The sequence below is a fragment of the Ulvibacter sp. 2210JD10-4 genome, assembly GCF_058148525.1.
The window spans coordinates 1-57671 of the sequence record NZ_JBYVJZ010000004.1 but is presented as its reverse complement, the minus strand read 5'-3'; the positions used below and the strand labels follow the sequence as shown (position 1 = coordinate 57671).

At 36.1% G+C, this 57671-nt stretch carries 50 protein-coding genes and 5 tRNA genes (1 of these 55 running past the window's edge); 42 read left to right on the top strand and 13 right to left on the bottom strand.

From position 1 onward, the window contains the following. Both ACY2RT_RS10295 and ACY2RT_RS10290 read right to left on the bottom strand, forming a co-directional pair. Nucleotides 1-907 carry the 5' portion of a glycosyltransferase family 2 protein gene (locus ACY2RT_RS10295; protein ID WP_490155830.1) on the bottom strand. The gene continues 245 nt to the left of window position 1, outside the view, so the window shows 907 of its 1152 coding nt (coding positions 1-907); it begins with the start codon at nt 905-907; the stop codon falls past the left edge of the window. Beyond that, nucleotides 897-2192: a hypothetical protein gene (locus tag ACY2RT_RS10290; RefSeq protein ID WP_490155829.1), complete on the bottom strand. Its 1296-nt coding sequence runs from the start codon at nt 2190-2192 to the stop codon at nt 897-899. The genes ACY2RT_RS10295 and ACY2RT_RS10290 overlap by 11 nt, the downstream gene beginning before the upstream one ends. Before the next feature lie 85 nt (nt 2193-2277). On the opposite strand from ACY2RT_RS10290, the gene ACY2RT_RS10285 reads away from it, so the two are divergent. Genes ACY2RT_RS10285 through ACY2RT_RS10265 form a run of 5 tightly spaced genes read left to right on the top strand, consistent with a single transcriptional unit; the run spans nt 2278 to nt 7910 of the window. Then, on the top strand, nt 2278-3279 hold the full coding sequence (locus tag ACY2RT_RS10285) for a GNAT family N-acetyltransferase (protein WP_490155828.1): 1002 nt from the start codon (nt 2278-2280) through the stop codon (nt 3277-3279). Further along, nucleotides 3276-4376, top strand: coding sequence for a DegT/DnrJ/EryC1/StrS family aminotransferase (locus ACY2RT_RS10280; protein WP_490155827.1), 1101 nt, complete (start codon nt 3276-3278; stop codon nt 4374-4376). The genes ACY2RT_RS10285 and ACY2RT_RS10280 overlap by 4 nt, the downstream gene beginning before the upstream one ends. Next, on the top strand, nt 4377-5678 hold the full coding sequence (locus ACY2RT_RS10275) for an O-antigen translocase (RefSeq protein ID WP_490155826.1): 1302 nt from the start codon (nt 4377-4379) through the stop codon (nt 5676-5678). Further along, the gene (locus ACY2RT_RS10270; RefSeq protein WP_490155825.1) at nt 5671-7155 is read left to right on the top strand and encodes an O-antigen translocase; all 1485 of its coding nucleotides are present in this window, start codon (nt 5671-5673) and stop codon (nt 7153-7155) included. Before ACY2RT_RS10275 ends, ACY2RT_RS10270 begins: the two co-directional genes overlap by 8 nt. 8 nt (nt 7156-7163) lie before the next feature. Beyond that, nucleotides 7164-7910 (top strand): acyltransferase, encoded by a 747-nt coding sequence (locus tag ACY2RT_RS10265; protein WP_490155824.1) that lies wholly within the window; start codon nt 7164-7166, stop codon nt 7908-7910. Here ACY2RT_RS10265 and ACY2RT_RS10260 read toward each other — a convergent pair. Together ACY2RT_RS10260 and ACY2RT_RS10255 are read right to left on the bottom strand one after the other, a co-directional pair. After that, the gene (locus ACY2RT_RS10260) at nt 7907-8398 is read right to left on the bottom strand and encodes a DapH/DapD/GlmU-related protein (RefSeq protein WP_490155823.1); all 492 of its coding nucleotides are present in this window, start codon (nt 8396-8398) and stop codon (nt 7907-7909) included. The genes ACY2RT_RS10265 and ACY2RT_RS10260 overlap by 4 nt on opposite strands. 61 nt (nt 8399-8459) lie before the next feature. After that, nucleotides 8460-9590 (bottom strand): glycosyltransferase family protein, encoded by a 1131-nt coding sequence (locus ACY2RT_RS10255; RefSeq protein WP_490155822.1) that lies wholly within the window; start codon nt 9588-9590, stop codon nt 8460-8462. Between the two features lie 50 nt (nt 9591-9640). On the opposite strand from ACY2RT_RS10255, the gene ACY2RT_RS10250 reads away from it, so the two are divergent. Together ACY2RT_RS10250 and ACY2RT_RS10245 are read left to right on the top strand one after the other, a co-directional pair. Continuing rightward, nucleotides 9641-10765: a glycosyltransferase gene (locus ACY2RT_RS10250; RefSeq protein WP_490155821.1), complete on the top strand. Its 1125-nt coding sequence runs from the start codon at nt 9641-9643 to the stop codon at nt 10763-10765. After that, on the top strand, nt 10746-11177 hold the full coding sequence (locus tag ACY2RT_RS10245; protein ID WP_490155820.1) for a sugar 3,4-ketoisomerase: 432 nt from the start codon (nt 10746-10748) through the stop codon (nt 11175-11177). Before ACY2RT_RS10250 ends, ACY2RT_RS10245 begins: the two co-directional genes overlap by 20 nt. Here the strand turns inward: ACY2RT_RS10245 and ACY2RT_RS10240 are convergent. The 3 genes from ACY2RT_RS10240 to ACY2RT_RS10230 are packed head-to-tail and all read right to left on the bottom strand — an operon-like array spanning nt 11148 to nt 13747. Continuing rightward, nucleotides 11148-12095 carry a glycosyltransferase family 2 protein gene (locus tag ACY2RT_RS10240; protein ID WP_490155819.1) on the bottom strand — a complete coding sequence of 316 codons (948 nt, stop codon included), beginning with the start codon at nt 12093-12095 and terminating at the stop codon, nt 11148-11150. The two genes, ACY2RT_RS10245 and ACY2RT_RS10240, sit on opposite strands and share 30 nt — an antisense overlap. After that, nucleotides 12088-12978: a glycosyltransferase family 2 protein gene (locus tag ACY2RT_RS10235; protein ID WP_490155818.1), complete on the bottom strand. Its 891-nt coding sequence runs from the start codon at nt 12976-12978 to the stop codon at nt 12088-12090. The genes ACY2RT_RS10240 and ACY2RT_RS10235 overlap by 8 nt, the downstream gene beginning before the upstream one ends. 52 nt (nt 12979-13030) lie before the next feature. Next, nucleotides 13031-13747 (bottom strand): class I SAM-dependent methyltransferase, encoded by a 717-nt coding sequence (locus ACY2RT_RS10230; protein WP_490155817.1) that lies wholly within the window; start codon nt 13745-13747, stop codon nt 13031-13033. A gap of 110 nt (nt 13748-13857) precedes the next feature. Here ACY2RT_RS10230 and ACY2RT_RS10225 point away from each other — a divergent pair, with 110 nt between their 5' ends. Next, nucleotides 13858-15498: a S8 family peptidase gene (locus tag ACY2RT_RS10225; RefSeq protein ID WP_490155816.1), complete on the top strand. Its 1641-nt coding sequence runs from the start codon at nt 13858-13860 to the stop codon at nt 15496-15498. A gap of 9 nt (nt 15499-15507) precedes the next feature. Here ACY2RT_RS10225 and ACY2RT_RS10220 read toward each other — a convergent pair whose 3' ends face one another. Both ACY2RT_RS10220 and ACY2RT_RS10215 read right to left on the bottom strand, forming a co-directional pair. Then, nucleotides 15508-16191 (bottom strand): cell division ATP-binding protein FtsE, encoded by a 684-nt coding sequence (locus tag ACY2RT_RS10220; RefSeq protein ID WP_490155815.1) that lies wholly within the window; start codon nt 16189-16191, stop codon nt 15508-15510. 90 nt (nt 16192-16281) lie between these two features. Next, entirely contained in the window at nt 16282-16758 is a 477-nt protein-coding gene (locus tag ACY2RT_RS10215; protein ID WP_490155814.1) for a hypothetical protein, read from the bottom strand. Between the two features lie 289 nt (nt 16759-17047). On the opposite strand from ACY2RT_RS10215, the gene ACY2RT_RS10210 reads away from it, so the two are divergent. From ACY2RT_RS10210 to ACY2RT_RS10195, 4 genes are read left to right on the top strand one after another with little or no spacing between them, the layout of a single operon-like run. Further along, nucleotides 17048-20068: a tetratricopeptide repeat protein gene (locus ACY2RT_RS10210; protein WP_490155813.1), complete on the top strand. Its 3021-nt coding sequence runs from the start codon at nt 17048-17050 to the stop codon at nt 20066-20068. A gap of 30 nt (nt 20069-20098) precedes the next feature. After that, nucleotides 20099-21835 carry a TonB-dependent receptor gene (locus tag ACY2RT_RS10205; RefSeq protein WP_490155812.1) on the top strand — a complete coding sequence of 579 codons (1737 nt, stop codon included), beginning with the start codon at nt 20099-20101 and terminating at the stop codon, nt 21833-21835. A gap of 11 nt (nt 21836-21846) precedes the next feature. Continuing rightward, nucleotides 21847-22458 carry a hypothetical protein gene (locus tag ACY2RT_RS10200; protein WP_490155811.1) on the top strand — a complete coding sequence of 204 codons (612 nt, stop codon included), beginning with the start codon at nt 21847-21849 and terminating at the stop codon, nt 22456-22458. A gap of 38 nt (nt 22459-22496) precedes the next feature. Further along, on the top strand, nt 22497-24125 hold the full coding sequence (locus ACY2RT_RS10195; protein WP_490155810.1) for an amidohydrolase: 1629 nt from the start codon (nt 22497-22499) through the stop codon (nt 24123-24125). 23 nt (nt 24126-24148) lie between these two features. Here ACY2RT_RS10195 and ACY2RT_RS10190 read toward each other — a convergent pair whose 3' ends face one another. Then, nucleotides 24149-24931, bottom strand: coding sequence for a membrane metalloprotease (locus tag ACY2RT_RS10190; protein WP_490155809.1), 783 nt, complete (start codon nt 24929-24931; stop codon nt 24149-24151). Nucleotides 24932-25005: 74 nt separating this feature from the next. Between ACY2RT_RS10190 and ACY2RT_RS10185 the strand changes: the two genes are divergently transcribed. Then, nucleotides 25006-25545 carry a DUF2059 domain-containing protein gene (locus tag ACY2RT_RS10185; protein WP_490155808.1) on the top strand — a complete coding sequence of 180 codons (540 nt, stop codon included), beginning with the start codon at nt 25006-25008 and terminating at the stop codon, nt 25543-25545. Here ACY2RT_RS10185 and ACY2RT_RS10180 read toward each other — a convergent pair. After that, nucleotides 25532-26236 carry a class I SAM-dependent methyltransferase gene (locus ACY2RT_RS10180; RefSeq protein ID WP_490155807.1) on the bottom strand — a complete coding sequence of 235 codons (705 nt, stop codon included), beginning with the start codon at nt 26234-26236 and terminating at the stop codon, nt 25532-25534. The genes ACY2RT_RS10185 and ACY2RT_RS10180 overlap by 14 nt on opposite strands. 17 nt (nt 26237-26253) lie before the next feature. On the opposite strand from ACY2RT_RS10180, the gene ACY2RT_RS10175 reads away from it, so the two are divergent. Further along, nucleotides 26254-26745 carry a YkgJ family cysteine cluster protein gene (locus ACY2RT_RS10175; protein WP_490155806.1) on the top strand — a complete coding sequence of 164 codons (492 nt, stop codon included), beginning with the start codon at nt 26254-26256 and terminating at the stop codon, nt 26743-26745. Here the strand turns inward: ACY2RT_RS10175 and ACY2RT_RS10170 are convergent. Then, on the bottom strand, nt 26742-28043 hold the full coding sequence (locus tag ACY2RT_RS10170) for an exo-beta-N-acetylmuramidase NamZ family protein (RefSeq protein WP_490155805.1): 1302 nt from the start codon (nt 28041-28043) through the stop codon (nt 26742-26744). The genes ACY2RT_RS10175 and ACY2RT_RS10170 overlap by 4 nt on opposite strands. A 10-nt stretch (nt 28044-28053) precedes the next feature. Here ACY2RT_RS10170 and ACY2RT_RS10165 point away from each other — a divergent pair, with 10 nt between their 5' ends. From ACY2RT_RS10165 to ACY2RT_RS10040, 26 genes are all read left to right on the top strand, one after another. Next, entirely contained in the window at nt 28054-29289 is a 1236-nt protein-coding gene (locus tag ACY2RT_RS10165) for an ABC transporter permease (RefSeq protein WP_490155804.1), read from the top strand. A gap of 54 nt (nt 29290-29343) precedes the next feature. Then, on the top strand, nt 29344-30324 hold the full coding sequence (locus ACY2RT_RS10160; RefSeq protein ID WP_490155803.1) for a PLP-dependent cysteine synthase family protein: 981 nt from the start codon (nt 29344-29346) through the stop codon (nt 30322-30324). Between the two features lie 97 nt (nt 30325-30421). After that, entirely contained in the window at nt 30422-31693 is a 1272-nt protein-coding gene (locus tag ACY2RT_RS10155; protein WP_490155802.1) for a DUF2851 family protein, read from the top strand. Between the two features lie 43 nt (nt 31694-31736). Then, nucleotides 31737-31967: a PspC domain-containing protein gene (locus ACY2RT_RS10150; RefSeq protein ID WP_490155801.1), complete on the top strand. Its 231-nt coding sequence runs from the start codon at nt 31737-31739 to the stop codon at nt 31965-31967. Then, the gene (locus tag ACY2RT_RS10145; protein ID WP_490155800.1) at nt 31964-32980 is read left to right on the top strand and encodes a potassium channel family protein; all 1017 of its coding nucleotides are present in this window, start codon (nt 31964-31966) and stop codon (nt 32978-32980) included. Before ACY2RT_RS10150 ends, ACY2RT_RS10145 begins: the two co-directional genes overlap by 4 nt. A 100-nt stretch (nt 32981-33080) precedes the next feature. Further along, entirely contained in the window at nt 33081-34679 is a 1599-nt protein-coding gene (locus tag ACY2RT_RS10140; protein ID WP_490155799.1) for an alanine/glycine:cation symporter family protein, read from the top strand. A 60-nt stretch (nt 34680-34739) separates the two neighbouring features. Beyond that, on the top strand, nt 34740-35621 hold the full coding sequence (locus ACY2RT_RS10135; protein ID WP_490155798.1) for a ComEA family DNA-binding protein: 882 nt from the start codon (nt 34740-34742) through the stop codon (nt 35619-35621). A 43-nt stretch (nt 35622-35664) separates the two neighbouring features. Next, nucleotides 35665-36828, top strand: a complete 1164-nt coding sequence (locus ACY2RT_RS10130; protein ID WP_490155797.1) for an acyl-CoA dehydrogenase family protein — start codon at nt 35665-35667, stop codon at nt 36826-36828. Nucleotides 36829-36938: 110 nt separating this feature from the next. Beyond that, complete coding sequence (rpsU, locus tag ACY2RT_RS10125; protein ID WP_490156134.1) at nt 36939-37133, top strand: 30S ribosomal protein S21; 195 nt, start codon at nt 36939-36941, stop codon at nt 37131-37133. 69 nt (nt 37134-37202) lie between these two features. Further along, a complete protein-coding gene (locus ACY2RT_RS10120; protein ID WP_490155796.1) occupies nt 37203-38093 on the top strand; it encodes a tyrosine-type recombinase/integrase in 891 nt (296 codons plus the stop codon). Between the two features lie 25 nt (nt 38094-38118). Next, nucleotides 38119-38421, top strand: coding sequence for a ribosome hibernation-promoting factor, HPF/YfiA family (gene hpf / locus ACY2RT_RS10115; protein ID WP_490155795.1), 303 nt, complete (start codon nt 38119-38121; stop codon nt 38419-38421). 100 nt (nt 38422-38521) lie between these two features. Continuing rightward, nucleotides 38522-38595 (top strand) — tRNA-Thr (locus ACY2RT_RS10110). A gap of 39 nt (nt 38596-38634) precedes the next feature. After that, nucleotides 38635-38716: transfer RNA gene (locus tag ACY2RT_RS10105), tRNA-Tyr, on the top strand. Nucleotides 38717-38929: 213 nt separating this feature from the next. After that, nucleotides 38930-39002 (top strand) — tRNA-Gly (locus tag ACY2RT_RS10100). A 103-nt stretch (nt 39003-39105) separates the two neighbouring features. Beyond that, a tRNA-Thr gene (locus ACY2RT_RS10095) sits at nt 39106-39177 on the top strand. Between the two features lie 56 nt (nt 39178-39233). Next, a complete protein-coding gene (gene tuf, locus ACY2RT_RS10090) occupies nt 39234-40421 on the top strand; it encodes an elongation factor Tu (protein WP_490155794.1) in 1188 nt (395 codons plus the stop codon). A 115-nt stretch (nt 40422-40536) separates the two neighbouring features. Then, nucleotides 40537-40609, top strand: a tRNA-Trp gene (locus ACY2RT_RS10085). Nucleotides 40610-40636: 27 nt separating this feature from the next. Further along, complete coding sequence (gene secE, locus ACY2RT_RS10080) at nt 40637-40825, top strand: preprotein translocase subunit SecE (protein WP_490155793.1); 189 nt, start codon at nt 40637-40639, stop codon at nt 40823-40825. 5 nt (nt 40826-40830) lie between these two features. Beyond that, entirely contained in the window at nt 40831-41385 is a 555-nt protein-coding gene (gene nusG, locus ACY2RT_RS10075) for a transcription termination/antitermination protein NusG (protein WP_490155792.1), read from the top strand. 71 nt (nt 41386-41456) lie between these two features. Further along, nucleotides 41457-41894, top strand: a complete 438-nt coding sequence (gene rplK / locus ACY2RT_RS10070; RefSeq protein WP_490155791.1) for a 50S ribosomal protein L11 — start codon at nt 41457-41459, stop codon at nt 41892-41894. Nucleotides 41895-41915: 21 nt separating this feature from the next. Beyond that, nucleotides 41916-42611 carry a 50S ribosomal protein L1 gene (gene rplA / locus ACY2RT_RS10065; RefSeq protein ID WP_490155790.1) on the top strand — a complete coding sequence of 232 codons (696 nt, stop codon included), beginning with the start codon at nt 41916-41918 and terminating at the stop codon, nt 42609-42611. A 12-nt stretch (nt 42612-42623) separates the two neighbouring features. After that, nucleotides 42624-43145, top strand: coding sequence for a 50S ribosomal protein L10 (gene rplJ, locus ACY2RT_RS10060; protein WP_490155789.1), 522 nt, complete (start codon nt 42624-42626; stop codon nt 43143-43145). Nucleotides 43146-43200: 55 nt separating this feature from the next. Continuing rightward, nucleotides 43201-43578, top strand: a complete 378-nt coding sequence (gene rplL / locus ACY2RT_RS10055) for a 50S ribosomal protein L7/L12 (protein ID WP_490155788.1) — start codon at nt 43201-43203, stop codon at nt 43576-43578. Between the two features lie 135 nt (nt 43579-43713). After that, nucleotides 43714-47526, top strand: coding sequence for a DNA-directed RNA polymerase subunit beta (gene rpoB / locus ACY2RT_RS10050; protein ID WP_490155787.1), 3813 nt, complete (start codon nt 43714-43716; stop codon nt 47524-47526). Nucleotides 47527-47624: 98 nt separating this feature from the next. Beyond that, the gene (gene rpoC, locus ACY2RT_RS10045) at nt 47625-51923 is read left to right on the top strand and encodes a DNA-directed RNA polymerase subunit beta' (protein ID WP_490155786.1); all 4299 of its coding nucleotides are present in this window, start codon (nt 47625-47627) and stop codon (nt 51921-51923) included. A 58-nt stretch (nt 51924-51981) separates the two neighbouring features. Then, the gene (locus ACY2RT_RS10040) at nt 51982-52302 is read left to right on the top strand and encodes a DUF3467 domain-containing protein (protein ID WP_490155785.1); all 321 of its coding nucleotides are present in this window, start codon (nt 51982-51984) and stop codon (nt 52300-52302) included. Between the two features lie 75 nt (nt 52303-52377). Here ACY2RT_RS10040 and ACY2RT_RS10035 read toward each other — a convergent pair whose 3' ends face one another. After that, on the bottom strand, nt 52378-53973 hold the full coding sequence (locus ACY2RT_RS10035; protein ID WP_490155784.1) for a peptide chain release factor 3: 1596 nt from the start codon (nt 53971-53973) through the stop codon (nt 52378-52380). 342 nt (nt 53974-54315) lie between these two features. Between ACY2RT_RS10035 and ACY2RT_RS10030 the strand changes: the two genes are divergently transcribed. Continuing rightward, a complete protein-coding gene (locus ACY2RT_RS10030) occupies nt 54316-54840 on the top strand; it encodes a hypothetical protein (RefSeq protein WP_490155783.1) in 525 nt (174 codons plus the stop codon). Nucleotides 54841-54903: 63 nt separating this feature from the next. After that, nucleotides 54904-57671, top strand: a 2768-nt coding sequence (locus ACY2RT_RS10025; protein WP_490155782.1) for a DUF7507 domain-containing protein, incomplete at its 3' end; no start/stop codon positions are given.

Here is a 57671-nt window from a genome sequence, read left to right as displayed (position 1 = left end):
AGTTCTTTGACTTTGGCAATAGCTTGTTTTCGACCGTAAATACCTTTGTTAATCCATAAAACAGTATAAACTGGAACCCAATTAGTAAACACCCTGATGTGAATAACAGTGTATGTACATCAAAAGTTACATTGCTAATGGTTACCGGGTTGTAGATTAAGATTCCTGAAGTGATACTGCCAAAAAGCATCAATAACATACCCGGAATAAAAAATAACCATTTAGGACTGTATAATAACAGGAACCGTAAATGACGCCATCCATCACTCCATGTATTTAGATGTGGAGGACGGGTTCTTCCGTCCGGGGAAAGAATAGTGGGTACTTCCGTGATCTTAAGCTTATACAAACTTGCTTTTACGATCATTTCACTGGCGAACTCCATTCCTGTGGTCTTGAGGTCCATTTTGTAAAAGGCCTCTTTACTGAACCCTCTTAAGCCACAATGAAAATCACCAATTTTAGCATTAAAGAACAATCTGCCAATAAAGGACAGTACCGGATTTCCCAAATACTTATGTAAAAAGGGCATTGCCCCTTTTTTAATTCCGCCTTTAAAGCGATTACCCATTACTAAGTCGTGACCTTCTCTCAATTTTTCAAGATAGGGCATCATATTACTAAAATCGTAACTATCATCGGCATCCCCCATCATGATATATTTCCCTTCGGCTGCTGTGATACCCCCAATAAGGGCATTCCCATAACCTTTATCTGCTACATTGACAACACGGGCATTCAGGCCTTCAGCGATCTCCTGAGACCCATCTGTACTTCCATTATCGGCAATAACTACTTCTCCGATAACACCTTCTCTTTCAAAAAAAGCCTGTGCCTTTTTGATGCAAACGGCAAGCGTTTCGGCTTCATTTAAACAAGGCATTACAACAGATAGCTCAAGATTCATGTTTAGGAAGAATTTTTTTCAAAAGTATAATTATTATTAAGAGTCCTAAGAAATAATTATAAAATAAATATCGCATAATAGAATGTGAAGCAATACCAACGACCATTGCATTGGACAAAATAAGTAAGGTTGCAAAGAAAATAAACGAGCTTTTAGACTTGAATTTTTTAAGGGTTCTCCAAAAAGAAACAACTGCCAGAACTATCACAAAAAAGAGAATGAAAACGGATTTAAATCCGTGAATGATTCCGGTTAGATAAACAGCGGCCCATTCATTAAAATTTTCAGAAATTAGAACAGGAAACATTTTTTTGCAGGCTTCTTCAATTTTAAAAGAATCCATATGCGGTATACTGTCAATGCCCCTATAATAGGCTTTGCCATAATCATGAATATTCTGGTTACAAATTTTAGGGAAATTGTGATGCAATACCTTGTACTTGGCTTTATAACTCCCTTCAATTTTGGAACTCAATAGTCCCATACTGTCAATACGGTGATGCGATAGTATAAATATATTTTGGTGATCTTTATTTTTAATATGTTGTGCATCTTCTTTTTCAGAAACAAAAAGAGGTAGTGTAATTGCATTTACGTAACTGTAAGGAGTTGTTTCAAAAAAACCATAGAAAACTTTTCGATAGGTGCGGTCTAAGATGCCGGTAATAACGGGTAAAAGCAAGAATAGTATAAAGAATAATAAATGTTTTCTTTTCAATATCTCTCTTTTCATTTTTAACAGATACAACAATGCAACGATTGGTGCAGCTACTACAAATTGGCCACGGGTGAGTACTAATATGATAAATGCAAAGCATAAATGGAAAATCTTATTATGCTGATTCCTATAGATAAAGTCAATTGTAAATGAAATGAATAACAGATAAAGAGGATACGCAATTCCCTCTGAAGTAAGGTTTACAGCAATCTCTATAGGATAAAAATAGGGGAAAAGCAGAACTCCTAAAAGTAGTGCTTTGAGGATGGACGAAAGTTTAAAGAAGCTACTACAATTCTTAAATAGTATGTAGATTGCTATAAATCCAAATAGCAGGTGTCCTGCTACCGCTGCAGTACCTAAATTACTTCCAAATACAGATTGAAGGCTTCTTAAGTAAATGATATATCCCGGAAAGCGGGAAATATCTGCTCTTAAATAACTATAGGTATCCGGTGAATAAAGTGGCGTTTGTATGATAAAAAAAAGGAAAGATCCCAGAAATACTAAAAGCAATACCCAATTTTCTAATGTGATTTTTTTATGCAATGAAAAAGGGCCACTCAATTTAGATAGTTTTTATACGTTATAGTATTCCAGATAAATGTAAAAATAATTTTAGTTTTACATTCAATAACCAACAACTGTTTTTTTGAAAAATACCATCACCAAAAATATACCTGTCTATCAGGTTAAAAAATATACTGCAAAAGACAAAAATGCTTGGGATAGTTTTATATCTCAGGCTAAGAATGCTACATTCTTATTTAAACGGGACTTTATGGAGTATCATAGCGATCGTTTTGAAGATCACTCGTTAATGGTCTTTAAAGCAGAAAAGCTCGTAGCTGTTCTTCCCGCTAATAAAAAGGGCAATATTCTTTATTCACATCAGGGTCTTACCTATGGAAGTTTGGTATTATCAAAAAAAATAAAATTGAATGAAACACTTCTTGCTTTTAAAGAGGTGCTTTCCTTTTTGAATTCTGAAGGGATTACAATACTTCATCTAAAAATGATTCCAAAAATATATCATACGCAACCGGCAGATGAGTTGAATTACCTTCTTTTTTTAACAGAAGCGAAATGCATTCGAATAGATGTATCAAGTACGATAGACTTAAGCGATCCTTTGAAAATTCAGCCCAACAGGACCGAAGGTGTAAAAAAGGCAGAGAAAAATAACCTGATCATTGAAGAGAACTTAAACTTTCAATCTTTTTGGGATGAAATATTAATTCCAAATCTACAGGAAAGGCATAATGCTTTACCGGTACATTCTGTAGAAGAGATAGAACAACTGGCATTTAAGTTTCCGGAGCATATAACTCAGTTTAATGTATTGAAGGATAATAAGGTAGTTGCAGGAGCTACTATTTTTGAAACAAAACAAGTTGCACATGTACAGTATATATCGGCAAATGCAGATAAACAACAATTGGGAAGTTTAGATTACCTGTTTCATGAATTAATTACAGTACGGTATAAGTATAAAAAATATTTTGATTTTGGTGTATCTAATTTAAATCAGGGTAAAAACATAAATGAAGGCTTATTATACTGGAAAGAATGTTTTGGCGCACGAAGCATTGCACATGAATTTTACGAAATAAAAACATCAAATTTTTCTAAACTTGAAGCTATACTTGTATGATCCCATTTTTAGATTTACATAAGATCAATCAACGATTCGAAAAGCAATTTAAAGAACGATTTCAAGCTTTTTTGAATTCCGGATATTATATTTTGGGAAGTCAGGTTGCTGCTTTTGAAAATGATTTTGCCCGCTATTGTGGTGTTAAACACTGTATTGGTGTAGGTAACGGCTTAGATGCTTTGCGCCTTATTCTGGAAGGCTATAAAGTTTTGGGTAAGTTAAAGGAAGGAGATGAGGTGTTGGTTGCTTCAAATACATATATCGCAACCATTTTAGCAATCAAGCAGGCTCACTTAAAGCCGGTTCTGGTAGAAGCAGAATCCACAAACTTCAATTTTAATTTAAAAAATCTGACAGAAAGTATTTCTGAAAGAACCCGGGCAATTATGCCGGTACATTTATATGGACAGCTTTCTCCTATGGAAGCAATCAACAAAATTGCCGGGCAGCATAATTTATTGGTAATCGAAGATGCAGCGCAAGCCCATGGTGCTAAAAATGATGAGGAAGTTTATGCCGGTAATCTTAGCAATGCTGCAGGATTTAGTTTCTATCCAACTAAAAATTTGGGAGCATTGGGTGATGGGGGAGCAGTGACCACAAATAATGATGAACTAGCTTCCATTATCAAAAAGCTTCGGAATTATGGAACATCTTCAAAATATGTAAATGATATTTTGGGTTTTAATTCTAGATTAGATGAGTTACAAGCTACTTTTTTACGTAGTAAATTACCTTTGCTTGATGAAGACAATGAAATTCGCCGTACTATTGCCAAACGTTATATTTCAGAAATAAAAAATGATAAATTGATACTTCCGAAGTTCAGTGGAGCAGAAGATCATATCTTTCATCTGTTTGTAGTACGAGTACAAAACAGAACAGATTTTATGAACTATTTAAAAGAGAAGGGAATTGGCAGTTTGATACATTATCCCATAGCGCCACATCAACAAGAAGCACTTCCGGAGTACAAAGATTTGAGTTTTCCTGTTGCCGAAAAAATTCATCGTGAGGTGGTAAGTATCCCTATGAGTCCTGTTTTAAGTACCGAAGAGGTAAGTACTATCATTTCAGTTTTAAATTCGTATTAATTGAAGATACCGGAATTTATACGCACTAATTTGTTACTAAAGATGACTTCATTAAATGCTGTTGTCATAGGTATAAGACTGGTAATTTCTTTATTTATTCAACGCCTTTTAGCAGAGACCGTAGGAGAGGCCGGTATTTCAAAAATTGGCCAATTACGTAATTTAAGCCAGTTGCTAACTTCAATTTCTTCGGGAGGTATATTTAGTGGTGTTGTAAAATATGTAGCAGAATATAAGGATGATAAAGAGCAATTGCAGAAATTGTTTTCTACAAGCTTTGTTTTTGTAATACTGGGTACATTAACAACATCTCTAGTGCTTTTTTTTGGTGCCAATTCTATTAGTGACTATTTATTTACATCACAGGATTTTGCTTATTTAATAAAACTTCTCGCTGTCATTGTTCCTTTTATAAGTATTCACAGGGTTTTTAATGGGGTTGTAAATGGCTTGTCCAGATATAAAAAGTTTGCAAAAATTGACTTATTCGGGTACTTGGTAAGTGCAATTCTTCTGGTAGTTTTTTTATATAAATATAATATTGACGGAGCTTTGGCAGCTATTGCTGTAACTCCTGCAATACAATTAACTGTTCTACTGTTTATATTCACAAAAACATTACGAGAGTATATAGAGTTTTCCAAACTTACTTTAAAAATGACTTTTGCTAAAGGGCTTTTAGCATTTTCATTAATGTCATTTTTTTCAACTATAATGCTCAACTTTATAGAAATTGATATTCGTACTATGATTGTACATAAAATAACCGAAGCAGAAGCCGGTATATGGACAGCGATGACCTTTATCTCAAAAAACTATATGGTGTTTTCTGGAGCTATATTTTCACTCTATGTGTTGCCAAAATTTGCCAGTATTAAAACCGAAAGCGGATTTAAAAAAGAATTATGGTCTATCTATAAAACATTACTTCCACTATTTGGACTGGGAATGCTTTTAGTCTATTTTCTTAGAGATTACGTAATATTAATCATCTACCCTGATTTTACGGAAATGGCTCCTTTATTTAAATGGCAGCTATTGGGCGATTTTGTACGTTTAGCTTCTTTAATATTATTACATCAATTTTTAGCAAAGAAATTGGTTAGAAGTTTTATTTTTTCTGAAATTGTTTCATTAGGGTTATTCTATTTCTTAGCACATTATCTAGTTGCTATTTATGGTGTTGAAGGTGTTGTAATGGGGCATTTTTTCAGATATATTATTTACTTTTTAGTAGTATTGTTTTTAGTGTTTCGATATTTTAAAAAACAAAGGAATTTAGTGAATACCGAAGATGTCTGATACAAAAAACTCATATAGACAAGTTTTCAAAGCTACTTCACTTTTTGGAGGAGTACAGGTATTTAACATTCTTATTGCCGTGATTCGGTCTAAAGCAATTGCACTACTTATAGGCCCTACCGGAATGGGGATAGCTAGTTTGCTCAATTCTACTCTGAATTTAGTAAATGGACTCACAAATGCTGGCTTGGACCAGAGTGCTGTGAAAGATATATCGTTTGCCAACAATGACGCAGATTCTCAAAAAACAGCAAAAACGGTTCGAATTCTAAGGAGGTTGGTCTGGTTTACGGCTACATTTGGTACTTTACTAATGATAGTTACTTCTCCATTGTTGAGTGAATTTGCTTTTGGAAACAAAGAATATACTTACTCGTTCATCTGGATATCTATAGCGTTACTGTTCAAACAACTTACAAGTAGTGAATTGGCGATTCTACAAGGGCTGAGAAAATTGCAAAGTTTAGCCAAGGCAAATCTGTCAGGTAATTTTTTAGGGTTGCTCATTACAATTCCTCTATATTATTATTTTAGAATCGATGCCATTGTTCCTGCCATAATTATAGCCTCTCTAATTAGCTTGGTTTTTACATTTTACTTCTCCAGAAAAGAGGGTAAAGGTATTGTTGAACTATCAAACAGGGAAGCAATGCTTGAAGGAAAAAGTATGATTCAATTAGGGATCATGTTGAGTTTAAGCAATATGATAACCTTGGGGGTAGCCTATGCTATCCAAATATATATTAGCAGCCAGGGAGGCATTGATGAGGTTGGTTTTTATAATGCAGGTTTTGTGATATTAAACTCATACGTAGGCCTCATATTTAATGCAATGGCAACAGATTACTATCCAAGACTAGCTGCCATTTGTAATGAGATCGATCAGGTGAGAAAAACAGTTTTTGAGCAGGCTTATATAGCAATATTGATTATAACACCTATCATCGTTCTGTTTTTAGCGCTTGCGCCTTATATTATTGTTTTATTGTATTCGCAAGAGTTTAAACCCATTGTAGGTTTTGTAAGCTGGGGAATTTTAGGGATGGTTTTTAAAGCCGTTTCCTTTTCAATGGGATATGTGATTATTGCCAAAGGAGATTCTAATTTGTTTATTAAGACTGCCATTGGATTCAATGCTGTATTACTGTTAAGTAATGTGTTAGGGTACTATTATGGAAGTCTGGAAGGACTTGGAATAAGTTTTTTTATCTACTATATTATCCATTTTATTGCACTAAGAATTATTACTTACTATCGCTATAATTTTTATTTTACAAAAGGCTTTTATCCTATATTTTTAATTTGCATTGCCTTGTGTGTAGTAGCGTTTTTAGTAACTTACATTCAAAATCCGTTAGTGATGTATTGTACATTAGGCGGATTAGTACTTTTGTCCTCTGTTTTTTCATATCATAAATTAGACAAGAAGCTAGATATAAAAGAACTACTGGATAAAATATTCCGAAGAAAAAAATGATAACGGCTTTGAAGAAAACATATAGAAACTGGAGAAAGAAATTAAAGCTTTATTGGGCAGTAAATTGGTATAAGACACTTTACTTTAATTTTAAAAAATTTCCATTTTCAACAGCTATAAAATTCCCTGTAATTTTCTACGGAAGTATAAAGTTCTCAGACATCAGCGGTGATATTAGAATAGAAGGCCCTATTAGCAGAGGAATGATTGGTTTTGGGCAACGATTTGAAAAAATGACAAGATCCAGAAGCATCGCAGAGCTTTCTATCTTAGGAACGTTAGTATTTAAAAGTAACGCACATATTGGTATGGATTGTTTTGTATACGTTGGGAAAGATGCGTATTGTGAGTTTGGGTATATGGGATGTTTAGGATCCAATGTTAAATTAATTTGCACCCATAAAATTGTAATTGGCAACTGGGCAGGGATTGGATATGAATCACAACTTGTAGACACCAATTCACATCCTATGAAAAATACCGAGACAGGGGATTATTATTCTATAGAAGACCCTATTATTATAGGTAATTATAATTCATTTTCTAACAGAGTATCTATTATGCCTGGAACACGAACACCAGACCATTGTGTTATTGCCTCCAATTCACTTTGTAATAAAGATTATACCTCTTTGGGAAGTCATATTTTAATAGGAGGTGTTCCTGCAAAACTCATAAAAGATAAGTATATGCGTGATTGGGAAATTGAAAAAGAAATGCTGCTGAAAAACAAAATTATCTGGGAAGATCGCTAATTAATCTTTTTTTGAAACTTTGCAGGATTTCCGAACCATATTTCATTAGCAGGAACATTTTTATTTACAAAAGACAATGACCCCAAAATACTATTGTCCCCTATTGATATACCATGCTGTAAAACACAAGCTGTACCTATAAAAACATTTGTTCCTATTGCAGCTCCGCCTATCTGTTCATGTTCAGAATTCAAGTTGTTAGACATCATTTTTGGGCAAATATAAGTGTTGTCACCTATACTAACCCCTCTGGCAATAATACTATCATAGCGCACAGTTACATTATTGCCAATGACACAATTTCCTGAAGACGAAACTCTGGAATCTATATAGCAGTTCTCTCCTATAATGGTTCCCTTTCGCAATTCAACATAGCTTTTGATGATAGTATTGTCACCAATTACCACATCATCTTCAATAATACAAAAAGCGCCAATTTTCACATTTTTTCCTAAAGTAGCTTTATCAGATATTATATTATTACTCATCTTAGCATTGCATTTATTTTCTGCAAATGTAAACATTCAGAAAACATTAATGTAAGAAATCTTATTTCCAGATTTCCACATATTTTTTTGCACAATTCACAAATTGATGCTCCTTTTCAACAAAGTCTCTGGCATTTTTGCCTATTTCAATAATTTTTTCAGGATGTAGAATTAAATCTTCCAATTTTTGCGCGATTTCAAAAGCATTCGGGGTTGCATTAACCGCTACAGTATTTTGAAGGTGGTAATACTTAGAATGTTCACTTCCGGCACCAGTAAATACCACTTTTCCTTTTGCCATTGCTTCGAGCGCATTGTAACCTTGGTCATAACTTAAAACTTGATCCAGAATAATATGGGCTTTGTTATAGATTGAAATGTATTCATTATATGGTAGCTCTTCTACTATTTGGATTTTAATTCTATCTGAATATTTCTCCTCAATAATCTTTATTGCTTCTTCAAAATATGAAATTCCTTTGCTATGATAGTTTCTTCGGTTAATGCCCAGAAAGATATTTATTTTATCAGTAGCAACAATATTGAAAGCGATTAGCTTTTCAGTATTTACAGGATTTGGAATAAGCCCTAAGTACTTAGGGTGTCCTTTTAATGGCAAATGATAGTCTATATCGGATGCGATAACCCCATCAATTATTTCATATACAAATTCATGTAATTTTTTAAAAGGTTCTGTTGTATATTTTAACGCAAAATTATAATGAGATTTAGGAATATTTCCATCTTTGTACCCTTTTAGAATAGAGTAAGGAAGCACATTGCTTAAAGCATAGGAAACACTCATAAAATCTGCTCCACAGGATAGTAAGAATAATTTCCGGTTATGTTCTTTTAAGAATGAAATAATTTCAATTTCATGAGATGGAGCTATGCCTAAAGGACTCTCATTTATAAGTTGCACAACATCATAACCTGTAAGTTGCTGCTTATGTTTAAAAAATTGCCTTTTTAAAGAAAGGGAAGTTATTTCTATTCCCGTTATTTTATACAATCCTACCTTTATTTTTTTTGAAAGACCACTTTCGAACTTTCGTTTTAATTTTATATCCGAAGGAAAATCTTTAAAATAGTCTCCTGTTGAAATAAGAGTGACTTTATGTCCCAGAAACTGGAGTCCTTCTTTTAAGGAATTATGAAGTCGGCTATATTCTCCAACTAAGAGTATCTTCATATTTATACTATATTTGGTCGAGTAATTAATTCCAAAAATACCAATTATTGATGACGCATGATACACGAAGACAGAATTTTAAAATTTGTTTGGTTTCTATCTCACTGGCCAAAGGAGGTGCAGAGCGATCGTGTGCCATGCTTTCTCAAATGTTAAGTACTTTAGGACACGAGGTTCACATAGTAACATTGAACGATGAAGTGGATTATCCTTTCTCAGGAACATTATTAAATTTGGGAACGTTCAAAAAACAAAAAGAAACTCCTTTAGAGCGTTTTCTGAGAATACGAAAATTACGCCGTTATTTGAAAGAACACAGTTTTGATGTTGTAATAGATCATCGCACAAAAAATGAATACAGGCGAGAGTTATTTTACGCTAATTATATTTATAGAGGATTTAAACGTATTTATGTTTTGCATAGTTCTAATCCGGATTTGTATTTAACCTCTAAGCCTGAAAAATTCTCACAAGTTTACCGTAAGAATGTTGCAAATATTGCTGTATCAAAATATATTAAAAATACTGTTTTGGCAAAAGTGGGGGTTTCTAAATGCACTACGATTTATAATGCTTTTGACCCTAAATGGAATGAAAATGATATGGTATTTCCATTAGAATTAAAAAATAAAGATTATTTACTTAGTTATGGTAGGATTGACGATTCTATCAAAGATTTTACATTTTTAATTCAGTCGTTTACAACATCAAATGTATGGAAAAAGGATAATTATTTGGTGATTATGGGTAATGGAGATGATAAAGAAAAATTAAAAACATTTGTTTCAAAATTACCCTCAGCTAAATATATAATTTTTCTACCCCATACCAGTATGCCTTTTTCAATTATAAGCAATGCTCGTTTTGTAACATTGACCAGTAAGTTTGAAGGATTTCCGATGGTATTGGTAGAATCACTTTCTTTAGGTATACCCGTAATATCATTGGATATTATCTCAGGTCCTTCAGAAATTGTAAAACATAAGGAAAACGGTTTGCTAGTTTCAAAAAGAAATATACCTTTATTTGCTGAAGCTATTTCAACAATGTGTTTTGACAATGTGTTATATCAATATTGTAAAACAAATGCAAAAGTTTCAGTTAAAGAATTTTCTATGGAAAAAATTTCAAAAAAATGGGACCAATTACTGCAAGATGAGCTACGAAAGAATTGAAGATATTGTTTTAAGGGACATACCAAAAATTGTTGATCCGGAAGGACGTGGAAACCTTTCTGTAATTGAAAAAGAGGTGCTGCCTTATGCTATTAAAAGAGTATATTATCTATACGATGTTCCAAGTGGTTCCAGTCGAGGTGGGCATGCACATAAAGAACAATTAGAATTTCTAATTGCAATTAGTGGAAGTTTTGATGTGATACTGGATGATAGTGAAACACGAAGAAACTATACGCTCAATAAGCCATATAAAGGCCTTTTAATTCCTAAAGGAATATGGAGAGAATTAGAGAATTTTTCATCAGGTGCAATATGTCTTGTAGTTTCTTCAGGAGAGTTTATAGAAGAGGATTATATTAGAGAATATGAAGCGTTTAAGTTATTTAAACGAAGTAAACCTAAAACCTAGCTTTTCTGCAAAACCTTTACTTTTTAATAATAATTTCAATACATGCTTTGGTTGTTTCAGTAAATAACGCTGCTTTGAAGTAAGATTACTAAGATCGATCTTTTCTGTATACTTATTAAAAGATGAAATATCGTTAGCTAATTTGTGTTGTATTGCAAAAGAATACCGGTTGAGGTCTAAATATTTCTTTAAGTATGGATTGTTTTCGGCTTCCTGTTCATACACATCCATATTCATAAAATTTCTGGTAAGTGTAGGTGTATGGGAAATTCTGTTGCTTCCATCCAGATTATGTCTTGCAGTAATTGTATTTGAAAATGCTAAAGGAGCTTTTAAGGCAGCTCGCATCCATAGATCGGTATCTTCTCCTGCCCCATGAGTAATGGAAGCATCAAAACCATTTAGAAGCTGGAAAAAATCCTTTTTGAAGCATACGGCCGATGTCCATGCAAGTGGATCCATCAAACTGTATTCAAAGTAATTGTCAATACTTTCTTGCCAAGCTTTCGGTTTTTGCATTACAGGTGAAAGCATTGGAGTGATCAATTTGTGATTGTGCTTTTTTTCATAGGCAACGGCATACCAGGATTGATCCGGATATTTTTTGATCAAAGAGCTTAAATTCTCTAAGTGATTGGGGTGCCAATAATCATCTGCATCCAAAAAAGCGATATGTGCTGATTTAGCTTGGGTAACACCAAAATTTCGGGTTAATGCAACGCCTTCATTTTTCTTATAAAAATAATGTATACGATCATCCTTCAGTCTTTTTACAACGGCTTCACTTGCATCTGTTGAGCCATCATTAACAAGAAGGATCTCAAAGTTGGTATATGTTTGTAAAAAGACACTATTGAGCGTTTTTAAAATATCACGTTCTTTATTATATAGTGGTATGATGATTGAAAATTTAGTCACGCAGCTTAGATTTTAATTCGATGTAATAGTCAAGGCGATACAGATCAAACCAGAATAAATTTGGGTTTTCAGATTGAAAATTACGCTCCATCAATTTTTTAAAAGGCGAAATACAGAACCTGAATAATTGTGTAGCTCTCCATTTTCTTAACATAAGATAACTTTTTTGAAGTTTTGTGAAATTAAAATCTAATAACTCCTTTTTTTCCAGTAGTACAATTGTTTTAACAGCATTAAGGGCTTTTTTTAAGTAAAGATTAGATGACTCAAGGCCTAAGTGAAATACAGGGTTCTCTAAATGAATCACTTTTATTTTTTTTCTTTTAATTTGCTGAGACATAACAAGATCATCACCATAAAAGTTGTCGAGCGCAATGTTAATTCTTAAAAAACAGTCTTTTTTAATTAATAGATTTTGAGAAATAACAAAATAGGGAGTTTTCTCTCTTTCCGAAACCAATTTCACTTCCCTTTTTCTACCATAGGCCCATCTTAAATAATCATTAGAAGGTGGTTTTTCAGGTTTATATGCAATACCTCCAAAGATGACTTCGAAATCATTTCCCTCGATTTTTGCTACATAATTTGCTAAGAAACTATCTTTAACTGGCTGTACGTCGGCATCTAAAAAGAGTAAATTATTATACTTTGCTCGTTCAGCAAGTTGCATTCTAATAGCACTTCTACCTACATTTTTTTCTAATTTATAAAAAATAGTTTCCTTATATGTCTTAATTTTTTCGTTGTCTGGAAATGGAATTGTGGAATTATCATCAAATACCAAAATTTCCCATTCAACAGAAAGCAATTGCGCCTGTTTATAAATCGCTTTAAATAGTGGATATACGTTGTGGTTGTAAGTAGGAATTAGAATTGACAGCATAGTTGTAATAATCTTCTAATAACGGATTTTTTTTTAACAAACAACATAGAATTTATTTCTTGACCTCAATTACGGTTTCTTTTTCAAAACCTAAATATGGATCATCTTCAAAGAATAACTCTGTAATGTTATCAAAGTTGTTGTTCTCTAAACGTCCAATCAATCCTTGTATTGAATAAATCCTCACATGATCTTCTTGCCCAAACTCTTTAAGCCTCTCTTCTCTGGATGTTATGGTCCTGTCTTCATAAATATCTCCTTTTTTAAAAGGTGTTTGAATAAGACATATACCATTTGGTTTTAGTACACGATGTAATTCTCTTATTGCTTTTCCATCTTCCTCAATATGCTCTAAGATATGGTAACAAATCACAAGGTCAAAAGTACTTTCTTCACAATCAATATTGGCAATATCATAACGATGATCGGCAATAAATTGATCTTCAAAATCTGTACTAATGTAGTTGATCTCATTAATTTTTTTAAGTACCCTGTAAAGACTTCTTGAAGGCGAAAAGTGGAGTATCTTCCCCTTCAATAAATTATTTTCTTGCAAATAAGTGAACAATCTTCTGGTTCGTGCCCGGCTACCGCAAAAGGGGCAAAGCAGATCTCTGTCTTCCAATTCAATGAACTTTTTTAGATTGTGGTTGCAAATGGCACATTTGTGTCTTGTTCCTTTATATTTGAATGAAAATATGGATCTTAACAGCAATTCATGCCTGATCAATATTTTTTTTGGCATCAAGGCAAATACAATTTTCTTCACCGTTTTGTACATGCTGCTAAATTACAATATAATGTCCAACTGATATAGTATTTAAAAAAGAAGTACCTTAGAAATTAATTTGTCAGAGCCCATATAAGAAACTTTTTGTTATGACTCGTTTATGTCTTTTTTGTATACTAATGATCCTTCAAGCCACCGCATTGTTTTCTCAGGAAAGTTCCTGGTTTTATCTAAGAGCTAAGGATTCAATGTTTAATCCTGATTTTCTTTTGGTTGACGATCATCTCAAATATCAAGGAGATGACATAAAATTAAAAGCTGTTTTGAACAGATATCAAATTTTAACCTTTAAAAAAACCTATAAAAAAGCAAAAAAGGAGAATTTAAAAAAAACATTCTTTGTTGTCGCCAATAGCGAAAATTTATTAGCGGATATACTCAAAAATGTGAGTCATCTCTTTGAATTTGGGGAAATTATAGCAGAAGAAGATAAAAAGATTTTTGAGCCTAATGATTATGGATTAACTAGTACAATAGGTGAGAATAAAGGATTACAGGTAAATTTAGATTATCTGGATTTTTTAGATACACCGAAGGCATGGTACTATACAACAGGGTCCCCAAAAGTGATCATTGGTATTTCAGATGCTACCGTAGATACAACGAACATAGAATTTAAGGGTAAGGTAAAAGTATTTAAAAAATCTACATTCTCCAGTGGACATGGAATAGGAGTAGCCTCCTTTGCTGCCGGACAAGGAAATAATGGATATGGTGTTCCCGGAGTATGTTATGATTGTAATATTTATACTACCGGATATGGTGATTTTAGAAATTTAGCGCAGCTTCTAGAATTATCAAGAGCAGGTGTAAAAGTGATTAACTGTAGCTGGGTCGGGTCAAGATATTATGAAACTGCTCAAGCTGCTGTGGATGAAATGTTTGAGAACGGAACTATATTGGTTGCAGCAGCTGGAAATATAGATTTTACAGTTACAAAAGGAGAAAAGGTCTTTTATCCTGCTTCATATAAACACGTCATTTCTGTCTCTACAGTCATGTACAAACACGAAAATGTTGAAGACAATATTAAAAAAACCGAAAAAGGAATTCTCTATGCCGAAAATATAAGAGGGTATGTTGGTAGGACGATGGGATTTAAAAATAATGATCTGACAAATCCTCCCCACATATTTGGAGTGTCTGTAACAACACTTAACAAAGAAGTAGATATTTTGGCCCCTTCCGCAGGGTTATTCAGATACTCTCAATATGCACTAAAAAATGAAGAATTGTATATAGGTTTTGAAGCAACATCTCCTGCCACTCCTCTTGTTTCAGGGACCATTGGTCTCATGTTCTCATTATATCCATGTCTTCCCGTTGATGAAGTTGAAACCATTTTAAAATTTACTTCAGGGAATATTGACCATATAAAAGCTAATAATAAATATAAAGGATTATATGGAGCAGGCAGTCTTAATACAGGGAGAGCTGTCAAAATGGTATTTGATAATTTTAATGAAACTGAAACCGTTTATATTCAAGATCAGCAATTTTCCAGATGGGATTTTAAATTAACATCACATTCTAAAAAAGTGTATTTTAAAAACCAAAAGTTTACAGAAGAAGCTACTTTAGACCTTACGGCAAAAAATCAAATTATCATTGGTGAAAATACAATCTTAAAGCCTAATGAGAATGGTAGAATTCTTCTTAAGATTGATCCTATGTTAAAAAAAGAATGCGATTTAGATTTACGGGACCCCTCTATTCTTGAAGGTCCTTAAAGGATTTTCTTAAACGGTCTTTTGAACTACTTCAAAAATTTGATTTTCATCACATTTAAGTGTCTTTGATGGATACTTCAGTAATAAAGCATAATCATGTGTTGCCATTAAGATGGTGTTTCCATTTTTATTAATTTCCTGAAGCACTTCCATTACTTCCACACTTGTTTGTGGGTCCAGATTTCCGGTAGGTTCATCTGCTAAAATCAATTCGGGATCATTTAATAATGCACGTGCAATGGCAACCCGTTGTTGTTCTCCACCCGAAAGTTGATAAGGGTATTTAAAACTCTTGGTTTTCATCCCTACTTTATCTAAAACCTCATTGATCTTATTCTTCATTGTGGTTTTATCATTCCATCCGGTAGCCGTTAGTACGAATAACAGATTGTTATGTACGGTACGATCATTCAATAACTTAAAATCCTGAAAGACAACCCCCAATTTTCTTCTTAAAAAAGGAATATCTTTTTCTTTAAGACTGGGCAAATCATAACCCACTATTTCACCTTCTCCTTTTTGAAGCGGTAGATCACCATAGAGGGTTTTCATAAAACTACTTTTCCCGGTACCGGTTTTACCAATAAGATAAACAAATTCCCCTTTTTCAACAGTAACTGAAACATCTGACAGAATAAGATTTTCCCGTTGAAAAATAGAAGCATTTTTTAAAAATAATACGGGTTTGGACATGAAGTTCGGAATTAAAATTTTTAATAACTCAATTTATGGAGTTTCAAAGGTAAATTGAATTACTGCAAACTACAACTCAATACCACGATCTTAATTATTTTTTATAATTTCTACGTTATCTTGTTTTTCTTCTAAAGCCTCAATTCTTTTTTGTTGCTCTAAAGTATAGATCGTTAATTCCTCTATTTTCTGAAGCAACAAAAGATTCATTTCTTTTAAAGAGAGGCCTTCTTTTTCCAGTGTTGCTGCTGAAGGAATATCCGGCAAATGATGATGCTCTTCTATAAAAACAGCAATTTCTTGTAAAGAAAGTAAAGTATACTCAGGTTTTAGGGAAGAGCCCCCTTCAAAATAACTTTCAAAGACATAATCCGGCGCTACGGCACCGTTGAGGTCAACCAATACTTCCTGAGTATGGATCTTTCCCTTAACAGTAAGCAATTCATCAGGTCTTTCGGTCCCAATTCCTATTTTACCATCTTTTTCGGTCATATTTTTAAACTTCTTTCTTTGTGCAAATGTAGTGGCAGAAAGCAAGATCAGGCCAATAACAAGAATTTTTTTCATTATTTGGATTTTAATAAAATGATATCGCTTTAAAAGTACAGTATTTTTTCCGAAGCTTTTTTTATTCATAGAAAAACTCCTACAACAAAACATAATTATACAGGATTTGTTGCGTTATTAACAAAGTTGGAAGTGCGAAGTATGAAGTCCTTAGAAAATATAAATTCAAGCAGGTATCAATTTGAAGAGCTACTATAATTGTTTATTTAAATGTTAAAAACTTCAATCTTTAACCTTCAGTCTTTAAGCTTAAGATGTATCTTTATACTAGCAATAAAACGTGATAAAAATGTTTAAAAACCTCGTAGCATTTACCCTTTTCCTACTTATTTCTGTTTCCTCAATTTCGCAACAAACGGCTGTTTTTACGAACGACCTTGTTGATTATAATAAAGCATTGGAGTTGTATAACAACAACCAGTTCCTGGCAGCCCAAAGCCTATTTGCTTCGGTGAAAAATGAAGTCAAAGATGAAACCATAAAAGGGGATTGTGCATATTATATAGCGAATTGTGCTGTACGTCTCAACCAACAGGACGCAGATGCTCTGGTTGAAGAATTTGTGACTGAATATCCAACAAGTATTAAACGTAATGATGCCTATGTTAATGTGGCAAATTACTATTTTGAAAACGGAAAGTACTCCCATGCACGTAAATGGTATGATAAAGTAGATGAAGGAAGTATTCCGCGTAGCGAAAGAGACCGATTTAATTTCAATAACGGCTACGCATATTTTAAGAATAAACGCTATAACGAAGCAAAAAAATACTTTAACAGGGTTAGTACTTCAGAAAAATATGGTTCCCAGGCAAAGTACTATTTAGGTTTTATAGCGTATGAAGGGGATGATTACGAAGAGGCTAACGAGCTCTTTGAAGAAGTAAAAGATGAAGAACGCTATGCTGAAGGATTGTCCTACTATCAGGCAGATATGAACTTTAAGCTTGGAAATTTCCAAAAGGCGATCGATATGGGTAAAGAGCAGTATGACAACTCTAACCCAAAAGAGAAAAGTGAGCTTTCAAAGATCATTGGCGAAAGTTATTTTAACCTGGGAAAATATGCCGAAGCCATTCCGTATCTAAAAGATTATAAAGGCAAACGAGGTAAATGGAACAATACGGATTATTACCTTTTAGGTTATGCGTACTACAAACAAGGTGAGTACCAAAATGCTATTAATGAGTTCAATAAAATTATAGATGGTAGAAATGCAGTAGCACAAAATGCATACTATCATTTGGCAGAATCGTATTTGAAATCAGACCAAAAGCAACAAGCTTTAAATGCCTTTAAAAATGCTTCCGAAATGGATTTCTCTGCCGAAATACAAGAAGATGCCTGGTTGAATTATGCAAAGCTCAGTTACGAGATCGGGAATAGTTACAAAAGTACACCACAGGTAATTCTTTCTTTTATAGAAGCCTATCCCAAAAATAAAAACAATGAAGAGTTAAAGGATCTGTTGATCGATTCATATATCACTTCAAAAAACTATAAAGCAGCTATCGAATTGCTGGAAAATAACAAGTCATTTGAAAACAAACTGGCCTATCAGAAAGTAGCTTTTTATCGGGGTATCGAATTGTATAATGAAGGCAAATACAGTGATGCCATCAATTACTTTGATAAGTCATTAAAAGAACCTCGCGATCAGTCATTTACTGCCAGAGCTACCTATTGGAAAGCAGAAAGCGATTACCAGCTTTCAAATTTTGATGAAGCTTTGATCGGGTACAGGCAATTTTTACAATTACCGGGTGCTTCTGCTACAGCCGAAATGGAAAACAGTAGCTACAATCTGGCATATAACTATTTCAAATTAAAAAATTATTCCGAAGCCATTAACAATTTTAAACTATACGTAGCATCTTCTTCGGCAGATGGTGCCCGGAAAAAAGATGCTTTTTTGAGACTGGGAGATAGCTATTTTGTAAGCAGTCAATACTGGCCGGCAATGGAAAACTATAATGCCGCTATTGAATCAGGAACACCGGATGAAGACTATGCAGCATTTCAAAAGGCGATTAGTTATGGTTTTGTAAACCGCACGCAAAATAAGATAGATGACTTAAATGCATTTGCTGGTAAATATCCCAAATCTGTGTATCGCGATGATGCCCTTTATGAGTTGGGAAATACCTACGTGGCACAAGACAGGACAAATGATGCTATTGCCACCTATGATAAATTGATCAGACAACTTCCCAATAGCAGTTATGTTTCACGTACACTTCTAAAGAAAGCGTTGATCTATGACAATACTGGAAAAAGCAGTGAGGCTTTAAGTATTTTTAGAAGAGTTGCGAACGATTTTCCTTCTACACCGGAAGCATTACAAGCAGTAGCTTCAGCAAAGATCATTTACATAGACCAAGGTAAAGTAGACGAATATGCTACATGGGTAAATACATTAGATTTTGTAGAGATTGAAGATGCAGAGTTAGACGATGCAACCTATCAGGCTGCAGAACAACCGTATCTGGAAAATAAACCAAAACAAGCCATTACACGTTTTGAAGACTACTTAAAACAATTTCCAAACGGACAATATGCACTTCAGGCACATTTTTATTTGGGACAATTGTATTTTGCAGAAAATGCTTCGGAAAAAGCCATTCCACATTATGCTTTTGTAGTTAACAAAGAACGCAGCGAATTTACCGAGCAGGCTTTAGCGCGTATTTCAGAATTGCATTTAGCTAAGAAAGACTATCAAAATGCGTTAAAGTATCTGAAACGTCTGGAAACAGAAGCTGATTTTCCACAGAATATCGTCTTTGCGCAAACCAACAGTATGAAGGCAAGCTATGAGTTAAAAGAATATGCTGAAGCAGTTGACTATGCAGAGAAAGTACTTCAGAATTCAAAAATTGACAATACCATTAAAAGTGATGCACAAATCATCATTGCACGGTCAGCCATAAAGACCGGAAACGAAGAGAAAGCAAAAACAGCTTATGCCGAAGTTGCAAAAATAGCCACCGGGCAATTGGCTGCAGAAGCATTATATTATGATGCATATTTTAAAAATAAGGAAGGAAATCACGAAGCTTCAAATATATCGGTACAAAAACTGGCGAAAGATTACAGTGGCTACAAATATTATGGAGCTAAAGGATTGGTGTTGATGGCCAAAAATTTCTATGCACTGGAAGATGCCTACCAGGCCACTTATATTTTGGAAAGTGTGATTAAAAATTTCACAGAGTACCCGGATGTGGTTGAAGAGGCCAAAGCAGAATTAGCAGTAATCAAATCAGCAGAATCTAAAACAAACTCATCTGTAGAAACAGATGGAAATTAAGCCCATTTCAATAATAACATACCTAAACATATGTCATACAAACGTATAGTCTCACTTACTATTTTAGTATTTGTTTTATTTACAGTCACAAGCTTTGCTCAGGATGAAGATGATCTGGGAACGGAAGTTGTAAATATTGTAAAACCTTACACACCTACTATCTCTGATGCTTTTAAAGTAAAAGAAACACCGGTCTTAAATGATTCGGTAACGACTCAGAAAAAAGAGGTATTATACTCTATTTTTTCGGTACCGGTTGCTTCCACATTTACTCCTGCTAAGGGGAAGGCTGCTACTGTTGAAAAAGCAAAACCTATAAAACTGTATGATAATTATGCAACACTTGGTTTTGGAAATTATACAAGTATTCTGGGAGAATTGTACAGTAATTTTGAAATTAGCCGTACAGATAATGCAGGATTCTTTTTTAGACATAATTCATCACAGGGAGGAATTGACGACATTCGCCTGGAAGATAAATATTACGACACAAGTTTAGATGGTAATTATACAAGTAGACAACGTGATATTTCTTACCGATTGGACGCGGGTATCAAACATCAATTGTTTAACTGGTACGGATTACCTGAAAGTTTCGCCAGTGCTTCAGACGAATTCATAGCCGGAATAGATGCACAACAGACATATTTTAGTGGTTATGTAGGCGGAAGTTTGGTATTGGATGATTCTTTTTTTGAAGGAATAGCAGCTAAGATTCAATATCTGGGAGATGCATATTCCTCTTCAGAATTCAATATCACCGCACAACCGGAGTTCTCATTTCCGGTAACCGATTTCACATTAAAAGTAGATGGAGACGTGGATTACCTTACCGGAAGTTTCGACAGAAATTATTTTGCCGAGATGCCTATAAATTATAGTTTTCTAAATGTAGGTGTAGCTCCATCGTTGGTTTATGTAAATAACGACTTGACACTATCACTTGGAGTTGCAGCTTATGCAAGCATGGACATGGAAAACAGTGAGAGCGAAATTTCTATCTATCCACGTATTAATGTATCGTATCGTTTGGTAGATGAATTATTGATCGTGTATGGTGGTGCAGACGGCGGCGTCAATCAAAACACCTATTTCAGTTTTAAGGAAGAAAATCCTTATGTTTCGCCAACGCTTTATATAATGCCTTCCAATAATTTATACGATGCTTTTGGAGGTTTAAAAGGAAAACTCTCTAACTCGGTGGGATATAATATTCGCGGATCTTACGGAAAAACAGAGAACAGAGCATTATTCCAAATAAACCCTTTGAACGATGTAGCACCAACAGAAGATTATCAGCATGGTAACTCGTTTCAGGTGGTCTATGATGACATCAATACACTATCCATATTCGGGGAATTGAAAGTTGAGGTTTCAGATAAATTTTCATTGGGGATCAACGGGGAGTATTTTAGTTATGATACTACTAATCAAGCCCAGCCCTGGAATCTTCCGGATCTAAAAGCAACCGTATTTTCGAATTTCGACATTACCAAACAACTTTACGGAGGTGTCTCATTGTTTTATGTGGGAGAGCGTAAAGACCAGGTGGTTGCTTTTAGCCCTCTAACAGATCCTTTTCCAACAGAGGTCACTTTGGATGGCTATATAGATGCCAATTTACATTTAGGTTATAAAGTGAACGACCGCTTGTCTGTCTTTGCCAAAGGAAGTAATTTATTAAGCGATGACTATCAGAAGTGGTATAATTATCCTGTGTTGGGTATTCAGGGCCTGCTGGGTGCCACCTATAAATTTGATTGGTAAAATATATCAAAATGATTCGATTACTACCCACATTTGGAATTCTTCTTTTTGTGGGTTTATTTTTTATTGCAGCTTCTATGTATCCCGGAGGTTCTCAATTTAATCCAAATTCCATAGGCTTTAGCTGGGCTGATAATTACTGGTGTAATTTATTATATGAACAAGCTATTAATAGAGAAATTAATCCGGCGCGACCTATTGCAATAGCCGGTATGGGATTTCTATGCGGAAGTCTGGCATTGTTCTTTTATATGTTTCCTAAGTATTATTCTTTAAATAGAATTTGGGATCGGATCATACAAATTAGTGGTATTTTATCAATGCTGTTAGCAGCGTCCATTTCAACTGAGTACCATGATATTATGACTACATTGTCAAGCCTTTCAGGCCTATTTACTCTTGCGGGAATTTTGATAAGTTTATATAAATACAAACTTAGGGGATTTATGTACACTGCGATTTTATGCATTGTTTTACTGGGTGTGAATAACTATATCTATTATTCTGAAAATTACCTGTATTATCTGCCAATAATTCAAAAAATAACATTTGCAGTGATATTGCTATGGGTAATAGCACTAAATTTTAGTTTTTTAAAACGAACTCCGCTTATTAAGAATTAATTTTTTCTTTTTTTTTACTTTTACTGAAACCATTCCAAATGAAACCAACCCTCTTTCTTTTCTTCGTTTTTTTAATTTCATGTGCTCCGGATAAGATCCCTGCAGACCTATTGGTAAAGAATGCAAACATTTATACGGTTAATGACACTTTTGACACTGCAAAAGCTTTTGTGGTTAAAGATGGAAAAATCCTTGAAATTGGTAAGAAACCCGAATTAGAGTTAAAATATAATATTACTGAAACCTATGATGCAGAGGGAAGAACTATTCTTCCGGGCTTAATAGACGCGCATGCTCATTTATTTAATTTAGGGAAAAAGCTTCAAAATGTAGATCTGGTAGATACTAAAAGCTTTGATGAGGTATTGAAGCTTGTTGTTGCCTTTCAGAAGGAAAAGAATGTAGATTATATCATTGGGCGAGGTTGGGACCAGAATGATTGGGAACATAAAGAATTTCCTGACAATATAAAATTAGATTCGTTATTCCCTGATACTCCGGTTGCATTGACCCGTATAGATGGTCATGCGATGATAGTAAACTCTACCGCTTTGGAACTAGCAGGAATTACTTCGAAAACAAAAGTGGCAGGAGGTGAAGTGATACTAGAAGACGGAAAATTAACAGGTATTTTGGTAGATACCCCTATGAATTTGGTGCGAAATACATTTCCGGAAATGACCTCTCAATATATTGCTCAGGCTTTAAAAGATGCTGAAAAGATATGCTTGGAATTAGGACTTACAACGGTAAATGAAGCAGGTTTAAATAAACAGATCATTGAAGCAATAGATAGCCTTCAAAATACCGGAGAAATGTCATTGCGAGTGTACGCTATGGTGAGTAATACAGAAGAAGACCTAACCTATTTTTTAAATAAAGGTATTGTAAAGACAGACCGTTTGAATGTACGATCTGTAAAAGTATATGGCGATGGTGCTTTGGGTTCACGTGGTGCTGCTATGCGAAAACCTTATAGCGATAAACCGGAACATTTTGGCGCCATGATCACACCTATGGAAGAAATGAGATCTTTAGCAGAAAGAATTGCCGCTGCCGGATATCAAATGAACACGCATGCAATTGGGGATTCTGCAAATGTTTCAATATTAAGAGCTTATCAAGAAGCTTTAAAAAACAAGACCGATGCACGTTGGAAAGTAGAACATGCTCAGGTGGTAACACTTTCAGATATTGGTCTGTTTTCAAAAAATATAATTCCATCAGTCCAGCCTACACATGCCACCAGTGATATGTATTGGGCGGAAGATCGGGTTGGAAGCGAAAGAATTAGAGGTGCTTATGCCTATAAAACATTACTGGATAAAGCTGGTATCATTATATTGGGAACTGATTTTCCTGTGGAAAAAGTAAACCCAATGCATACATTTTATGCAGCGGTAGCCCGAAAAGATTTAAAGAATTATCCCGAAGGAGGCTATCGTATGGAAGAAGCATTATCCAGAGAAGAAACTTTAAAAGGAATGACTATTTGGGCAGCATATTCCAATTTTGAAGAGAATGAAAAAGGAAGTATCGAAGTAGGTAAGTTTGCAGATTTTATCGTTTTGGAAAAAGATATTATGAAAATCCCTGTGGATAGTATACCCAATGTAAAGGTAAAGGCAACATTTATAAATGGTAAAAAGGTATTTAGCAGAGAATAGTTATTTATAAAGATGTATAACTATTATTTACCTCCTTTTGCTTGCAGGTCAGCAATGCAAAGAGGATCCAGTGCAGGAACCTGGATTAAACTTCTCATTCTCGTTTCAACCTGATTTCGATTACTACTTTCAAAAAACATTAAACAATCTTCTACAACACAGTGCTTTAGATGTGCAGGGTCTTCATGGTCCGTATGGATATCGTCGTTTTGGATATTTACTAACCCCAAAATATGTCCAAACTCATGTTGTAAAGTAGTTGTTTCCAGAATGGTAAGGTCTACATTAGGATTGGATATAACAAAGTCTTTTATTGTTTTTTCATATACAACTATAGACGTGTTTTGATACGCAGTCCCAAGAGTCACTGTAGTATCTGTATCGTTTGAAGAAGAGCCGTTTGAGAAGAAAACAAACACCGCAATATTGTCACCGTCTGTATACTTTGTCCTGTTTTCATCTTCAATATCCTTTATTTCATCTATACTAAAAGGAGCTCCGTTAGGAGAATCAATTACGTTTTCAATAAAAGTAATACTACCGGACTTATTGATCCTTTCGTTCAAAAAATTTCTAAAGTTTGTGATCGTAGCATTTGTAGGCCTGTAAGTAGAAGCAAATACAAATTCTACCGTTAAATTTGTATAAATATCATTAGACAATAAATCTTCAGCAGAAACTCCCAATTCCTTTCGGTTTTCAGTTTTAAAATTATTTGCCGGAGTGGCCTCATCATCATTTTTACAAGCAGTAAAACTTATAAAAATGAATAGAATGATTAACAGTTTAATACAGGGGTGCTTCATTTCTTATTTTTGTATTTTTGGCAGACTTATTGCTACTGGTACAACATTCTGCAATAATAGAAAATTTTGAACATATGAAAATACGATACTTGTTTTTAACGCTCTTTTTAACAATTTGTTTTTCTGTCTCTGCACAAGTTGATTCCTTTCAGCAAGATATCATAGATTATCTCAATATTAATGGCACCCCTCAACAATATGACGGAGCGTATGACGAGATGTTTAATGTGCTTAAAAAACAGTTTGCTTCGGCAAATGTGCCTGAAGAATTCTGGGCGGATTTACATCAGGGAAAAGAAAAAAGCATAAATGAGATCATTGCATTTTTAACTTTTGCGTACCGAAAACATTTCACCCGCGAAGAAATTGCGAGTATGACAAAATTCTATAAAACCGAAGCAGCTCAAAAAATGGTATTAAGGTCTGGGGGCCTTTCTTCTGAAGAAAATGAAAAAATTGCTACTTTCTTCAATAGTGATATTGGAAAAAAGATCGAAGAAAAGCGTGATGTACTTTCCGAAGATATTGCAGAAATCTCAGGACACTGGAGCCGTGACCTTTTTTCTGAAAAAATGAGCGTACTTGTTAAAGCCGGATATTCTACACAGCACTAATTCTTGCTAAGTAATCGTAGTTTTTTCCTCGTTCCAGTACTTCAAAGGATAAATTATTTGATAGGCAGGCTTGTTCAAAAATTTGCTCGCCCAGGTATAAACAATCAAAAGGTTCACTGGTTTCTTGTTTGTACTTTATAATAAATTCAAGCTCTCCGTAATAGCGATCCCCGGGAATCCAGATACCACCATTATCTCCTTCATTATACATATATTTTAGGTCACTGGAATCAATAAGTATTTGTCCTGTGGGAGTTAGTAATGTTTTTAAATGCTGAAGATATTGTGCGACTTTTGAAATTTTCTGAAAGAGTCCAGAACCGTTCATCAACAATAAAATGGTGTCAAATTTTTCATCTTTTAATTCGAAGAAGTCTATACATCTTACATCCTTTATCCCTCGAAGCCTGGATACTTCTACCGCTCCTTTGGAAATATCGACGGCTGTGATTTGTAAGCCTTTTTCCTGAAGATATAATGCATGGCTTCCGGCACCACAACCTATATCAAGCACCTTTCCTCTGGCCAATTGTAATGCTTTTTGTTCCAATTCAGGCATTTCAGCAAAGCTTCGGAACATATAAGGCAAAGACAAGGTGTCTTCTTCACTTATATTGGTTTCGGTGATGATGTCCTCGGTATAATTTCCGTGGAAATAATCTAACAATGCATTGCCAATGATATCTTTCATTTACGTATTTTTGAAATATGGAGGAAACCCTGCAAAATCTCCCTCAGCGAGCCAAAGATACACATAACGAGAACAAAAAGTTCTTCATCAAGCTGAAGAAAAAACCACCAAAACAACTCGATTCGCTAATGCTAGAATTACATGAGGCCGAATTTGAACGTACCGACTGCCTTAGATGTGCTAATTGCTGTAAAACAACAGGCCCTTTATTTACAGACAGAGACGTGGAGCGAATATCGAAGCATTTTAAGATAAAGCAACAGCAGTTTATTGAAAACTATTTACGTGTAGACGAAGATAATGATTATGTGTTGCAAAGTGTCCCCTGTACTTTTTTAGGAGATGATAATTATTGTAGTATTTATGAGGTGCGTCCAAAAGCCTGTCGTGAATTTCCACATACAGATAGAAAGAAATTTCAGCAGATATCAAACCTAACTTTGAAGAATGTTGCGATTTGCCCTGCAGCATTTAATATTGTGGAAGAGATGAAAAGACAATTGCTTTAATTTTTAGGATACAATAAATATTTCTCACGCATTTCATCATATCTTTCCAGATCCTGAAGCCATGTTGCCCTGATTTCCCGATAGGTATAACCTTGTTCTATTTGTTCCTGTAGCTTTTTAGTTCCTGCAAGTTTGGTAAAGAAATCATTAAAAAAACCAGATTCTTTTCCGTAGCCTACATAGGCTTCGATCAACCATTCCAGATTTATCTTATTAAGTTTTTTAGCTTCGCGAAGATCTATACCATTGCATTGTTCTCCTTTAAACTTAGGATATTTAGCTCCTTCATTGGATTGTGGGGTGAACGTAAATGGAAAATACGCAGCAGGTAAAGCAGGAGCACCAAAAATCTGAAACTGCATATCTGTTCCGCGTCCTGCACTCACTATGGTTCCTTCAAAAAAGCACAAGCTGGGGTATAGATTAATAGCTATATCATTGGGAAGGTTAGGAGAGGGTTTTACAGGTAACGAATAGGCCATCTCATGGGAGTAATTTTGCATTTTGATTACTGTAATATCACAGTTTAGCTTGTTAGCCAACCAACCTTCGCCATTGATCATTTGCGCATATTCACCAATGGTCATGCCATGAACTACCGGTACAGGATGCATCCCTACAAAGCTCTTGTGCTCCGGTTCAAGTAGAGGGCCGTCAATATAATGTCCGTTAGGATTTGGACGATCCAGAATAATAAGAGGGATATTGGCTTCGGCACAAGCTTCCATAACATAATGGAGTGTGGAAATGTAAGTATAAAAACGTGCACCTACATCTTGAATATCGAATACCATTATATCGATCCCTTCGAGTTGTTGAGGAGAAGGCTTTTTGTTCTTTCCGTAAAGAGAAATAATTGGCAAGCCGGTTTTGGTATCAATACCATCTTTCACTACTTCTCCGGCATCGGCGGTACCTCTAAAACCATGCTCCGGGGCGAAAACTTTTTTAATTGAAAACTGGAATCCCAAAAGTACATCCACCAAGTGCTTATGTGTTAACCTATAACCTCCGGTTGGATAATTGGAGTTTTTATTTGGAGCGTGTAGTGTATCTACAATGATCGAAGTTTGATTCGCTACAACCCCTATTTTTTTGTTCTCTAAAAGTGCATAATACTTAGAAATTTGATTCGCGCCGGTTATAATTCCTTTTTGAACAGGGTCTTTTGCTTTTACTGTATCATGTGTCACAATTTCTTCGGAAGCTACAGCGTTAGTTTCTTTGTTCTGACTTCCACAGGAAAAACAAACCAGAACCCATAAGAAAAATGTATTTTTGAAAAAAGATAATCGCATATAGTAACCAGTGAATTTCGAATTTTTCATCGCCCGGCGCATCATTGCAGCCAAGGATTATAAAAGTAGTATTTCGGCACCAATAATAAAAATTGCCATTACCGCTATTGCCTTGGGGATTATTATGATGTTAATATCCATTGCCACAGGAGTTGGGCTTCAGAAAAAGATACATGAAAAAGTCTCTGCTTTTAACGGCGATATCATTATTACCAATTTCGACACCAATTTCTCTAACGATTCGCAGATTCCTATATCAAAAAACCAGGATTTTTATCCGGAATTTACAACTGTTGAAGGAATCAAACACATACAGGTGACAGCCTTAAAAGGTGGTGTGATCCGTACCGAAACAGATTTTGAAGGTGTAGTTGTAAAAGGTGTAGGGGAGGACTATAACTGGCAGTATTTTGAAGATTTTCTGGTAGAAGGCAAGTTACCGGACTTTACATCAGATCTCAACTCAGATATTCTAATTTCTTCTTTTCTGGCCAATAGATTACAATTAAAATTAGGAGATAGAATAGTTACTTTTTTTTTAAATGATGATAGTTCCAAAGCACCCCGAAGTCTCGGTTTCACTATTGCCGGGATCTATAGCAGTGGATTTCAGCAATTCGATGAACAATTTTTAATAGCAGACATTCGGCACATTCAGCGTCTTAATAAATGGAAAGAAGACCAAATAGGTTCCTTTGAAATTTTTATAAACGACTTTGACGAGATTGTTCCAATAGGTAATGCAGTTTATAATGAAACTTCAAGCACACTCGATACACAGACCATTCGTGATAAATACAATTCCATTTTTGAATGGCTGGATCTTTTTGATTTCAATATTGCACTTATTATTGGAATCATGATCTTGGTGGCTGGTATCAATATGATCACGGCTTTATTGGTATTAATACTTGAGCGCACTCAAATGATCGGAATTCTTAAAGCATTGGGAAGTAGTGATTGGAGTGTGCGTAAAGTGTTCATTTACAATGCTATGTATCTGATTGGTGTTGGGTTGTTTTGGGGAAATGTAATAGGAATTGGCTTATTGGTACTACAGCAACAGCTTAAATTATTTCCATTGAACCCAAATACGTATTATGTTACCGAGGCTCCTGTTTATCTGGATATCAGCTATATTTTAGCTCTGAATGCAGGGACATTTATACTTTGTTTATTAATGCTTTTACTCCCTTCCTATATAATAGCCAAGATTTCTCCTGTTAGAGCTATTCGATTTGAATAATTAGGTGGCTTAAGTCAAAGGGCTTTTGTACCTTTGCCTCGCTAAAAAAATAGAATGGAATACGCAAAAAATATCTTAGAGACTATTGGTAATACACCATTGGTGAAAATCAACAAATTAGCCGAAGAAATTCCGGCTTTGGTACTCGCAAAATACGAAACATTTAACCCGGGAAATTCTACAAAGGACCGCATGGCTTTGAAAATGATCGAAGATGCCGAAGCAGACGGAAGATTACAACCCGGTGGAACTATTATTGAAGGAACCAGTGGTAATACAGGGATGGGCCTGGCACTGGCAGCTATCGTGAAAGGTTATAAATGTATTTTTGTGATCTCCGATAAACAGTCTAAGGAAAAGATGGACATTCTAAAAGCAGTGGGGGCAGAAGTTGTTGTATGCCCAACCGATGTAGAACCGGATGATCCCAGGTCCTATTATTCTGTATCCAAACGCTTGGGCCAAGAAACTCCTAATTCCTGGTACGTAAATCAATATGACAATCCAAGCAATGCCAAAGCACATTATGAGAGTACCGGCCCTGAAATCTGGAAACAAACCAATGGTAAGGTCACCCATTTTGTAGTAGGTGTAGGAACAGGCGGTACCGTGTCCGGGGTAGGTAAATATTTAAAAGAACAAAATCCTGAAATAAAAATATGGGGAATAGATACCTATGGCTCGGTTTTTAAGAAATACCATGAAACAGGCGTATTTGATGAAAAAGAGATCTATCCCTATGTTACTGAAGGAATAGGCGAAGACATCCTACCAGAGAATGTAGATTTTAGCCTTATTGAAGGGTTTACAAAGGTTACAGATAAAGACGCCGCCATTTATACGCAACGATTGGCAAAGGAAGAAGGTATGTTCCTGGGTAATTCTGCCGGAGCTGCCATGAAAGGAGTATTGCAACTTAAAGAGCATTTTACAAAAGATGATGTGGTGGTGGTCCTTTTTCATGACCACGGAAGTCGTTATGTTGGTAAAATGTTTAACGAAGAATGGATGAAAAAAATGGGCTATACAGATTAGACTTTTTAAAATCTGTAAAATTAAATCCTGCTTATTGAGCAGGATTTTTTATTTTTAACCGTTTTCTGAACTGAACTCCCTTCAAATTATTCGAAAAATGAAAGAAGATTTCCTGCACTATGTGTGGAAGTTTCAAAAATTTGATGCGCGAAAGTTAACTACAATTCAAGGAGAGTTTATCGAAATTATAAACCCCGGACAACACAACTTAAATTCCGGACCGGATTTTTTTAATGCACAACTTTCTATTGATAATCAATTATGGGCGGGTAATGTAGAGATACATATAAGGTCTTCCCATTGGTATGAACATCATCATGAAAAAGATTGCAGTTATGATAATGTTATCCTGCATGTTGTCTGGGAACATGATGCTGAAGTCTACAGGAAAGATAATTCACCTATTCCTGCTCTTCAGTTAAAGGAAATAGTTAACAAAGCCTCGCTTGAAGCGTATAAAAATCTATTCTCAAAAAAACATTCATGGATCAATTGCGAAAATGATCTTCCTAAGATTGACTCTTTTATACTGAATAACTGGATAGAACGATTGTATGTGGAAAGACTGGAGCAAAAGTCTGAAGCTATTTTACAGGAATTAAGCACTACAAATAACCATTGGGAAGCGATACTCTTTAGAATGTTGTCCAAAAATTTTGGATTGAAAGTAAATGGAGATGCCTTTTTAAGTATCGCAAAATCCTTAGACTTTTCTGTTGTAAGGAAAATTAGTCATAATTCGTTGGAGCTGGAGGCTGTACTTTTTGGGCAGGCCGGCATGTTGGATAACGATAAAGAAGATCATTATTTTATAAAACTTCAAAGAACATATGCTTTTATAAAATATAAGTTTGGATTAGATAATAGTGCTGTTGTGAGTCCAAAATTTTTCAGATTACGCCCTCCCAATTTTCCAACCATCCGGTTGTCACAACTTTCGGTATTGTATCACACAAAGCAAAACCTGTTCTCCGAAATCATTTCAGCAACAACAATAGATCAACTATATACATTGTTTGATATATCAACAAGTACGTATTGGGATACGCATTATAATTTTGACCTTTCTTCGGCAAAACGAAAAAAAAGATTGACAAAAAAGTTTATTGACTTGATATTGATCAATACAGTCATTCCATTAAAGTTTTGCTATGCTGTACATTTAGGTAAAACTATTTCTGAAGACTTATTACTATTGGCTTCTGTGTTACCAACCGAGGAGAATTCAATTATTGGAAAATTTAATCAAATATTGCCAGTCTCTAAAAATGCTCTGGAAAGTCAGGCGTTGCTCCAACTTAAAAACAACTATTGTGATAACAATCGCTGTTTGGATTGTGCTATTGGAAACTCGATAATAAAAGGTTAAAATTACAAGAAAAATATTCAGCTAAAAATAGTAATTTGCAACTATGTTACAAGCCGTATATAAAATTCGCCATTATCTGGAAAAAAGAGGATTTTATGTAAGCTCACGTTTGGCAGACCGATTGGGTATGCGGGCAAAAAGTGTGCGTTTGTTCTTTATTTATGTATCTTTCGCAACAATGGGCGTTGGCTTTGCTATGTACTTGACCATAGCATTTTTATTGAAATTAAAAGACTTAGTGTTTACAAAGAGAACTTCAGTTTTTGATCTATGAGTAAGGTATTTCAATCTAAAATATCCGGGGCTTTAATTCTGCTCGTTCTTGTGTTTTTTATAGGGGTTTTCGGCTTCAAATTTCTTTTTGAATACGAATACAATTGGATCGATGCGATTTACATGACCGTAATTACAATAACGACTGTAGGCTTTGGGGAATTACATCCTTTAAGTCCTTCCGAAAAAGTGTTTACTTCTTTTCTTATCCTTTCCAGTATTTTTATAGTAGGATATGCAATTAAAGTGATTTCTGAATATATTTTAAGCACAAACAACATTGGTAACTTAAGACAAAAAAGAGTGGAAAAACAAATCAAATCCTTGGAAAACCACATTGTTATATGTGGCTACGGGCGAAACGGAAAACAAGCCGCACAAAAACTGCTCGCATATAACCAACCGTTTGTAATTATTGAAAGAGATGAAGAGGTGGTAGACCATTATTCTAATGAAGACTATCTCTTTGTTCAGGGTAATGCCATTGAAGATGAGAGTTTAATAAAGGCCGGTATAAAGAGGGCCTCTACGTTGATTTGTGCATTACCGAGTGATGCAGATAATCTATTTATAGTACTATCTGCCCGGCAAATGAATAAAGGGCTAAAGATAATTAGCCGTGCTACGGAAGAGACCAGTAAGCAGAAACTAAAACTTGCAGGAGCCGACAATGTGATAATGCCGGATAGAATAGGTGGTGACCATATGGCTTCACTGGTTGTGGTACCGGACCTGGTAGAATTTTTGGACAACCTTTCTGTATCCGGAGAACAGGATAGTATGAATGTGGAGCAGGTTCCTTTTGAGAAAATGTGTCCTGATGGACTTGAACGTGCAATTAATGAACTTGATGTAAGGAAAAAGACCGGTTGTTCCATCATTGGTTACAGATCTCAGGAAGGAGAATATATAGTGAATCCGGAACCTTCTATGGTGGTGAAAAAAAATTCCAAATTAATACTCATAGGTCGCCCCAATCAAATTGAAAACTTAAAACAATTGTATAACGTTTAAATGTCCGTTAACAATTAAAAGGTCGAAAAATTTGAATACACTACTTTTTTTTAGCATCTTGCCTTGCTGAAAAAAACAACGTCTCACTAAAAAACTCGTCATGAAGAAATTTCTTCTTTCCTTTTTTACATTTTTAATTTCATTTGCATCATTTGCTCAAGAAGCTACAGACAAAGGCTGGGATGAAAAAGTAAATGATTGGTTTACACCTATCTCAAATGCTTGGGCTTCATTTGTATTTACTGCTGTTAACTTCACAGAAGGTGTAAGTATGCCGGTTGTGATTATTTGGTTGCTGTTAGCCGGTTTGGTTTTTACTTTGGTATTTAAGTTTGCTAATATTAGACTTTTTGGGGTATCTATCAATATAGTTCGAGGTAAGTACGATGACATAGATCATGTTACTGTAGATCCTATGGCAGGTGATCCAACACCTGGTGGTGATGCAATCGAAACAATCCGTGTAGAAGGTCATGATGGAGAGGTTTCTCACTTTCAGGCACTAACTGCCGCCTTGTCGGGAACCGTTGGCTTGGGTAATATTGCCGGAGTAGCTATTGCAATCTCATTAGGAGGTCCTGGTGCGACATTTTGGATGATTGTTGCTGGACTACTGGGAATGTCCTCAAAATTCGTAGAGTGTACGTTAGGTGTAAAGTATAGAGATGTTGGAGCCGATGGAACTGTATATGGTGGTCCAATGTATTACCTGAAAAAAGGATTAAAAGATGTTGGGAAAGGTGGTCTTGGTAAAATATTAGCTGTACTCTTTGCGATAATGTGTATTGGAGGCTCATTTGGTGGTGGAAATATGTTTCAGGCTAATCAGGCAGCACAACAATTTAATACAATGATAGGTGCTGAATCTACCTCGGCAGGTGTTGTTTTCGGAATCATAATGGCAATAGTTGTTGCAATCGTTATTATTGGAGGGATAAAAAGAATTGGAAGTATTACTGAGAAGGTTGTACCATTTATGGTAGGAATATATTTCCTGGCAGCAGTGATCATAATTGTTATGAATATTGGAAGTATTGGCTCTGCCTTTAGCCAAATATTTGATGGAGCATTCAATGCTCAAGGGATTTCGGGAGGTATTCTTGGAGTTCTGATCATTGGATTCCAGAGAGCCGCTTTCTCTAACGAGGCAGGGGTAGGAAGTGCAGCGATTGCACACTCCGCCGTAAAAACCAAGTATCCTGCATCAGAAGGTTTGGTAGCCCTGTTAGAACCATTTATCGATACGGTAGTAGTTTGTACTATGACCGCCTTAGTAATTATCATTACAAATGGTGATGGTAGTATTATGACGTATGGTGTTGCAGAAGCAGACGGAGTTTTAGCAACTTCAAAAGCCTTTGCCTCTACGTTACCTTGGTTTCCATATGTACTAACGGTAGCAGTAGTTCTATTTGCATTCTCAACAATGTTGTCCTGGTCTTACTACGGACTTCAAAGTTGGATGTTCCTTTTTGGAAGATCAAAAGCGGCAGATTACACATTTAAAATTTTATTCTGCTTATTCATTATTGTTGGTTCGGCGGCAAGTTTGGGAGCAGTAGTAGGATTCTCGGATGCGATGATATTTGCGATGTCTGTACCTAACGTTATTGGTCTCTACTTCTTATTCCCGAAAGTACGTGATGAAGTGAAAAAGTATATATCAGCCATAAAGGCAAAGAGAGTTGAGAAGGCATAATATATTTTGCTATATTAGAGCTTAAATTCATAGCTCCCCGGTAACTAAAACCGGAATGCAATGAATCCAAACAACTTAAGATCCCACTTCTTGTTCAATAAACAACAGCGAAGTGGGATTCTGTTTTTGATAGGGGTTATTATTGCCTTATTATGTGTCTATTATTTTGTGGATGTTTCCGAAAAGAATATCCTTGATACATCTTCTGAAAAAATTGTAACATTACGATCTCAAATAGATTCTTTGCGAGCTACAGAAATTGAAAACCGAAAACCAAAAGTATACCCTTTCAACCCCAATTTTATTACCGATTATAAAGCTTACACTCTGGGAATGTCTTCTGAAGAATATGATAGGCTCAAACAATTTCGAAACAAAGAACAGTGGATCAACTCTGTAGCCGATTTTAAGCGAGTGACAAAAGTTTCAGATTCCTTGCTGCAAGTTATAAGCCCATATTTTAAATTCCCGGAATGGGTTACGCATCCAAAGTCCAAAAAGAAAGATCATTCAAATGATTATACTGAAAAGACCTATGCACAAAAAACTGATCTGAACAAAGCTACTGAAGCACAATTACAGGAAATAAACGGAATAGGCGAAGGGTTAAGCAGACGTATCATTTTACAGAGAGAAAAGATAGGCGGATTTACAGATGATATTCAATTGAATACAATATGGGGTTTGGATAGGGCAGTAATACAAAAAGTTTTAAACCGGTTTACAGTTAAGACACCAACTTCTATAGAAAAGATGGATATCAATAGTATATCGGCTTCAGATATAGCGACTATACCCGGAATTTCTTTTGAGCTTGCTAAAGAGATATGGGAATACAGAATACTTCACGAAGGAATCGATGATTTTTCAGAACTGGAAAAAATAGAAGGGCTGTCACCCCTTAAATTACAGCTAATTCAGCTATATTTGTACATCAAATAAAAATTGCTACAAAGACCAAATCTCTAAAAATAGATAAAGATTTATGAGTATATACTTTACAGAAGAGCACGAATTTTTCAGAAAAAGCTTTCAGGATTTTTTACAAAAAGAAGTAGTTCCGCATATAGAAAAATGGGAAGAGACCGGACACATTGAACGCTTTATCTGGGAAAAGGTTGGAGAGATGGGCTATTTTGGGATCAACTACCCGGAAGCCTATGGAGGGATGGACCTCGACCTGTTCTATACGGTCATATTTCTGGAAGAACTACAAAAAATAAACTCCGGAGGATTTGCAGCTGCCATGTGGGCACATGCATATTTAGCGATGACACATCTTAACAAAGAAGCAAATCACGAACAAAAAGAAAAGTATTTAACTCCCAGTATTACCGGAGAGAAAATTGGATGTCTTTGTATTACAGAACCTTTTGGAGGCAGTGATGTTTCGGGAATGCGAAGTACTGCTGTAAAAAAGGGAAATACTTATATCTTGAACGGCTCCAAAACATTTATCACCAATGGTGTTTACAGTGATTATTTGATCGTCGCTGCAAAAACAGCACCCGAGCTGGGTAATAAGGGAATAAGTATTTTTGTAGTGGACCGGGATATGCCGGGTGTATCGGCTACGAAACTGGATAAATTAGGATGGCGCGCGAGTGATACCGGAGAGATCGCATTTGACAATGTAGAGGTTCCTATAGAAAATTTAATGGGTGAAGAAAATCAGGGTTTTCCATATATCATGCAACACTTTGCGTTAGAGCGGCTTGTCATGGCAATCAATGCGCATGCCCGCAGTGAATATGCTCTGGAATATACGATCCAGTATATGAAAGACCGCACGGCTTTTGGCCAATCCATATCAAAGTTTCAGGCATTGAGACATAAAGTAGCACAGCTTTCTGCCGAAGTGGAAGTGTGCAAAACATTTAACTACGCAACAGCCAGACAGTTGAATGACGGTGAATATGCAGTGAAAGAAGCAACGATGGCTAAGTTGACCTCTACTAAGGTTGCAGACGATGTTATGTACGAATGCCTTCAGTTATTAGGAGGTTATGGTTATATGGAAGAATACCCGTTAGCGCGATTGTTGCGTGACAGTAGGTTAGGGCCTATAGGAGGAGGGACCAGTGAGATCCTAAGGGAGATTATAGCTAAAATGGTGATTGACGGAAAGGAATATAAGAAGGCTACTTGATAAAGCGTACACGATTTACTGCTCTGCATTAAAAAAATCTAATAACTAAGACCTAAAATCCAAAATCTTATTTATCTTTGCCGTCCCTAAAGAGAGGAGGTGATGACATTATGTTAATAATACCAATAAAAGACGGAGAAAATATCGATAGAGCGCTAAAAAGATTTAAGCGTAAATTTGACCGTACAGGAACCATGCGCCAGTTACGCAAGAGACAGGCGTTTACCAAGCCTTCGGTAACTCGTAGAGCTCAAATACAAAAAGCACAATATATTCAAGGATTAAGAGATGCGGAAGAAATTTAGTATTTCGCTATTCAAATAAATAAAAAGTCCGTTAGATTATAGTATTTTTACTTTCTAACGGATTTTTTTATGCCCTTTAAAGACTTCATTGATTATCTTACGTTAGAGAAAAATTATTCTGCGCATACCATTACTGCTTATCAAAAGGATCTTGAGAGTTTTTTGACTTTTGCTTCGGAAGAATACGATTACAAGACGATCAAAGATGTAAATTATTCCGTTATTAGAAGCTGGATCGTTACGCTGGTAGATTCCGGTATTACAAACCGAAGTGTTAACCGTAAGGTATCTTCTTTAAAGACCTATTACAAATTTTTATTGAAGACAAAGCAGATAGAGGTCAATCCTTTGTCAAAACACAAAGCTTTAAAAACAAGTAAAAAGCTGCAGGTTCCTTTTTCAGAAAAAGAGATTGAAGATGTTTTGCAATTGCTTGATGAAACTAAAGATTTTGAAGGTGTTAGAAATAAGTTGATCGTTGAACTTTTTTACTCCACCGGAATGCGAAGAGCAGAATTGGTAAACCTGAAGCTAAAGGATGTCTCTGTTACTCAAAACACAATTAAGGTTTTAGGGAAACGAAATAAAGAACGTATCATTCCTTTATTGCCTTCTGTGGCAGAATCCATCAAAGTCTATTTACAGCATCGTTCTCAGTTGGAAAAGATCAAAGACGATGCCTGGTTTTTTCTGTCTTTAAAGGGAGTTAAAATCTATGAAACACTTGTATACCGAATTATTAATTCATATTTTAGTAAGGCCTCTGAAAAAGTGAAAAAGAGTCCACATATTTTACGTCATTCTTTTGCGACTCATCTTTTAAATGAAGGAGCAGATTTAAATGCAGTGAAAGAACTGCTAGGGCATTCGAGTTTAGCATCTACCCAGGTCTATACACATAATAGTATAGCAACGTTGAAAGAGGTATATAAGAAATCGCATCCCCGCAACTTAAAATAAATTACAAACATTAAAATTCTTGCGTATGAATGTAAATGTGCAACCTACAAATTTTACAGCCGATACCAGGCTTATTGACTTTATCGAAAAGAAGCTTTCCAAGCTGGAACAATTTTATAATAAGATTGTATTTGCCGATGTATTTTTAAAGGTTCAAAATACAAGCGAAAAACAAAATAAAATTGTTGAAATATTACTAAGTGTTCCGGGTGATGATTTAATTGTAAAAAAAGAAGCCAGGACTTTTGAAGTTGGAACAGACGAATGCGTGCAGTCACTGGAACGACAGCTAAAAAAGCGCAAACAAAAACAAAGGGCGTATTTATAAGATAAAAATTCAAAAAAAGTTTTTTAGAAAAAATAATTTATATACATTTGCAGTCCGTTAGAAATAGCGGACTTTTTTATGGCTAAAAAGTTACATAAAAGCCGATGTAGCTCAGCTGGCTAGAGCAGCTGATTTGTAATCAGCAGGTCGTGGGTTCGAGTCCCTCCATCGGCTCTTAAGAAAAAGAAAAGTTCTTTTAAATACAATGGTTAAGGGGAGATACTCAAGCGGCCAACGAGGGCAGACTGTAAATCTGCTGACTATGTCTTCGCAGGTTCGAATCCTGCTCTCCCCACGTAGGATTTTACGTGATTTTGTAGAAAGATTGCTTTCTTAAAAAATTGAGTATAATTCTTTCTTCGGGCTCACCCGAAAAGGATCACCGAGCAAATGCAAGGTAATCCATCAGAAACCATGAAGTTGGTTTTTGAAAAAGGATCGCCAAATGAAAAGAGGTGATTCACTTTGAAATATTGAAATTATATGCTGATTTTTTTCAGCTAAAAAAGCGGGAGTAGCTCAGTTGGTAGAGCGTCAGCCTTCCAAGCTGAATGTCGCCGGTTCGAACCCGGTCTCCCGCTCAAAAAAACAGCAACATCACGAAAGTGATTGTTGGTGCTAATTTTGAGTTTAAAGTTTGTGAAAGTGAACTTGAACCTTAAACTTTAAACCTGCAACCAATAAGCCGGTGTAGCTCAGGGGTAGAGCGTTTCCTTGGTAAGGAAGAGGTCATGAGTTCAAATCTCATCATTGGCTCAAATAAGTACAAATATTGAACACTATTATATAACTAAGATTAAATAAATACAAACATGGCAAAAGAAACATTTGATCGCTCCAAACCCCACTTAAATGTAGGTACTATTGGACACGTAGATCACGGTAAAACAACCTTAACAGCTGCTATTACTAAAGTATTGGCAGATGCTGGTTTTTCAGAGGCTAAGTCTTTTGATCAAATTGACAACGCTCCGGAAGAAAAAGAAAGAGGTATTACAATTAACTCTTCACACGTAGAATATCAAACGGCGAATCGTCACTACGCACACGTTGACTGTCCAGGTCACGCGGATTACGTAAAAAATATGGTTACCGGTGCTGCGCAAATGGATGGAGCTATCCTTGTAGTTGCTGCTACAGATGGTCCTATGCCACAAACACGTGAACACATCCTTTTAGGACGTCAGGTAGGTATTCCTCGTATTGTTGTATTCATGAATAAAGTGGATATGGTGGACGATGAAGAACTTTTAGAATTGGTAGAAATGGAGATCAGAGATCTTCTTTCTTTCTATGAGTACGATGGAGATAACGGTCCTGTTATTGCAGGTTCTGCTTTAGGTGCACTTAACGGTGAGCAAAAATGGGTAGACACTGTGTTGGAATTAATGGAAGCTGTTGATACTTGGATCGAAGAACCTCTTCGTGAAGTAGACAAAGATTTCTTAATGCCTATTGAAGATGTATTCTCTATTACAGGTCGTGGTACAGTAGCAACAGGTCGTATTGAGACAGGTGTTGCTAATACCGGAGACGCTGTAGATATCATTGGTATGGGAGCAGAGAAATTAACTTCTACTATTACCGGAGTTGAAATGTTCCGTAAGATCCTTGACAGAGGTGAAGCTGGAGATAATGTAGGTATCTTATTAAGAGGTATTGAAAAAACCGATATCCGTAGAGGTATGGTTATCTGTAAGCAAGGATCTGTTACACCTCACGCTAAATTCAAAGCAGAGGTATATGTTCTTAAGAAAGAAGAAGGTGGACGTCACACTCCATTCCACAATAACTATCGCCCACAGTTCTACGTTCGTACAACTGATGTAACGGGTAATATTGCTCTTCCTGATGGAGTAGAGATGGTTATGCCAGGAGATAACTTAACAATTACTGTTGATCTTATCCAACCAATTGCCTTGAACTTAGGTCTTCGTTTTGCTATCCGTGAAGGAGGTAGAACTGTAGGAGCAGGTCAGGTAACTGAGATTTTAGACTAATTTAAGTCAATAGATAAAGGAGTTTTAAGGTGTCCGCCATAGGTGGACGCCTTGACTTTTATTACGGGTTTAGCTTGACCTTGTTAGAATGTAGGTCGTAGAGCAGCTCATAAAAACGGGTTTAGCTCAGTTGGTAGAGCACTGGTCTCCAAAACCAGGTGTCGGGAGTTCGAGTCTCTCAACCCGTGCAAATAATAGCATTAATACCTGATAAAATGGTAGATTATATTAAAGAGTCTTATAACGAACTAAAAAACCATGTAACCTGGACGTCTTGGGCAGAAGCACAGCGACTTACAGTTCTTGTAGCTGTATTTTCGGTAGTTCTCGCTTTAGCAGTATGGGGTGTGGATACTGTTTTTAGTAAGTTAATAAGCCTATATTTTGAATGGATCAAGTCGTAACGGAAATGACTGAAACAAAGAGCACAAAAAAGTGGTATGTAGTCCGTTCGGTTAGTGGACAGGAAAACAAGATCAAGTCGTATATCGAATCTGAGATAAAACGACTCAATCTGGAAGATTATATTGATCAGGTTTTAGTTCCTACCGAAAAAGTAATACAGATTCGTAACGGAAAAAAAGTACATAAAGAACGTGTTTATTTTCCGGGATACATTATGGTACAGGCAAGCCTGGCAGGTGAAATACCACATATTATAAAATCTATTAACGGGGTGATTGGCTTTTTGGGTGAAACCAAAGGGGGAGACCCTGTACCGCTAAGACAAGCAGAGGTAAACAGAATGTTAGGGAAGGTAGATGAGTTGGCTGTAAAAGATGACAACGTAAACATTCCTTTTGTAATTGGCGAAACAGTAAAAGTGATCGACGGGCCATTTAATGGATTCAACGGTACTGTAGAAAAAATAAATGAAGAAAAGCGTAAACTTGAAGTAATGGTGAAAATTTTCGGAAGAAAGACACCGTTGGAATTAAGTTATATGCAAGTAGAAAAAGTTTAATTGTTACACGCTATATAATAGGTTATTTCTTTGGCTTCCACTATAGAAAGAACCACATTAAAATTTAGAAAATGGCAAAAGAAGTAGGTAAAGTAGTAAAGTTGCAAGTTCGAGGAGGTGTCGCTAACCCGTCACCACCAGTTGGACCAGCTTTAGGTGCTGCCGGTGTGAACATTATGGAGTTCTGTAAGCAGTTTAATGCAAGGACTCAGGATAAGCAAGGTAAAGTATTGCCAGTAGTTATTACGGTGTATAAGGACAAGTCTTTCGACTTTGTTATTAAAACACCTCCTGCTGCTGTACAGATCCTTGAAGCCGCCAAAACAAAAAAAGGTTCTGGCGAACCACACATCAATAAGGTAGCTACTATCTCTTGGGATCAAGTAAGAACGATTGCAGAAGACAAAATGCCCGATCTAAATGCATTTACTGTTGAGTCTGCTATGAAAATGGTAGCCGGTACTGCTAGATCAATGGGAGTGAAAATAAAAGGTGCTGCACCTTTTTAATCAAGAAAAAGAATCTATAAAATGGCAAGATTAACAAAAAAGCAAAAAGAATCAACTGCTAAAGTAGAAGTGAAAGCCTATACTTTATCAGAAGCTTCTGCTTTAATAAAAGAAATCACCAACGTAAATTTCGATGCCTCCGTAGACCTTGCCGTGCGTCTTAATGTAGACCCGCGGAAAGCAAACCAAATGGTAAGAGGTGTAGTAACCCTTCCACACGGAACAGGTAAAGATGTAAAGGTATTGGCATTGGTAACTCCAGATAAGGAAGCCGAAGCTAAAGAAGCCGGAGCAGATTATGTTGGATTAGATGAGTACCTCGCAAAAATTAAGGGAGGTTGGACAGATGTTGACGTAATTGTAACCATGCCTAGTGTTATGGGTAAATTAGGACCATTAGGACGTGTTTTAGGGCCTCGTGGATTAATGCCTAACCCAAAGACAGGTACGGTAACAATGGACGTTGCTAAAGCTGTTTCTGATGTAAAAGCCGGTAAGATCGACTTTAAAGTCGATAAAACAGGAATTGTACATGCAGCAATTGGAAAAGCATCTTTTGATGCTGAAAAAATTGCCGGAAACGCAAAAGAATTATTAACAACCCTAGTGAAACTGAAACCTCAGTCATCTAAAGGTGTTTATATTAAAAGTATCTATATGTCTAGTACAATGAGTCCTAGTGTAGAGATAGACACCAAAAGATTTTCTGATCAGTAAAATTTAAAAATTATGACAAGAGAAGAAAAATCACAAGTAATTGAAAATTTAACTGTACAGTTGTCTGAGAACCCAATTATCTATTTAGCAGATATTTCAGGTCTTGACGCAGGGACTACCAGTAACTTACGCCGTGCTTGTTTTAAAGCCGGAGTGAAATTGGCAGTAGTTAAAAACACATTACTTTCAAAAGCAATGGAAGGTTCAGATAAAGAATTCGGTGAATTAACCGAAACGCTGATCGGGAACACTTCTTTAATGTTTTCTGAAACAGGTAATGCACCAGCTAAAGTAATTAAAGAGTTCAGAAAAAAATCTGACAGACCTTTACTGAAAGGAGCTTTTATTGAAGAAGCAATTTATGTTGGAGACGATCAACTGGACAAATTGGTTGAGATCAAATCTAAAGAAGAGCTTCTTGGAGAAATCATTGGATTACTTCAATCTCCTGCTAAGAATGTTATTTCAGCATTGAAGTCTGGAGGAGGAACCATAGCTGGTATAGTTAAAACCTTATCTGAAAGAGAAGGTTAATCAAAATAAGCACTAATTAAAACATATAAATTAAAATTATTTAAAACGATAGAAAATGGCAGATTTAAAAGATTTCGCAGAACAATTAGTTAACTTAACGGTAAAAGAAGTTAATGAGTTAGCTACTATATTAAAAGATGAGTATGGTATCGAACCTGCTGCTGCAGCTGTAGCTGTAGCTGCCGGAGGTGGTGCTGCAGGTGGCGAAGCCGCTGAAGAAAAGTCTGAATTCGACGTAGTTCTTACAGCAGCCGGAGGTTCTAAATTAGCAGTTGTAAAACTGGTAAAAGAATTAACCGGAGCTGGTCTTAAAGACGCTAAAGAATTAGTTGATAATGCTCCTTCTCCTATCAAAGAAGGTGTAGCAAAAGACGAAGCTGAAGCTTTAAAAGCTCAGTTAGAAGAAGCTGGAGCTGAGGTTGAGCTTAAGTAAGCTCCCAACGTTCCAAACCTTAAGGTTTAGGTCTTCCGCTTCGGGCGGAATGGCCTAAACCATTTTGCGTATATAGAGGTTAATATTTTCCAGTATACGCACTCACAGTTTTTTTAATTAAAATTCCGTCCATAGATGTCAGCAACGCAAACTGAAAGATTGAATTTTTCCTCTGTAAAAAATAAGCCGGACTATCCCGACTTTTTGGACATTCAGATCAAATCCTTTCAGGATTTTTTCCAACTGGAAACCAAATCAGAAGAAAGAGGTAACGAAGGACTATATAAGACCTTCTTGGAGAATTTTCCAATTACCGACACCCGCAACCAATTTGTTTTAGAGTTTTTAGATTACTTTGTAGACCCGCCAAGATATTCCATACAGGAATGTATTGAACGCGGATTAACCTATAGTGTACCACTAAAGGCTCGTTTAAAATTATATTGTACAGATGAAGAGCACGAAGATTTTGAAACTATCGTGCAAGATGTTTATTTAGGGACTATCCCATATATGACGCCAAGTGGTACTTTTTGTATCAATGGTGCAGAGCGTGTTGTTGTATCACAACTACACCGTTCACCGGGTGTATTCTTTGGACAATCATTCCACGCCAACGGAACAAAATTATATTCTGCCAGAGTAATTCCTTTTAAAGGCTCCTGGATTGAATTTGCTACCGATATCAATAGTGTGATGTACGCATACATTGATAGAAAGAAAAAATTACCGGTAACAACTCTTTTCCGTGCGATTGGATTTGAAAGAGATAAGGATATTCTTGAAATATTCGACCTTGCAGAAGAGGTGAAGGCTTCAAAAACCGGCCTTAAAAAATACCTTGGACGTAAATTAGCGGCCCGTGTGTTAAAGACCTGGCATGAGGATTTTGTTGATGAAGATACAGGAGAGGTAGTTTCTATTGAACGTAACGAAATTGTACTGGATCGTGATACCGTTCTTGAAAAAGAACATATCGAAGAAATTCTGGATTCTGGTTCAAAAACAATCCTGTTACACAAAGAAGATAATCACATGGCTGACTATGCGATTATTCATAATACGTTACAAAAAGATCCTACCAATTCAGAAAAAGAAGCGGTAGAACACATATACAGACAATTACGTAACGCCGAACCGCCGGATGAAGAAACTGCTCGTGGAATCATCAACAAGCTGTTCTTTAGTGACCAACGTTATAACCTTGGTGAGGTGGGTCGTTACCGTATGAACAAAAAGTTGGGTCTTGATATTGCAATGGATAAGCAAGTACTTACCAAAGAAGATATCATTACCATTGTAAAATACTTAATTGAATTGATCAACTCTAAAGCAGAGATTGATGATATTGATCACTTATCAAATCGTCGTGTACGTACAGTAGGTGAGCAGTTGTCTTCTCAATTTGGAGTAGGTTTGGCTCGTATGGCACGTACTATTCGTGAGCGTATGAATGTTCGTGATAATGAAGTATTTACACCTATAGACCTTATTAATGCGAAGACATTGTCTTCAGTTATTAATTCTTTCTTCGGAACCAACCAGCTTTCACAGTTTATGGACCAGACCAATCCTTTGGCAGAGATCACGCACAAGCGTCGTCTTTCAGCTTTAGGACCAGGAGGTCTTTCCCGTGAAAGAGCAGGTTTTGAAGTTCGTGATGTTCACTATACACACTACGGAAGGTTATGTCCTATTGAAACTCCGGAAGGACCAAACATTGGTTTGATCTCTTCACTTTCAGTATATGCAAAAGTGAATAACTTAGGGTTTATTGAAACTCCGTACCGTAAAGTTACAGAGGGTAAAATCGATCTTAAAACAAAACCAACGTACCTTTCAGCAGAAGAGGAAGAAGAAAAGTTAATTGCTCAGGCAAATATTCCAATTAAGGGAGATGGAACTATCGATACAGATAAGGTAATTGCCCGTATGGAAGGTGATTTCCCATTGGTTGATCCTAAATCGGTTCATTATACAGATGTTGCTCCAAATCAGATTTCATCTATTTCGGCTTCATTGATTCCTTTTCTGGAACATGATGATGCAAACCGTGCATTGATGGGATCGAATATGATGCGTCAGGCAGTACCATTACTAATTGCAGATTCACCAATCGTGGGAACAGGATTGGAACGTCAGGTAGCTTCAGATTCTCGTGTATTGATCAATGCGGAAGGTGATGGAGTTGTCGAATATGTAGATGCAAATATAATCACTATCAAATACGACCGTAGCGAAGAAGAGCGCATGGTAAGTTTTGATGGAGATTCAAAATCATACAATCTTGTAAAATTCAGAAAGACAAACCAAAGTACTTCTATCAATTTGAAACCGATCGTTAGAAAAGACGATAGAGTGAAAAAAGGACAGGTACTTTGCCAGGGTTATGCTACGGAGAAAGGCGAATTGGCACTGGGTAGAAATATGAAAGTAGCCTTTATGCCCTGGAAAGGGTATAATTTTGAGGATGCGATTGTAATTTCTGAAAAAGTAGTTCGTGAAGATATTTTCACATCTATTCATATAGATGAGTATTCATTAGAAGTTCGGGATACCAAATTAGGTAATGAAGAATTAACCAATGACATTCCAAACGTTTCCGAAGAAGCTACTAAAGACCTGGATGAACATGGAATGATCCGGGTAGGAGCCGAGGTTAAACCAGGAGATATTTTAATTGGAAAGATCACTCCAAAAGGAGAGAGCGATCCAACTCCGGAAGAAAAGTTACTTCGTGCCATCTTTGGTGACAAAGCAGGTGATGTTAAAGATGCTTCTTTGAAAGCGTCTCCTTCATTACGTGGTGTTGTGATAGATAAGAAATTATTCGCCAGAGCTATTAAAGATAAACGTAAAAGAGCAAAGGACAAAGAGGATATTGCTGCTTTAGAAGCCGAGTATTATGCAAAGTTTGATGCTTTAAAAGATGTTTTAGTTGAGAAACTATTTGCTATCGTTGGTGGAAAAACTGCGCAAGGTGTAATGAACGACCTTGGTGAAGTAGTATTTCCTAAAGGTAAAAAGTATACCCTTAAAATGTTAAATGCTGTAGATGATTATACACATTTGGTAGGAGGTACCTGGACAACTGATGATGATACCAACCATATGGTAGCAGATCTGATGCACAACTATAGAATCAAGGAGAACGACCTTCAAGGAAACCTGCGTCGTGAGAAGTTTACTATCTCTGTTGGAGATGAGCTACCTTCCGGAATCTTAAAACTCGCTAAAGTTTATATCGCCAAGAAGCGTAAATTGAAAGTAGGGGATAAGATGGCGGGACGTCATGGTAACAAAGGTATTGTGGCACGTATTGTACGTGAAGAAGATATGCCTTTCTTAGAAGATGGAACTCCTGTAGATATTGTACTAAACCCGCTTGGGGTACCATCCCGTATGAATATTGGTCAGATCTATGAAACAGTTCTTGGATGGGCAGGTCAAAAATTAGGTCGCAAGTTCGCAACTCCTATTTTTGATGGTGCTACATTAGATCAGATCAATGAATTTACCGATGAAGCGGAAATCCCAAGATTTGGACATACCTTCTTATATGATGGTGGAACCGGACAGCGTTTCGATCAACCCGCAACAGTTGGAGTGATCTATATGTTGAAACTGGGCCATATGGTAGATGATAAAATGCACGCACGTTCTATAGGACCTTACTCATTGATCACACAACAACCATTGGGTGGTAAAGCTCAATTTGGTGGTCAGCGTTTTGGAGAGATGGAAGTTTGGGCATTGGAAGCCTATGGAGCTTCCAGTACATTACGAGAAATTTTGACGGTAAAATCTGATGACGTTATTGGTAGAGCTAAAACTTACGAGTCTATCGTGAAGGGTGAAGCAATGCCGGAGCCGGGTCTGCCAGAATCTTTCAACGTGTTAATGCACGAACTGAAAGGACTTGGATTAGATATCAGATTAGAAGAATAGAGCAACACCCCTCCTGCTGGAGGGGTAGTACTCAAACTTCAACCGGAGTGAAAAAACACTCCAAAAACAAATAAAAACAAAGCATAGTACACAGCATTATGGCAAGAAATAAAGAAAACACAGTACAGAAATTCAATAAGATTTCAATTGGTTTAGCTTCTCCCGAATCCATTTTAGCGGAATCAAGAGGAGAGGTTTTAAAGCCTGAAACGATTAACTACCGTACGCACAAACCAGAGCGTGACGGTCTTTTCTGTGAGCGTATTTTTGGTCCTGTAAAGGATTATGAATGTGCCTGTGGTAAATATAAAAGAATTCGCTACAAGGGTATTGTTTGTGACCGTTGTGGGGTAGAGGTAACCGAAAAGAAAGTACGTCGTGACCGTGTGGGACATATCAATTTGGTAGTTCCTGTAGCACATATTTGGTACTTCCGTAGTTTACCTAATAAAATTGGATACCTTCTTGGATTACCGTCTAAGAAATTGGACATGATTATCTATTATGAAAGATATGTAGTGATCCAGCCGGGTATAGCAAAATATGAAGATGGAGAACCTGTTCAAAAAATGGATTTCCTTACTGAAGAAGAGTACCTGAATATACTGGATACACTTCCACAGGAAAATTTATATTTGGAAGAGACCGATGAAAATAAGTTCATTGCAAAGATGGGAGCAGAGTGTTTAATTGATTTGCTGAACCGAATCGATTTAGATGAACTATCATACACCTTGCGTCATAAAGCAAATAACGAAACTTCAAAACAACGTAAGACAGAAGCGTTAAAACGTCTTCAGGTGGTGGAAGCACTTCGTGATGCAAATAAGAACCGTGAGAACAAACCTTCCTGGATGATTATGAAAGTGGTACCTGTAATACCGCCGGAGTTACGTCCATTGGTACCTTTGGATGGAGGTCGTTTTGCTACTTCAGATCTAAATGACCTGTACCGTCGTGTAATTATTCGTAACAATCGTTTGAAGCGTTTGATGGAGATCAAAGCTCCGGAAGTAATTTTACGTAACGAAAAGCGTATGCTTCAGGAGTCTGTAGATTCTTTGTTTGATAACACGAGAAAATCTTCAGCGGTTAAAACAGATAGCAACCGTCCACTAAAATCACTTTCAGATTCCTTAAAAGGAAAGCAAGGTCGTTTCCGTCAAAACCTATTAGGAAAACGTGTTGATTATTCGGCACGTTCGGTAATTGTTGTTGGGCCGGAATTAAAGTTATATGAGTGTGGTCTTCCTAAAGATATGGCGGCAGAACTATACAAGCCTTTTGTAATTAGAAAACTAATTGAAAGAGGAATTGTAAAGACCGTAAAATCTGCCAAGAAGATTATAGATAAAAAAGAACCCGTAGTATGGGACATCCTTGAAAATGTATTGAAAGGACATCCTGTATTATTAAACCGTGCTCCTACTTTGCATCGTTTAGGGATCCAGGCATTCCAGCCAAAATTAATTGAAGGTAAAGCGATCCAGCTACACCCATTGGTCTGTACGGCATTTAATGCAGATTTTGACGGTGACCAGATGGCAGTTCACCTTCCGTTAGGTCCTGAAGCAATTCTGGAAGCGCAATTATTGATGTTGGCTTCTCACAATATCCTGAACCCTGCAAATGGGTCTCCAGTAGCAGTACCTTCTCAGGATATGGTATTGGGTCTGTATTATATGACCAAATTGAGAAAGTCGACAAAAGATGAAAAAGTACTTGGTGAAGGACTAACTTTCTATTCTGCCGAAGAAGCAATTATTGCTTACAATGAAAAGCAAGTTGATCTTAATGCCGAGATTAAAATACGCACGAAAGACTTTAATGAAGAAGGCGAACTTGTTTATCAAATCATTACAACTACTTTAGGTAGAGTAATTTTCAATGAGCAAGTACCGGAAGAAGCGGGTTATATCAATGAAGTTTTAACTAAAAAATCTTTACGTGATATTATTGGTGCTATTTTGGCGGTAACCAGTGTACCAACTACATCTGCCTTCTTAGATGAAATTAAAGGATTAGGATATAAGTTTGCATTCGAAGGCGGATTGTCTTTTAGTTTAGGAGATATTATTATCCCTGCTGAAAAGCAAGGAATGATCGATGATGCTAACAAACAAGTTGATGGTATTATTGCTAACTATAATATGGGATTAATTACCAATAACGAACGTTATAATCAGGTGATTGATATATGGACGGCTACAAATGCCGAGTTGACCGAGTTATCTATGAAACGTATTCGTGAGGACCAACAAGGGTTTAACTCTGTATATATGATGCTTGATTCAGGAGCTCGTGGATCTAAAGAACAGATTCGCCAGCTTACAGGTATGCGTGGATTGATGGCAAAACCTAAAAAATCAAATTCAGGTGGAGGTGAGATCATTGAAAACCCAATTCTTTCTAACTTTAAAGAAGGTCTTTCAATTTTGGAATACTTTATTTCTACACACGGTGCCCGTAAAGGACTTGCAGATACCGCACTTAAAACAGCAGATGCAGGTTACTTAACGCGTCGTTTAGTAGATGTATCACAAGATGTTATTATTAACATTGAAGACTGTGGAACCTTAAGAGGTATAGAAGTTTCTGCATTAAAGAAGAATGAAGAAGTCGTAGAGTCTTTAAAAGATAGAATTGTAGGTCGTACGGCATTGAACGATGTATACAATCCATTGACAAAAGAGTTATTGGTGGCTACCGGAGATCATATTTCTGAAGCAGTGGCGACTACAATTGAAAATTCTCCTGTAGAAAGTATTGAAGTTCGCTCTGCATTAACATGTGAAGCCAAAAAAGGAATTTGTGCACAATGCTACGGAAGAAACCTTGCTACCAATAAAATGGTACAAAGAGGAGAGGCTGTTGGTGTTGTTGCTGCGCAATCTATTGGTGAACCGGGTACTCAGTTAACACTACGTACTTTCCACGTAGGAGGTATTGCAGGAAACATTTCGGAAGAAAACAAGTTAACTGTAAAGTTTGATGGTGTTGCTGAAATTGAGGAGCTAAAAACCGTAAAAGGAGAAGATTCAGATGGCAAGACGGTAGATATTGTAATTTCCAGAACTTCAGAGATCAAATTGATCGATAAGAAAACAGGAATTATTCTAAGTACAAATAACATACCATATGGTTCCAGTATCTATGTAAAAGATGGCCAGGCATTAAAATCAGGAGATGTAGTTTGTCAGTGGGATCCTTATAATGGTGTAATTATTTCAGAATTTGCCGGTAAGATCAAATATGAAAATATTGAACAAGGTATTACTTATCAGGTTGAGATCGATGAACAAACCGGTTTCCAGGAGAAGGTAATTTCAGAATCGAGAGATAAAAAGAAAATACCAACACTACAAATCTTAGGAAAGAAAGACGAAGTAATACGTTCTTACAACTTACCTGTGGGTGCTCACCTAATGGTAGATGACGGTGATAAGATTAAGATTGGTAAAGTTTTAGTGAAGATTCCTAGAAAATCTGCTAAAGCTGGTGATATCACCGGAGGTCTTCCACGTGTAACCGAATTATTTGAAGCTCGTAATCCATCTAATCCTGCTGTAGTTAGCGAGATTGATGGTGTGGTTTCCTTCGGAAAGATTAAGCGTGGTAACCGAGAAATTATCATTGAGTCTAAGTTAGGTGAATTGAAAAAGTATCTGGTGAAGTTAAGTAATCAAATTCTTGTTCAGGAAAACGATTACGTAAGAGCCGGTATGCCATTATCTGATGGTTCTATAACTCCGGAAGATATTTTACGAATTAAAGGCCCTTCTGCAGTACAGCAGTATTTGGTGAACGAAGTTCAGGAAGTATATCGTTTGCAAGGGGTGAAGATTAATGACAAGCATTTTGAGGTTGTTGTCCGTCAAATGATGCGTAAAGTACAGATCGTTGATTCTGGAGATACTACCTTCCTTGAAAATCAATTAGCTCATAAAGATGATTTTATTGAAGAAAATGATAAAATCTTCGGAATGAAGGTAATAACAAGTGCTGGTGATTCAGAAAGCCTGAAAGAAGGACAAATAATTTCTCCACGTGAATTACGGGATGAAAATTCAATTCTGAAGAGAGCAGATAAAGCATTAGTGGAAGCACGTGATGCCGAAACTGCTACTGCTACACCAATACTTCAAGGTATTACAAGAGCTTCACTACAAACCAAATCGTTTATATCTGCGGCTTCCTTCCAGGAAACTACCAAAGTATTGAACGAAGCTGCTGTAAGTGGTAAAGTTGATGATTTAGAAGGATTGAAGGAAAATGTTATTGTAGGTCATAGAATTCCGGCCGGAACCGGTATGCGTAATTACGATACTATTATTGTAGGTTCTAAAGAAGAGTTGGAAGAAATGACACGCGAGAAACAAGAAGTGAATTATAATTAACATAATTTAAAAACTTGCGCTCTTATTGGGAGCGCAAGTTTTTTTAAACAGATTTCAAATGGCTGATTCAAAAAAACCAAAGCAGCAACAGGGACAGATCAATATCGAATTGGATGAAACTATAGCACAGGGAACATATAGTAACTTAGCTATTATTAATCATTCTGTTTCTGAGTTTGTAATAGACTTTGTTACAATTATGCCGGGAGTCCCTAAAAGCAAAGTGAAGTCTAGAATTGTTTTAACTCCACAGCACGCTAAAAGGTTTCTAAAGGCTTTGAGTGATAATGTAAAGCGGTTTGAAACTGCTCATGGAGAAATAAAAGATTACCAACAGCCTCCCATACCTATAAATTTTGGGCCTACGGGAGAAGCCTAAACAAAAAACCACGCTTTTTAAGCGTGGTTTTTTGTTTTAAAGAACTAGGCTAATAGTCAATATTTTGACGCTGTCTTAACTCTTATTAAATTCACTTACATAGTGCAACTTAACATTGGGGTATTTAGATTGTGTCATTTGTAATGTAAACGCCGAGTCGGCAAAGAAAACCAGTTGGTCTTGTTTGTCTTTTGCCAGAAACTTAGACTTAACTCTTTTAAAATCTGCAAACTCATCACTTTTAGGATCTGTTGGGTCTATCCAGCACGCCTTATGAACATTGAGATTTTCATACCTGCATTTAGCACCATACTCATGCTCCAATCGATACTGAATCACTTCAAATTGAAGTGCTCCCACAGTACCTATTACCTTTCTTCCATTCAATTCTAAAATAAATAATTGAGCAACTCCTTCATCCATTAATTGATCTATCCCTTTCTCCAGTTGCTTGCTTTTCATAGGATCTGCATTGTTAATATACTTAAAGTGTTCCGGCGAAAAGCTTGGAATCCCACGGTAATTCATTTCTTCACCTTCGGTTAAAGTATCTCCGATTTTAAAATTTCCGGTGTCGTGTAGCCCTACTATGTCTCCTGGGTAAGAGATGTCAACAATTTGTTTTTTTTCAGCAAAGAAAGCATTAGGACTGGAAAACTTCAATTTTTTATTATGCCTAACATGAAGATAAGGCGTGTTTCTTTCAAAAGTTCCTGAAACTATTTTTATGAAGGCAAGGCGATCCCGGTGTTTCGGATCCATATTGGCATGAATTTTAAAGACAAAACCGGAAAAATCGTTTTCATCCGGTTTTACTAACCGTGTGTCACTTTCTTTAGGTCTGGGCTTAGGCGCAATTTCTACAAAACAATCAAGCAACTCTCTTACACCAAAATTATTTAAAGCAGAACCAAAAAATACAGGTTGTAATTTACCCTCCAAATACTCATCACGGTTAAAGTCCGGGTATACTTCGTAGACTAATTCTAATTCTTCCCGAAGTATATTAGCAGCACTTTCGCTTATAATATTTTCTAATTCTGGATTGTTAACATCTTCAATTTTAATAGTTTCTTCAATATTTTTTCGGCTGTCACCACTAAATAGATTTACATTTTTTTTCCAGATATTGTAGATACCCTTAAAGTCGTATCCCATCCCAATAGGAAAACTTAACGGTGTCACTCGAAGGTTTAGCTTTTGTTCAATTTCATCTAACAATTCGAAGGCATCTTTCCCTTCACGATCCAGTTTGTTGATAAAGACGATCATAGGGATATTACGCATTCTACATACTTCAACCAGTTTTTCTGTCTGCTCTTCGACTCCTTTGGCAACATCAATCACAACAATAACACTGTCAACAGCCGTAAGAGTTCTAAAAGTATCTTCTGCGAAGTCTTTGTGTCCGGGTGTATCAAGAATGTTTATTTTAATACCTTCATATTCAAAAGCTAAAACAGAAGTAGCTACAGAGATTCCTCTTTGTCTTTCAATTTCCATGAAATCACTGGTAGCTCCTTTTTTAATTTTATTACTTTTTACGGCACCGGCTTCTTGAATAGCTCCTCCAAAGAGTAATAATTTTTCAGTTAAAGTGGTTTTTCCGGCATCAGGATGCGAAATAATTCCAAAGGTTCTTCTACGCTCTATTTCGTTTTTTAGTGACATTTAATTTATAGATATTTGAGCGCAAAGATACAGGTTGTTTTACGGTTAAAAAAAGGAAAATATTACAATAATCTTTACAATCCTTTCCTACAAACAAAAAATATTGAAACCTGTTTAAAAAAGGGCATATACGTATAAACACGTACATATTCTTCCTACAAAAATACTATATAAAATGGGTCATTTTGTGCAGTTCAACGATATTTTTGAACAAGTGGGCTAATACTTTAGTTTTTGTAAGAATTTAACATTTATTCCTACGTATATTTGGTTCGATTAATTCAAAATCTATGCTGTTGGGGCAAGATTCAAAATGCATTTTTACTTATAAAAGAAAGAGACATGAAAGTTTTTAGATTCGTTTCCTATAGTGGAAAATCAAAAATGTTTTTATCACCATTATTTATGGTATTTATTATTAGTATGTTTTGCATGCAAAGTATTGCGCAAAACTGTAATTCTGAATTGAGTGTTTATCAAAATAGAGATGCACGATCGGCTAATGAAAATGATCCTACTCGATTTCAGTTAGAGCTTACTAATAATACATCTGCGTCGCAAACATATACGATTGAGGCAGTAAATTACAACGGTAGTTGTGCCGTTGGAAATAATAAGTCTTTGCGGTCTAATTCCAATATTAATCTTAACGTATCATTTATCCAGCAAGGATCCAGAAATAGTTCTAATTCTATAACAGTTCCTGCCAGATCTACAGTTAATTTCCTGGCTTCAGTTGAGGTACCTTCAGGTACACCTAAAAAGGAGTGGAGCTGTATAGAGGTTCAGGCTAATTCCGGCGCATGTACGCAAGGAGCTGTTTCCACGATATTAAAAGTTTTTGTTTCAGATCCTTCAGAAAATTAATTATAAAGGACAAGAAAGTTCTAGCTAAAATATATAATAGGTTTAAACCTAAAAACTCATTTTATGAAAAAGCAATTACCCTCGCAAAATATATTTAACAAAAAGACAGTATTTTTAGTACTGTCCTTCTTTGTATTTAATCTAGCGTCGCTTTTTTCGCAAGAAATAACGCTTGATAAGGTAGCAGTAGAAAGTACGCTGTGTAATCAATTTGATATTACCTTAACAGTTACAGGAAACCCTCCTCCAATTCCTCAGGAAGTGATTCTGGTTATTGACCGTTCCGGTAGTATGGGCTTTGATATTCCAAATGATCCTAAAGAATCTATAGATTATGCTAAGGAAGCCGCGGTTGATTTTGTAAACAGTATATTTCTGGCCGCTAATAATCCTACAGGGAACAACAAAGTAGGTATAGTCTCTTATTCTACTTCGGCGACCTTGGATATTGGCTTGACAGGTTCTTCTGGTCAGGCAAGTATTATTGCTGCAATAAACGGCCTCGTTGCAAATGGAGGTACTAATGTTGCAGGTGGTTTGGATGTTGCTGACACAGAAATGACAAACAACGGAACATTTGATTGTTCAACAGCAAGAAGTATACTTTTATTATCTGATGGTGTTACAAACCGTAGATTAAATGGAGTAACAAGCTGTACAAGTAACCCTTCTCCTCCGTTTCCGGCAAATAATACAGATTGTATGGATGATGCCATTAATGAGGGTGTTGGAGCGCAAACTACTACTGTAAGCGGAGATGTATATGAGCAAACAATCTATTCTATTGGATTGTTTGGTGGTATTGATGATAGTGACGGGCAGATTCCAGCTACATATACACTTAATCAAATACAAAACGGTGGTTTATTTACCACAGAAGATGCTGCAGACCTTACAGGTATCTATAGTACTATTTTAGGCCAGTTAGCACTGGCAGCAAAGGATGGGGTAATCACTGATGTTCTTGGTACCGGTTTTCAATTGGTAGCAGGCTCAATAAGTAATCCTGTCGATGCATCATATAATGCAGGGACTAATACAATTACCTGGAATATTGGAGATGTTTCAGATGAAGTAAAAACTTTGCAATATTCAATAGAAGCTGTTGGAATGCAAGGTTGTGGTATTCAAAATTCTGGCTCAAGTCAAATGATGTATGAAGACTCGAGCTGCGCTATGCAAACCTTACCTTTCCCTAATCCACAGGTATGTGTGCCTTGTCCGGATATTTCCGATCCAACCATTGAACAGGTAGAATGTACCAATGAAATAAATTACTCTGCTATATTCGACCCTGGAACTTGTACTCCATTTTCAGTTGGTTTTGAGTGGGAATTTTTCTTAAACAATGTTTCGGTTGGAACAGTATCAGGAAATACAATGGGAGACCTTTCCGGTACTTTCGTTTATACCGGAGCCAGTCCTTTTGAAGGAGATTTTAAAGCTGAACTAGTTTATAACGGAACCTATAATAATAGTTGTAACCTTCCGGCAGTTACTGTCGATTCAACAATTCAAATTTATTTACCTCCAACCCCTCCTACAAGTGGAGGAGATCAGGCAGAATGTGCTGCAAGTCCAAATATTCAGACATTAACAGCTGCAGCTACTGTTCAACCAGGCCAAAGTGTTGTCTGGTATACTCAAGCGACTGATGGAACTCTTGTTCCAGATCCATCGCTGAGTACAATTGGAACTGTTACATATTATGCAGAAACTGTTGATAGTGTAAGCGGGTGTTCCAGTCCAAATAGAATTCCTGTAACTCTTACATTATACAATTGTGCAATAGATATTGAGAAAGTAGCTAGTCCAAATGATCCGAATAACTGTAATCCTATTCCGGCCGGACAAGATATTGACTACACTTTTACTGTTACAAACCTAGGAAATATTGCAATTGAAAATGTTCAGGTTAATGATCCACTAATAGATGCTGTAAATCCAATTCCGGGTCCAGCTAGTGGTGATACTAATAATAACGGTGAATTAGATACAAATGAAACATGGATATACAATGCTAGTTATACAGTAACGCAAGGAGACATTGTTAGCGGGCAAGTACAAAATACAGCAACAGTAGATGGTAGTGTCACTGGTTCATCTTCCTCATTTAATGTGAATGATGATGATACTGAAACAGTCGTTTTATGTCAGAATGCTGAAATTTCAATTACAAAAGCTAGTACTAGTGCTACCGGTAATTGTATTTCGTTTGATGTTAACGATACCATTGACTATACATTCACTGTTACTAATGAAGGAGATGTAGATATCACCAATGTAGTAGTAACAGATACAAAACTTGGAGGTGCTATTGCAGGACCAGCCAGTGGAGATACTAATACTAACAATATATTAGATGTAGGTGAAGTTTGGGCTTATAATGCTAGTTATACTGTAACACAAGCTGATATAGATAATGGTTCTGTTGTAAATACCGCTGAAGTAGATGGTAATACTGCTTTAGGAGCTGTTAATGATCCTAGTAATACAGTTACTGTATTAATTTGTCAGGATCCAAGCATTGCACTGATCAAGACAGGAAGCTATGATGGCTTTGACCAGGCAGGTAACTGTATCAGTACTCCTGGAGATGTGATCACCTATACCTTTAGTGTTAAGAACACAGGAAATGTAACCTTAACTAATGTGGTGGTTACCGATCCTGGTGTTACTATGGTAGGTGGACCGATTGCATCTTTGGCAGCCGGAGCAGAAGACACCACTACCTTTACGGCTAGTTATGTAATCACTCAGGCAGACATTGACGCAGGTCAGTTCAGCAATCAGGCCTTGGCAACAGGAACCCCACCGAGTGGACCTAATGT

Bases quoted from the DNA above. Each gene is read 5' to 3' on its own strand.
- ACY2RT_RS10280 (WP_490155827.1), top strand. From the start codon at position 3,276: ATGATCCCATTTTTAGATTTACATAAGATCAATCAACGATTCGAAAAG.
- ACY2RT_RS10270 (WP_490155825.1), top strand. From the start codon at position 5,671: ATGTCTGATACAAAAAACTCATATAGACAAGTTTTCAAAGCTACTTCA.
- ACY2RT_RS10260 (WP_490155823.1), bottom strand. From the start codon at position 8,398: ATGAGTAATAATATAATATCTGATAAAGCTACTTTAGGAAAAAATGTG.
- ACY2RT_RS10255 (WP_490155822.1), bottom strand. From the start codon at position 9,590: ATGAAGATACTCTTAGTTGGAGAATATAGCCGACTTCATAATTCCTTA.
- ACY2RT_RS10250 (WP_490155821.1), top strand. From the start codon at position 9,641: ATGACGCATGATACACGAAGACAGAATTTTAAAATTTGTTTGGTTTCT.
- ACY2RT_RS10245 (WP_490155820.1), top strand. From the start codon at position 10,746: ATGAGCTACGAAAGAATTGAAGATATTGTTTTAAGGGACATACCAAAA.
- ACY2RT_RS10235 (WP_490155818.1), bottom strand. From the start codon at position 12,978: ATGCTGTCAATTCTAATTCCTACTTACAACCACAACGTATATCCACTA.
- ACY2RT_RS10225 (WP_490155816.1), top strand. From the start codon at position 13,858: ATGACTCGTTTATGTCTTTTTTGTATACTAATGATCCTTCAAGCCACC.
- ACY2RT_RS10220 (WP_490155815.1), bottom strand. From the start codon at position 16,191: ATGTCCAAACCCGTATTATTTTTAAAAAATGCTTCTATTTTTCAACGG.
- ACY2RT_RS10215 (WP_490155814.1), bottom strand. From the start codon at position 16,758: ATGAAAAAAATTCTTGTTATTGGCCTGATCTTGCTTTCTGCCACTACA.
- ACY2RT_RS10210 (WP_490155813.1), top strand. From the start codon at position 17,048: ATGTTTAAAAACCTCGTAGCATTTACCCTTTTCCTACTTATTTCTGTT.
- ACY2RT_RS10205 (WP_490155812.1), top strand. From the start codon at position 20,099: ATGTCATACAAACGTATAGTCTCACTTACTATTTTAGTATTTGTTTTA.
- ACY2RT_RS10200 (WP_490155811.1), top strand. From the start codon at position 21,847: ATGATTCGATTACTACCCACATTTGGAATTCTTCTTTTTGTGGGTTTA.
- ACY2RT_RS10195 (WP_490155810.1), top strand. From the start codon at position 22,497: ATGAAACCAACCCTCTTTCTTTTCTTCGTTTTTTTAATTTCATGTGCT.
- ACY2RT_RS10190 (WP_490155809.1), bottom strand. From the start codon at position 24,931: ATGAAGCACCCCTGTATTAAACTGTTAATCATTCTATTCATTTTTATA.
- ACY2RT_RS10185 (WP_490155808.1), top strand. From the start codon at position 25,006: ATGAAAATACGATACTTGTTTTTAACGCTCTTTTTAACAATTTGTTTT.
- ACY2RT_RS10180 (WP_490155807.1), bottom strand. From the start codon at position 26,236: ATGAAAGATATCATTGGCAATGCATTGTTAGATTATTTCCACGGAAAT.
- ACY2RT_RS10175 (WP_490155806.1), top strand. From the start codon at position 26,254: ATGGAGGAAACCCTGCAAAATCTCCCTCAGCGAGCCAAAGATACACAT.
- ACY2RT_RS10170 (WP_490155805.1), bottom strand. From the start codon at position 28,043: ATGCGATTATCTTTTTTCAAAAATACATTTTTCTTATGGGTTCTGGTT.
- ACY2RT_RS10160 (WP_490155803.1), top strand. From the start codon at position 29,344: ATGGAATACGCAAAAAATATCTTAGAGACTATTGGTAATACACCATTG.
- ACY2RT_RS10155 (WP_490155802.1), top strand. From the start codon at position 30,422: ATGAAAGAAGATTTCCTGCACTATGTGTGGAAGTTTCAAAAATTTGAT.
- ACY2RT_RS10150 (WP_490155801.1), top strand. From the start codon at position 31,737: ATGTTACAAGCCGTATATAAAATTCGCCATTATCTGGAAAAAAGAGGA.
- ACY2RT_RS10145 (WP_490155800.1), top strand. From the start codon at position 31,964: ATGAGTAAGGTATTTCAATCTAAAATATCCGGGGCTTTAATTCTGCTC.
- ACY2RT_RS10140 (WP_490155799.1), top strand. From the start codon at position 33,081: ATGAAGAAATTTCTTCTTTCCTTTTTTACATTTTTAATTTCATTTGCA.
- ACY2RT_RS10135 (WP_490155798.1), top strand. From the start codon at position 34,740: ATGAATCCAAACAACTTAAGATCCCACTTCTTGTTCAATAAACAACAG.
- ACY2RT_RS10130 (WP_490155797.1), top strand. From the start codon at position 35,665: ATGAGTATATACTTTACAGAAGAGCACGAATTTTTCAGAAAAAGCTTT.
- rpsU (WP_490156134.1), top strand. From the start codon at position 36,939: ATGTTAATAATACCAATAAAAGACGGAGAAAATATCGATAGAGCGCTA.
- ACY2RT_RS10120 (WP_490155796.1), top strand. From the start codon at position 37,203: ATGCCCTTTAAAGACTTCATTGATTATCTTACGTTAGAGAAAAATTAT.
- hpf (WP_490155795.1), top strand. From the start codon at position 38,119: ATGAATGTAAATGTGCAACCTACAAATTTTACAGCCGATACCAGGCTT.
- tuf (WP_490155794.1), top strand. From the start codon at position 39,234: ATGGCAAAAGAAACATTTGATCGCTCCAAACCCCACTTAAATGTAGGT.
- secE (WP_490155793.1), top strand. From the start codon at position 40,637: ATGGTAGATTATATTAAAGAGTCTTATAACGAACTAAAAAACCATGTA.
- nusG (WP_490155792.1), top strand. From the start codon at position 40,831: ATGACTGAAACAAAGAGCACAAAAAAGTGGTATGTAGTCCGTTCGGTT.
- rplK (WP_490155791.1), top strand. From the start codon at position 41,457: ATGGCAAAAGAAGTAGGTAAAGTAGTAAAGTTGCAAGTTCGAGGAGGT.
- rplA (WP_490155790.1), top strand. From the start codon at position 41,916: ATGGCAAGATTAACAAAAAAGCAAAAAGAATCAACTGCTAAAGTAGAA.
- rplJ (WP_490155789.1), top strand. From the start codon at position 42,624: ATGACAAGAGAAGAAAAATCACAAGTAATTGAAAATTTAACTGTACAG.
- rplL (WP_490155788.1), top strand. From the start codon at position 43,201: ATGGCAGATTTAAAAGATTTCGCAGAACAATTAGTTAACTTAACGGTA.
- rpoB (WP_490155787.1), top strand. From the start codon at position 43,714: ATGTCAGCAACGCAAACTGAAAGATTGAATTTTTCCTCTGTAAAAAAT.
- rpoC (WP_490155786.1), top strand. From the start codon at position 47,625: ATGGCAAGAAATAAAGAAAACACAGTACAGAAATTCAATAAGATTTCA.
- ACY2RT_RS10040 (WP_490155785.1), top strand. From the start codon at position 51,982: ATGGCTGATTCAAAAAAACCAAAGCAGCAACAGGGACAGATCAATATC.
- ACY2RT_RS10035 (WP_490155784.1), bottom strand. From the start codon at position 53,973: ATGTCACTAAAAAACGAAATAGAGCGTAGAAGAACCTTTGGAATTATT.
- ACY2RT_RS10030 (WP_490155783.1), top strand. From the start codon at position 54,316: ATGAAAGTTTTTAGATTCGTTTCCTATAGTGGAAAATCAAAAATGTTT.